The organism is Erythrobacter sp., assembly GCF_024305245.1.
Lineage (GTDB): Bacteria > Pseudomonadota > Alphaproteobacteria > Sphingomonadales > Sphingomonadaceae > Erythrobacter.
On record NZ_JAMWYX010000001.1, the window covers coordinates 505,741 to 562,278 of the forward strand.

The window sequence follows — 56,538 nt, forward strand, 5'->3', positions numbered from 1 at the left end:
GAGGAACTGGCTGCGCACAACCGGGCGAACCCGGATCGCCCCGCTGCGCCGTTCGCGGTCAACCAGATCGTCCACAAGTCGAACGACCGGGTAATGCAGGATCTGGCCACCTGCGAGAAATGGCAGGTGCCGTTGGTCATCACCTCGCTAGGCGCGCGGACCGAGATCTTCGATGCGGTGCGCAACTGGGGCGGGATCACCATGCACGATGTTATCAACAACCGCTTCGCCCACAAGGCGATTGAAAAAGGCGCGGACGGGCTGATCCCGGTGGCCGCAGGGGCCGGCGGCCATGCGGGAACGCAGTCGCCGTTCGCGCTGATGCAGGAAATCCGCGAATGGTTCGGCGGGCTTGTCGCGCTCTCGGGCTCGATTGCCCATGGCGGCTCGATCCTGGCGGCGCAGGCAATGGGGGCGGACTTCGGCTATGCCGGAAGCGCCTTCATCGCGACCGAGGAAGCCAACGCGGATCAGGCTTACAAGCAGGGCATCGTCGACGGGTCGGCGGAAGGGATCGTCTATTCCAACCTGTTCACCGGCGTGCACGGCAATTACCTGCGCTCATCAATCGAGAATGCCGGGCTGGATCCCGACGCCTTGCCTGAGAGCGACCCCAGCAAGATGAACTTCGGCAGCGGCGGCAACACCAAGGCCAAGGCGTGGAAGGACATCTGGGGATCGGGTCAGGGAATCGGCGCGGTCAAATCGGTCGGCACGGTCGAGGATATGGTGGCGCGGATGGAGCGCGAATACCACGCGGCCAAGGCGCGGCTGATCGCTAATTCGGCCTATTCGTCATGGGGCACGCTGGCGGAGGCGGCCGAATAGCAGCGGCCTACTGCGCCGACCACAGCGCCTCTGCCATCGCATCGAGATCGCTGAAGTCGAACCCGGTGCCAAGCGGATCCCTGCGGTTGAGCAGCACCCGCCGACGCTCGGCCAGAAGCTGGCGGCGCAGGGCGCTCTGGAGCAATTGGAGCCGCATCAGCGCGTCCGACAGGGCCGCTTCGGGATTGCTGCTGCGCGCAAGCGACCAGCTTTCCTCGATCCGGCCGACCCGCGCGATCACGACCTCGTTGTAGCGTTGGTGCGGCCCGCGATGCAGCGGCATTCCGGTCCGCACCGTCGCTTCCTCGTTCGCGGGAAGCAGCAAGCCATTGGTGCGGAAATCGTCGAACCCCACCTGATCGCGGCCAACCACATCGAACATCGCGCCAAAACACCGGCGCGACAGCAATTGCCGGGGGAGCAGGTGGTGACGCTGCAAGGACGGATCATGACCGGGATCGCCGCGGCGGTTGACCGAGCGGAAGGAGATGACTGTGCGGAAGGTGGTGCGACCCGGTTGCTTCATCTATTCGCGTCTGACCCGGATGTACTCGCTGTTGCGCGAAGTCTGCATCACGAGCCGGGTGCCGTCCGGGGCAATGATCCGCTCGCTTTCGGTGATACCGCCGACGATCACCAACTGGTTGATCAGCCGCACACCAAGCCGGGTGGCGGCGACCTTGTCATTGGAGAGCGGAGGTTCGATCCGGAGTTCCTGCCCGATCCAGAACGCCAGCCCGATGCTCTGCAGCGCGCCGTCCGCAGTCTCGTCGAATCCGATCAGACCAAGCGCCGGGAACGCACCACCTTCCAGCCAGGCGGTGACGACCGATTCGAAGAACCGCCGCCCGATCGCGCTGCCCGACGGGGGCCAGAAAACGGCCTGCAAATCCTCGAAATGCAAGGCAAGGTCGCGGGCCAGCGCCAGCATGCCCCTGAGAACCGGCATGGTTCGCGCGCCTGCGGACAGATGTGGTCCGGGCGCGATGCCGAGAACCTCGAGATGAGCGTTCGCGGGATGCGCCGCGAAATCGAAGCGGCGGGCAATCACGGGAGGCGTGAGCGATTGCCCCGGCGCGAGTCCGGCCAGATCGAAGGTCAGCCCATCACGCAACAATTCGATCCAGAGCTGGTCATGCGGCGCGGCGTCAGCCTCTGCCCGGCGCAGCGCTTCACCATCAGCAGCCACCGGATGCGGTCCGGCCTCGTCCACCGGATCATGGCTCAGCGAGACGGAGTGCTGCTGCGATACGAAGTCCAAAAGCGCGCCGCGCGTCGGCCGCGTGCCCGGCGCGAACAGCAATTGCAGCCCTGCGGCCTCAGCATGCTGCGACTGTGAAATTGTCCAGATCCCCCATCGTATCGCGCCTGACCCGGGCCGCAATCCGGCTGACATCTTTGGCTGTTTTGAAATCTATCGTCGAGTCCCGAATGTCGCCAAACCGTCCCAATACGGTTCACCACCTAGAAGACGCCGAGACGCAGCCCCTCTGCCATCGCGGCACCCAATTCCCGGCATTGTTTCAGAACCTTGTCGGGCACAACCTTGGGTGCAGCAATCGCTTCGGGGGTCCGTGCGGAGAAGTTCACGATCATCGGTTCAGCCACCCGTCTGAGCCGCCAGCCAGTCGCGATCCGGTCGATCTGGCGCTGCGCGCCCTCTCCGTCGGACCCGGCGGCGATGATGGTGGCATAGGGGCGGCCTTCGATCCTGCCGAGCACATCATAATAGGTGCGGTCGAACATCTCTTTCATCAGGCCGCTCATGCTCGCCAAATTCTCGGGACACACGAACAGGTAGCCTCCGGCCTCGATCAGCGCCGCGTCCGATACGGCATCGGCTCGCAGCAGTCGCACGTCGGCGGCACCTTCGGCAGCGGCCTGCGCCATCGCCTCGCTTGCTCCGGTTCGGCTATGCCAGACGACGAGCAGCTGTGCGGGCGGGGTTGTATCGGACATCGGGTGACTGGGTGCCGTTCGTTCCTGTCTATTGTCAATCGCCTGCGCCTGTCCGCCGTGCCCGGATTGCGATAGGAAGCGAAATATGGCCTCTGCTCCGCTTTCCACTGCCCCGCTCGCCCACGTGTTTGGCGTCACTGCCTCTCTGTCGGGCAAGGCGTGGCGTTGGCGGGGCGGCAATATGGAACTGGGCGATGCCGGATCGCTGGGGCTGGAGCATTCGATCCTCGATCAGTTGCTGTTGACCCGCGGGGTCGCACCGGACGACCTTGCGCGCCATGCCCGCCCGACCTTGCGCGAATTCCTGCCCGATCCTTCCGCCTTTCGCGACATGGATGCCGCTGCCGATCGCATTGCCTATGCGGTGATGACCGGCGAGCAGGTAACGATCTACGGGGATTACGACGTCGATGGCGCGACCAGCGCGGCATTGCTGGTGGAGCTGCTGCGCCAGCTTGGCCATGACGCGGGCTATTACATCCCGGACCGGCTGCTTGAAGGTTACGGGCCGAGCGGCGAAGCGCTGGTCAAGCTGGCCGAGGGCGGCTCCAGCCTGATCGTCACTGTCGATTGCGGCGCAATGGCGCACGAAGCGCTCGGCATGGCGAAGCGTGCCGGGGTCGATGTGATTGTCGTCGACCATCACAAATGTTCGCCCGAACTTCCCGAGACCGCGGCCCTGGTCAATCCCAATCGGCTGGACGAAAGCGACCTTGGGGCGGCGCACGGACATCTGGCGGCGGTGGGCGTTGCCTTCCTGCTCGGCATCGCATTGGTGCGCACCTTGCGGACCAAGGGCTGGTTCGCGCAGCGCCGCGAGCCGGATCTCATCGGTCTGCTCGATCTGGTCGCGCTCGGCACGGTCGCCGATGTCGCCGCACTACACGGCCTCAATCGCGCCTTCGTTGCGCAGGGCCTGAAGGTGCTCGCCCGGCGGGAGCGGATCGGAATGGCGGCGCTGATCGACGCAAGCCGCCTCACCCGCGCACCTGTGTGCAGCGATCTCGGCTTTGCGCTCGGCCCGCGGATCAATGCAGGCGGCAGGGTCGGCGAATCGACGCTTGGCGTGCGATTGCTCACCACCACCGATCCCGAAGAAGCGCGCGCCATCGCGGCCCAGCTATCGCAATTGAACGAGGAACGCCGCGCGATCGAGGCCGAGGTGCAGGAAGCCGCCGAAGCGCAGCTCGCAGGCCAGCACAACATGTCGGTGCAGGTATTGTCCGGCCACGGCTGGCATCCCGGCGTGATCGGAATCGTTGCCGGGCGGATCAAGGAAAAGACCGGCAAGCCGGCAATCGTGATTGCGCTGGACGGATTGCAGGGCAAAGGCTCGGGCCGCTCGATCAGCGGGGTCGATCTCGGCGCGGCAATCATCGCTGCGCGAGAGGCCGGGTTGCTGGTGGCAGGTGGCGGCCATGCGATGGCGGCCGGGTTGACCATAGACAGCGGCAGGCTCGCCGATTTTGCCGGATTCCTCGACGAACGGTTGGCCCGCGATATTGATCGGGCGATGGCGGGCGCCGCGATGCTGCTCGATCTCGCGCTCGCACCGGGCGGGCTTACGCCGGAACTGGTCGAGACACTGGAAGCCGCTGGCCCCTACGGCGTCGGCTGGCCCGCTCCGCGCGTGGTGGTCGGTCCGGCACGGATCGTGAAGGCGGACATCGTCGGCAAGGATCATCTGCGGCTGGTCGCCAGCGGGATGGACGGACGTTCGTTCAAGGCCATCGCCTTCCGTGCGGCAGAAACCGAGATGGCGCAGACGCTGCTCCATCGCAGCACCGGGCGGCGCTTTCATCTGGCAGGCCGGGTCAAGCTTGACGATTGGGGCAACCGTCCTGCCGCCGAACTGCACCTGGAAGACGCCGCCTTCGCCGATTGAGCGCGGTCCGCGAAAATTTCCCGTGAGCCAAGCAAACGGGGCTTGACCGATCCCATTCACCCCCCTAGTTGCGCGCTCTCGCAATCGCGACGGCCCCTTCGTCTAGCGGTTAGGACGCGGCCCTTTCACGGCTGAAACACGGGTTCGATTCCCGTAGGGGTCACCACTTCCGGTTACGGAAGAACATGGGCGGCAGGCTTCGGCCTTGCCGCCCTTTTCGTGTGCTGAACCCGCCTTGCCCGCTTTCCTCACCCGGCGCTTGTCTGTAAGGCCGTGCGCCATGGGCATGGGCCAGAACTTTCCGGTTGCAGGCATCCTGCTGGCAGGCATGGCCGTGGTGGCGATGATACTGCTGGGAGTCGATGCGGTTATCGCGCTCGCGGTGCTGCTGGTGTGGTTCGGCTCGCTCCTCGTCGCTGCCGGCCGGCCGCCCGAACCGCCCAAAGCGGTCGTACGGCAGAAACTCGATCTCGATTCGATCCGCGACCTGATCGAAAATTTCTCGACCCCCGTGCTGATTACCGAACGCAATACCATCGCGCTGGCCAATCGCGCCGCGCGCACCATGCTCGGCCTGCACATGATCGGACAGGATGCGCGGGTCGCTTTGCGCCAGCCCGAGGCGATCTCGCTGCTCAACGACAGCCGTGACGGTGAGGCGATCGTGCGCGGCCTGGTGCGGCGGCAGGACATCTGGCAGATAAGCCGCCGGGCAATCGATGACCGTCTTGCGATGCTGGAACTGACCAACCAGACCGCCGAGGCCGATATCAGCCGCGCCCATACCGATTTCGTCGCCAACGCCAGCCACGAACTGCGCACACCGCTCGCGGCGATTCTCGGCTATGTCGAGACCCTGCGTGAAGACGATGGCAGGGTCGACACACCCACCGCACAGAAATTCCTCGGCATTATTGAACGTGAGGCGCAGCGTCTGCACGCACTGGTCAGCGATCTGATGAGCCTGTCGCGGGTGGAAGCTGAGAAACATGAACTGCCGACCGAACGCGTCGACCTTGCGCCTCTGGTGGAGCGCGCCGCGCGCGATGCCGCCGGAACAGCGCGGATCGACCGGATCGAGCTTGAACTGTCGGCCCAGCCTTGCGTGCTGGGCGACCTTCATCAGTTGGAACAGGTGGTGCGCAATCTGGTCGACAACGCCCTGAAATACGGAGCGCATGACCGGACAGTGACCGTCACGCTCGATCTTGCGCCCGGCGATCAGGCGCGGATTGTGGTTGCCGACGAAGGCGAAGGCGTCTCTCCGGAGCAAATTCCCCATCTGACCCGCCGTTTTTACCGCACCGATCCCGGCCGCAGCCGTGCATCCGGCGGAACGGGCCTTGGCCTTGCGATCGTAAAACATATTGTCGAACGTCATCGCGGACGGCTCGACATCACCAGCGAACGCGGCAAGGGAACCCGCGTTGTGGTGCGTATCCCCTTGGCCGGGCAGCCAAATCAGGCCGAAACAGCGGAACAGGCCGGACTTGTCGAGGACGCGATCGGCGCGGAAACCCAAAAACTGTCATAGCTGTGTCTTATTTCTTCAACATGCGCCCGCCATGGCAGGCATTCCGAGTCAGCGGGGCCACAACACCGGCAGTCCGATTCACGCGCGCCTCATCTGAGGATAACAGGTTCATTAAATGTCGCCGATCACGCTCATCCTGATAGCCATCGGGCTTGCCCTTGCCGGATGGCTGGCGGGCCGGGCCAAGGCGTGGAGTTTCCAGAGCAGCGATCCGAAGTTGCGCCCGGTTTCGCGGCCGATCTACCACGCGTGGTATGTGGCGCTGTGGGTGGTGCTGCCGGTTTTGGCTTTCGTGACCTTGTGGTCGATCATATCGCCGCAGTTGGTTGCGCAAAGCGTGCTCGCCTCACCAGCGGCGCAGCAGCTTCCCGCTTTCGGGTTCGAGCGCGATGCATTTTTGGGTGAAGCGCGCGCGGTCGCCCAAGGCAATGCTCTCGGCGTATTCAACGATGAGGCGGAGGCGCTGATCGAGCCGTATCGCGAAGCGCTGACCCGCTACAATATCATCGGCGTGATCGTAACCGTGCTGATCGCGATCGGCGGCGGCGGGCTGGCTTTCCTGCGCGTGCGTCCCGATTTCCGGGCCCGTACGCGGGTAGAACGCACCGTGATGGTGATCCTGCTGCTTGCATCGCTGGTGGCGATTCTGACCACTTTCGGCATCTTCGCCAGTCTCGTGTTCGAAACCGTGCGGTTCTTCGGCATGGTTTCGCCGGTGGAATTCCTGTTCGGCACGAAGTGGGGGCCAGATACGATGGTCAGCCCCGATGCCGTCGATCCCTCGCGCTATGGCGCATTGCCGCTGTTCTGGGGAACGATCTTCATCGGTGCGATCATCGCCATGATCGTCGCGATCCCGCTGGGCTTGATGAGCGCGGTTTACCTCACACAATATGCCGATCCGCGCGTGCGCCGCTACGTCAAGCCGCTGCTGGAGATCCTCGCCGGGGTGCCCACCGTGGTTTACGGCTATTTCGCCGCATTGACGATTGCGCCGGCCATCCGCGATGCGGCAGTCTCGATCGGGATAACCACCGCTTCGACGGAAAGCGCTTTGGCCGCAGGCGTGGTTATGGGGGTGATGATCATCCCGTTCGTCTCCTCGATGGCAGACGATTCGATGGCGGCCGTTCCCGGTGCGATGCGTGACGGCAGCCTCGCCATGGGCGCGACCAAGTCGGAAACGATCCGCCGCGTACTGTTTCCCGCCGCGCTGCCCGGCATCGTTGCAGGCATCATGCTGGCTGTCAGCCGCGCCATCGGCGAGACCATGATCGTGGTGATGGCCGCTTCGCCCGCCGCCAACCTGACCGCCAACCCGCTCGAGCCGATGTCGACCGTGACAGTGCAGATCGTGAAGCTGTTGACCGGCGAGCAGAGTACCGACCACCCGGCGACGCTCAGTGCCTTTGCGCTCGGCTTTGTGCTGTTCATGGTGACACTGGCACTCAACTTCATCGCTCTGCGCGTCGTCAAACGCTTCCGCGAGGCCTACGAATGAGCAGTTCAGCCCTCCCCCCTGCCGAGTCGATATCGCAGGCTCTGGCATCAGGCCGGTCCGACGCGCTTGGCCCGACCCGCACTGCGACTTTCGAGAAGCGGCTTGCGAAGCGGTATCGCTCCGAGCGCAACTTCCGCCTGCTTGGGCTGTCGGCGGTAATGTTCTCGGTAGCGGTGCTGATCTTCTTGCTGGGCAACATGCTGATCAACGGCATCGGTGGTTTTCAGCGCGCGGAAGTGACCGTAACCATCGACTTTCCCGCCAGCGGCGTGACCGGCGATGCTGTCTCGCTCACCGCGCCGAGCGCGATGCAGACGCTGGAAATGCAGGGTTTGCCCGACGTGGTGTCCTTCTATGTCGAAGAGCAGCTCGGCGCCGAGTCGGTAACGAAATTGTCGGCCGATGCCTGGCGCGATGTGGCCGCCGCGCTGGCCGAGGACCCGACGCTTATCAACCGCACCGAAACCTTCGAGCTGCCCGCCTCATCCGGGCTTGCTGCCGGATTGGAAGGCGAAGGCTCGCCGGAAGATCAGGCGCTGGCGGCACGGCTGGCCGAGGCTGGCAAACTATCCAAGAATTGGGACTGGGGCTTTCTTGCCCGGTCCGATGCCACCAGCCCGCAGGCAGTCGGCATCTGGGGCGCGCTCAAGGGGTCTATGCTCACCATGCTGGTGACATTGGCGTTGGCCTTCCCGATCGGAATCCTGTCCGCGCTGTATCTGGAAGAATACGCGCCAAAGAACCGCTGGACCGACGTGATCGAGGTTTCGATCAACAATCTTGCCGCCGTGCCTTCGATCATTTTCGGTCTGCTCGGCCTCGCGATTTTCCTGACGCTGTTCCCCAACCTGCGCTCTGCTCCGATGATCGGGGGCATGACGCTGGCGCTGATGACGATGCCGGTTATCGTCATTTCGAGCCGCAACGCGATCAAGGCGGTCCCTCCTTCGATCCGTGATGGCGCGCTGGCAATCGGCGCATCTCCCGTTCAGGTGGTGTTTCACCACGTGCTGCCCCTGGCTCTGCCGGGAATGCTGACCGGCACGATCATCGGCATGGCGCGAGCACTGGGAGAGACCGCGCCGCTGCTGCTGATCGGCATGCGCGCCTTTGTCGCCACGCCGCCCGAAGGCTTCACCTCGCCCGCCACGGTTCTTCCGATGCAGATTTTCCTGTGGTCGGACGAAATCGATCGCGGCTTTGTCGAGCGCACCAGTGCGGCTATCATCGTGCTACTGGTGTTCCTGCTCGCCATGAACGGCCTTGCCATCTACCTCCGCAACAAATTCGAGAAACGCTGGTGACTGTGATCCATCCCAATATGACAGACGAAAGCGCGAAGATTCGCGCGCGCGATGTCTCGGTCTATTACGGCGACAAGAAAGCGATCGACGATGTCTCGATCGACATCTCGCCCGATTACGTCACTGCGTTCATCGGACCGTCGGGTTGCGGGAAATCCACATTTCTGCGCTGCTTCAACCGGATGAACGACACCATCAGTGCCGCGCGCGTCACCGGCCTGATCGAACTGGAGGGCGAAGATATTCACGGCGACCGGATGGATGTCGTCCAGCTGCGTGCGCGGGTCGGAATGGTGTTCCAGAAACCGAACCCCTTCCCCAAGTCGATCTACGAAAACATCGCCTATGGCCCCAAGATCCACGGGCTGGCCGAAAAGAAGGCCGATCTCGACGTGGTGGTCGAACGCTCATTGACCCGTGCCGGGCTGTGGGAAGAGGTCAAGGACCGGCTCGAGGATTCGGGCACTGCGTTGTCCGGCGGTCAGCAGCAGCGCCTCTGCATCGCCCGCGCGATCGCGGTCGATCCCGAGGTGATCCTGATGGATGAACCCGCCTCGGCGCTCGATCCGATTGCCACTGCCAAGATCGAGGAACTGATCGACGACCTTTCCGGACGTTATGCGATTGTCATCGTCACCCACTCCATGCAACAGGCTGCCCGCGTCAGCCAGCGCACGGCCTTCTTCCACCTCGGCAAGATGGTAGAATATGGTCCCACATCCGAGATCTTCACCAATCCGATAGAGGAACGGACGAAGGATTACATCACAGGAAGGTACGGCTGATGGCCGAACATACGGTCAAGGCATTCGACGAAGACATCACCCGCTTGCGCGGGCTGATCGCAGAGATGGGCGGCCTTGCCGAGGTCGCGATCCACGAGGCGCTCGATGCGCTGGTGCGCGGCGACGTGGAACTCGCCGAGAAGGTGGTCGCGCGTGACAAGCGGATCGATGCGCTGGAAACCGAGGTCGACAAGCTCTCCGTGCGCATCATCGCCCTGCGCGCGCCCATGGCCGACGATCTGCGCGAAGTCATCGCCGCACTCAAGATCGGCGGTGTGGTCGAGCGGATCGGCGATTATTCCAAGAACATCGCCAAACGGGTCGGCATGATCGAAGGCCGCGCCCGGTTCGAGCCGCTGACTTTGCTGCCCGCGATGGGCGAACTCGCCAGCGAAATGGTGCACGATGTGCTCACCGCCTATGCTGCGCGCGATCCAGATCTGGCGCGCGAAGTGATCGCCACCGATGCCAAGGTCGACGCCTTCTACAACAGCATTTTCCGCAATCTCGTCAGCCATATGGTCGAAAACCCTTCGACCATTTCGAGCGCTGCGCAGCTGCTGTTCGTGGCCCGCAATATCGAGCGGATCGGCGACCACGCGACCAACGTCGCCGAGATGGTCTATTTCGCCGCGACAGGCTCCTACCCGCCCGAAGGTGACCGGTAAGCCGCGTCATTCCCGTGTGGAAAACTTGTCGGCTGCGGTTTCATCAAATTGTAGCTGAAGTGAAACATAGGATCAGGGACCGCCCCTCGGGAGGGGCTTGAGGAGGCATCACCGCATGTCCGCTGCCAAACTGCTGCTGGTCGAAGACGATCCTGCCCTGTCCGAACTGCTGGAATACCGTTTCCAGAACGAAGGTTACAACGTGCGCTGCACCGGCGATGGTGACGAGGCACTGGTGCTGGCGAGCGAGGACGTGCCCGACCTCATCATTCTCGACTGGATGATCGAGGGCACCAGCGGGATCGAGGTCTGCCGCCGCTTGCGCCGCGACAAGGAAACCGCGCACGTGCCGATCATTATGCTGACCGCACGCGAGGCCGAGGATGACCGCGTGCGCGGGCTGGAAACAGGCGCGGACGATTATCTCACCAAGCCGTTCTCCCCGCGCGAACTGCTCGCCCGCGTGGCGGCGGTGATGCGCCGCATTCGTCCAGCCCTTGCCGGGGAGACGATAGAGGTGGGGGACATCCGGCTCGATCCGGTGGCGCACAAGGTGCAGCGCCGCGGCCGCGCATTGCAGCTTGGGCCGACCGAATACCGCCTGCTCAAGTTCTTCATGGAAAGCCCGGGCCGGGTGTTTAGCCGCGGCCAGCTGCTCGACGGGGTTTGGGGCACCGGTTCGGACATCGAACTGCGTACGGTCGACGTCCATATCCGCCGCTTGCGCAAGGCGATCGGGTTCGACGGCGCGAAAGACCCGATCCGCACGGTCCGCTCGGCCGGATACGCGCTCGAAGCCACCTGACCCTAGCGGCAGACGCCAGACCAGCGCGGGCTCTGGTCGAGATGGAAATGATCGGCGTGGGCAGCATTGTAATCGGGTGACAGGACGGTGGAGAACCACTGGCACGCCCCGTCGCGCGCGCGGCGCAGGAAGCGTGCTTCTTCGCCTTCGCCGTCCCAGTCCGCGATCAGGCTGATGCGGCGTCCGTCGTCCAGCACGAAGGCGGCGATGTCGATAGCATTGGCGGTCGCGTGTTCACTCCACGGCCCTTCAGCGCTGCCATAGGTGCGGCGGCAGGAATACGCGCCGAGATGCTCGATCCGGGCAATGCCGGTGCCGAGAATCTCCTGCGCTGCCGGGGTCAATGTCTTGCTGCGCCACAATTCGAGCGCTGCAGCGGCGGGGCAGGTGACTGGCGGGGTATCGGGCGCGAGCGGGTAATCCGTCAGCCGGGTGCGATCAGGCCGGGCGCAGGCCCCCTCGCCCGCTGGATCGAGCACGGCATGGGTGACGCCGCTACGCTCCAGCACGGCGCGGCAATTGGCCACATCGTCTTTCAGCGTCTCCAGCTTGCCTGCGGTTGCCCACCCGACCGGGTGATTGAGATCGAGCGGAGCGGTGGGATCGTGTTCGGGATGATCCTTGATCCAGCGCAACCCCGCGACGAGCAGCGCAGCGAGGATCATCAGCACAATGATCGCGCGATCAGTGCGAAATCTGCCTATTCGGCGACTGATCCGGGTTTGGGATCGCTTGCTTGCCATGATCAATGAAAGTCGCGGGATCGCGGAAGTATCCGGTGATTGCGCGGATGGGTGCTGACATTGGGACGGGGTGCGAGTTCATCGATCATGTCGCGCGCGGTCAGCGCCTCGCGCCCCTGCGGTGGCTTGCGCCCGGTCAGCGGCGCGTTCACGTGATCGGCGCGGGCGAGCGGGGCGTCCAGCAGATCGTCCGAAAGCGCGTGCAGTGCAGTGGTCGCATCGGTCATGGACTGGGCGATCACGTGGATCACCTCGTCATCATATTCCACCCGCCCGCGCACCTCCATCAACCGCGCGCCCATCACCACCTTGCGATGCTTTTCCTTGAGATCGGGCCACACCACGAGGTTGATCACGCCGGTCTCATCCTCCAGCGTGATGAAGGTGACGCCCTTGGCGCTGCCGGGTCGCTGACGGATCAGCACCACACCTGCGACCTGCACCATGCTGCGGAACTTGCGCGCACGCAGATCGGAAGCGCGTACAAAGCCGCGCGCGGCAAGGTCTGCGCGCAGGAACGCCATCGGGTGCGCTTTCAGACTGAGCCGGGTGGTCTGGTAATCGGCCACCACTTCTTCCGACAGCGGCATGACAGGGAGCAGGATCCGCGTCCGCTCGGCCCCCTCCTCGCGCACTCCGGCAGCACGGAACAACGGCAGATCGGGCGCGGCAATCAGGCTGCGGGCGTCCCATAGTGCCTGCCTGCGGGACAGCCCCAGCGAGATGAAGGCATCGGCGCTGGCAAGCCGCTCGATATGCGCAGGCGAAAGCCCGGCGCGCGTCCGCAGATCGGCGATATTGCGGAAAGCCCCACCCTCCTCACGCGCGGCTACCAACGTGGCAGCGACATGCTCGGGCAGCCCGTCGATCTGCCGCAGGCCGAGACGCAGGGCGTGCTTCTCGTCTCCCTTCGCTTCCAAAGTGCAATCCCAGCCTGAATGGTTCACATCGATCGGCAGCACCCGCACCCCGTGTTCGGCCGCATCGCGCACGATTTGCGCCGGAGCGTAGAAACCCATCGGCTGCGAATTGAGCAACCCACAGGCGAACGCCGCCGGATAATGGCACTTCAGCCAGCTCGACACATACACCAGCTGCGCAAAGCTCGCCGCGTGGCTTTCGGGAAAGCCGTATTCGCCAAAGCCCCGGATCTGGTTGAAACAACGCTGGGCGAATTCGCGGTCATATCCGCGGGCGACCATTCGTTCGACCATCATGTCCTGCAATTCATCGACCATGCCCCGGCTACGGAAGGTCGCCATCGCCTTGCGCAAGCGGTTGGCTTCAAGGCTGGAGAACTTGGCCGCATCCAGCGCGATCTTCATCGCCTGTTCCTGAAAGATTGGCACGCCGAGCGTACGTCCCAAGATACTGGTCAGCTCGTCCGGCGGGCCGTGTTCGGGCGCAGGTGCGGGGATCTGAACCGGCTCGGCACCCCTGCGGCGCTTCAGGTAGGGGTGCACCATGTCCCCCTGAATCGGCCCCGGTCGGACAATCGCGACCTGAATGACGAGATCATAGAATTCGCGCGGGCGCAGGCGCGGCAGCATGTTCATCTGCGCCCGGCTTTCGACCTGAAACACGCCGAGCGAATCGCCCCTGCGCAGCATCGCGTAGGTTTCCGGATCTTCGCGCGGCACGTTAGCTAACGTCAGTGCGCGGCCATGATGATCTCCCAACAGATCGAGGCATTTGCGGATGCAGGTCAGCATCCCCAGCGCCAGCACGTCGACCTTGAGGATGCCCAGCGCCTCGATATCGTCCTTGTCCCACTCGATGAAACTGCGCTCGGGCATCGCGCCGTTGCCGATCGGCACGGTTTCGCTGAGTGCGCTTTCGGTGAGGATGAACCCGCCGACGTGCTGGCCAAGATGGCGCGGCATTCCAATCATCTGCTCGGTCAGCTTGAGGACGCGCCTGAGGTGCGGATCGGTCACGTCCAGCCCGGTTTCCGCCGCGTGTTTCTCGCTGATCTCGCGTCCCCATCCGCCCCATACCGTGCGGGCGAGCGCGCTGGTGACGTCCTCCGACAGTCCCATCGCCTTTCCCACCTCGCGGATCGCCATGCGCGGGCGGTAGTGGATCACGGTGGCGCATAACCCTGCGCGGTGGCGGCCATATTTGCGGTAGATGTACTGGATCACCTCCTCGCGCCGCTCATGCTCGAAATCGACGTCGATATCCGGCGGCTCCTTGCGTTCTTCGGAGATGAAGCGGTCGAACAGCAGCTGGTGCTTGGCCGGATCGACGCTGGTGATGCCAAGGACATAGCAGACGGCGGAGTTCGCGGCGCTTCCCCGCCCCTGGCATAAAATCGGCGGATCGCACCCGCGCGCGAAGTCGACGATATCCTTGATAGTAAGGAAATAGCGCGCCAGATCGAGCTTGGCGATCAGCGTAAGTTCGCGATCCAGCGTGGCACGCACGGTTTCGGGCAGGCCATCCGGATAGCGCCGCCCTGCCCCTGCCCACACCTCGGTTTCGAGGAAGGCTTGCGGGGTCTGGCCATCGGGATAGATTTCTTCCGGGTATTCATATCGCAATTCGTCGAGGCTGAACTGGCAGCGGTCTGCCACTTCGCGCGCTGCGGCGATGGCATGGGGCCAACGCGCGAACAGACGCTGCATTTCGCCCGGAGACTTGAAGTGCCGCTCGGCATTGGGGTGGAGCAGGTGCCCGGCCGCCGCCACCGTGGTCTTGTGCCGGATCGCGGTCATCACGTCCTGCAACGCGCGGCGTTCGGGCGCATGGTAATGCACATCGTTGGTGGCGAGCAGGCAAAGGCCATGGGCGCGCGCGAGTGCGTCGAGCCGCTCGATCCGGGCAATGTCGTCACCCCGGTAGAGGTAGCTGGCGGCGATGTGGCGCAGGCTTGGCAGCTGGCGGGCGAGGTGGGGGAGGATGTCGGGGAACGGGGCGGTCATTTCGGTAGGGCCGAAACGGGAGGGATCGGAGCCGGGCCCGCCCGGAAGCTCGCTATGCCCGCTCCCACCCCTAACCCCTCCCGCAAGCGGGAGGGGGACCACATTGCTCGGCACCGCAATGGTGAAGCGGGCGTCGAGATCATCGGGCGGGAGCAGGATCAGCTGCACGCCTTCGGCATGGGCGGCGAGCAGGGCAAGGTCGATCTCACACACACCCTTGTCCTGCCATTCCCCGGCAAGCGTCTGCATCCGGCCTGCACTGATCAACCGGCACAGGCGGCCATAGGCGGCGCGGGTTTCGGGGTAGGCGAGGAACGCCAGCCCTTCGACCGTTTCGATCCGGCAGCCGATCACCGGGCGCAGTTTGAGCGTCTTGGCCTCGGTATGCAGCCGCACCACCCCCGCCATCGAATTGACATCGGCAATCCCCACCGCATCATAGCCGTGGCCGTGCGCGGTCAGCACCAGATCGACCGCATCCGATGCCCCGCGCAGGAAGCTGAAGCAGCTCGCCAGACCCAGTTCGACGAAGGGCGCACGCGGCGGGGCGGCGACCGCATCGGGATCAATCGCAAGCGTGCGCTTGTCGGGGGTCAACGGAGCATCGGGCATCTCAGCCTGCCAGCTCTTCCAACCGCTCCTTCACCGCCGCAAGATCGCTTGCGAACAGTGCGGCCTGTGTTTCGTGCGCCTCGCCATCCAGACGCAGCAGGTAGGAAGGGTGCGCCGTCACCCACAGCTCGCCCCCATCTTCCAGCGCGAGCGGTGCCCCACGCGCCTTGGAAATGCTCACCGTCCGGCCCAGCAGCCCGCGCGCCGCGCTGGCACCGAGCGCCAGCACGAGGCGAGGTTTCACAATCTCGCGTTCGGCCTCCAGCCACCAGCGGCAGGTATCGATCTCCTTTGCGCCCGGCGACTGATGCAGCCGGCGCTTGCCCTTCCACACGAACTTGAAGTGCTTGACCGTGTTGGTGACATAGGCGGCGCTCCGATCGATTCCGGCGCGAACGAGATATTCGTCGAGCAGCTGCCCGGCAGGCCCGACAAAGGGCCGTCCGGCGACATCCTCCTGATCGCCCGGCTGTTCGCCGACGATCATCAGCGCAGCGCCAATCGGCCCTTCTCCCATCACCGCGTGATTATCGAGCTCGCCGATCGGGCAGTTGCGACAGGTATGGATCGCCTTGTCCACACCTGCCAGCGTCGCGGGCTTCTCGCCCATATCAAGGCTGCCCGATGACACCATCTGTGCCTCCTTCGCCTGTGCCCCGGCGATCAGCTGCGGGATCAGCTCCGCCTCGGGCAGGTTCTTCCAGTATTTCTTCGGCATCTCCGAAAGCATCGCGCCGACCTTGAGCCGCGCGGGATTGAAGATCGAAGCGTAATACGAACGCCACAGATCTTCGACCGGATCACCTGATGGCGCGTCGGAGCGCCGGGCGGGCGGGCCTTCGTGCATGGTCTCGCCGTCCCAATGCACGCTGCCGCGCGGGGTCAGAATCGACCAGCGCATATTGGCGAAACGGCGCATGAAGAATGCCGCCTCGGCGCGGACGATGTGATGATCGGGTTCGAACCAGGCGACGAAGTGCGGCGTGCCATCCTCCTCGGCAACCTCGCGGAAGCGGACAAAGGCGTGCATCTTGTGCGCATCGCGCCGCACCGCCTTGGCCAATTCCTCGATCCGGCGCACCTCGGGATCGGCCTTGTCTTCCATCAGCCGCGGATTGCGCTGAAGCCGCCACAGCACGCGATACAGCAGCCCGAAGCGCGCCGGATCGGTGTGCAACGCGGTGCTGCGAGCCACCGCCAGAAAGCGCTGGCTGGCGCGCACCGGCGGCGCATCGGCAGGCGGAGCGGGCAAGCGCTTCTCGCCGCGAGAGGGGCCTTCGGCGGCGAACAGATCACCCGTCCCGCCCGGCTCGATCCAGCTCACCCGGTCCGGCGGGACATCGCATTGGATCAACCCGCGCGCCCGTTCACGCCAGAACGCGAAATCGTCGGGCGCGGGCAGGTGCACGGCGTAATGCGCGCCGAGGCTGACGTTCCGCCCCAAGCGTTTTTGGGCGGTCATCAGAACAGCTCCAGCTGTTCCTGCTTCGGCGTGAGCAGACCGCGCAGGTCGGCGCGGTCGGTCAACAACGTAGGCCGCCAGTCGAGCGCGCAGATGAACGGACGCACCTTGGCGATCGAGGCGGTCAGCCGCGCGACATCGTCCAGACGCAGCGTCCGGTGCCGCCGCGCCGCGAGTATCCGTCCCACCGCCGTGGTCCCCAGCCCCGGCACCCGCAGCAATTGTTCTTTCGCGGCGCGGTTCACATCGACCGGAAAATTGGCACGGAACTTCAGCGCCCACGCCAGTTTCGGGTCGATGTCGAGCGGCAGATTGCCGTCCGCCTCGGCCGCATCGGCGACCTCTCCCGGCGCAAAGCCATAAAACCGCATCAGCCAGTCCGACTGGTACAAGCGGTGTTCGCGCAGCAGTGGCGGGCGCTTCAGCGGCAGCACCGCAGAAGCATCGGGGATCGGCGAGAAGGCGCTGTAATAGACGCGCCTGAGGCCGAAACTGCCATATAACCGGCTCGCCTTGCCGATGATTGCCGTGTCATTGGCATCGTCCGCGCCGACGATCATCTGAGTCGATTGGCCCGCAGGCGCGAACCGGGGCGCGTGGCGAAAACGTTTGCGTTCGTCCTTCGCCTGAATGATCCGCGCCTTGGTGCGCCCCATCGCGCCTTCGATCTGGCTTTCGTTCTTGTCGGGTGCAAGCCGGGTGAGGCCTGCGCGGGTCGGCAGTTCGACATTGATCGAAACCCGGTCGGCATACAGCCCGGCCTCGTGGATGATCTCGGCATCGGCTTCGGGGATGGTCTTGAGGTGGATATAGCCGCGAAAATCGTGCTCTTCCCGCAGAATGCGAGCGACTTCGACCATCTGCTCCATCGTGTGATTGGCGCTCTTGACGATGCCGGAGGACAGGAACAGCCCCTCGATATAATTGCGGCGATAGAAATTGAGCGTGAGGTCGACCACCTCCTGCGGGGTGAACCGTGCCCGCGCCACATTCGAACTTTTGCGGTTGATGCAGTAGTGGCAATCAAAGATGCAGTGGTTGGTCAGCAGCAGTTTGAGCAGCGAGATGCAGCGGCCATCGGGCGCATAGGCATGGCAGATGCCCATCCCTTCGGTCGAACCCACGCCTTTCCCGCCCAGCGAATTCTTCTTCGCCGTGCCGGATGATGCGCACGAAGCGTCATACTTCGCCGCGTCAGCGAGAATTTCGAGTTTCTGGCGGAGTGTTTGCTGGACCATGAGAACCTTGGGGAACACCTTTCGTGTTCCTTATATGTTCCAACACCACCATTGCCAAATGCAAAGCTTGCAAGCGGCTGACGACTGTTCAGTCAGACTGATCCTCAGGGGCTTCGCCCGACACGAATCCGATCTTTTCAAGCAGGTGATCGAGCACCGCCGGGTGAATCGCGCCTTCGAAGGCAATCCCTGCTGTCGAACCCTCCACCCAGGCAACCATGCCGAGCGGCGCATTGATACCGCCGACTTTCATGGTCACCCGGTCACCGATGGCGGCAAAGCCGGGTTTGCCGCGAAGCTTGCAACCGCCTTCCGAAATGTCGATCAGATCCACGAACACCACGCGCGAACGCACCCGGCTCTTGATCATCAAGCTGAGCGGACGGCGCTCCGAGGCGCGGCGGATCGTTTGCAGATTCATGTCAGCTTCAATCGCACAAATCGGTAAAGGAAATCTGAGCGCAGAGCCGCAAATTTCACGCGAACAGGCCTTGCAGGAACCATTCCGGCACGCCCCCGCGCCCATCGCCCGCCAGCCCCGAACGATAGATCCAGTAACGCCGCCCCGCCTCGTCCTCGATTCGGTAGTAATCGCGCAGCCGCGTGGTCGAACGTTCGCGCCACCATTCGGGCGCGATGCGTTCCGGCCCCTCCACTCGCACCACTTCCCGCACCCCTCCGCGCCAGCGGAAACGCTGCGGGAAACCATCGGGCGAGGCGTAAAGCACTGCAATCGGCTCTGCCCGGTCTAGCAGCTTCAAGGGGCGGGCATGGAAGGCAAGCAGCCCTTGCGTCGGGACGAGCTGATCGAGCGGGGCCTGCCAACCCTGCGCACGTTCGGGAATGTGGCTCGCACGAGGCACGGGGCGCGAGACCGCTTTCGGCCCCAGTCGCACGCTCAGCCGGTCGATGCAGGCGGCGATCGATGTGCCATGCTGCTCGGCCGCCGCATCGAGATCCGCCTGCGACAGCGCCAGCGACTCGCTCCAGCTGGCGCGCAGCTGCACTGTCTCGATCCCGAATCCGGCCTCGATATCGTCGAGTCGCGCGGCGAACAGCCGGATCATATGACTTGCCTCGCGGGTGGCGGCGGCGAGTTCGATACGGCGCCACAGCACCTCGCCATCGACCCGCCACAGCGCCAGTTCGAGCCGCCGCGCACCCTCGCCCCGCGCCTCGAGCGCGCGCATCATGTCGGCGGCAAGATCGCCCACCACCTGATCGAGCAAGGTGCGGTGACGGATCGGCTCCATCAACCGGCGCTGCACCATCGGCTGCGGCCGGGCGAGCACCGGCAGCAGCGGTTCGGGCACCTTGCCGAGCAGCTGATCGAGCCGCAGCAGCGGATTGGCGGCGGGCGAACGGCGATTGCGGAACCGGCGGCGAAGCGCGTCGCGCGCGGCGGCCTCGCGCGAAGGATCATCCTCCGCGCCACTGACCCCGGCGAGTTCGCCCAGACGCTTGATCCCCAACCGTCGCAGCACAGTCAGCACATCGTCATCCAGCCGCAGCGCAGCGACCGGCAGCGCGCCGAGCAGCCGCAGCGGATCGTCAGCGGGCGTGAGGATAGTTCCCGGTGGCGCGAAATGGGCAAGCGCCCATGCCGCCCCGGCAGTGGGGCCGAGCGCCGCCCGCACCGTCAGCCCGCGCTGCGCAAAGGCGGCGGCGACATCGGTCAGCAGCGCTTCCTCGCCCCCGAACAGATGCGCTGCGCCGGTGACATCCACCAGCACGCCATCGGGCGGATCGAGCGCGCTCCACGGCCCCCAGCGCTGCGCCCACAGGGCAAGTTTCTCCAGCGCGGCCAGATCGCCCGCCGGATCGGCAGGAACCGCCGCGAGGTGCGGACACAGCGCACGCGCATCGGCCAGCAGCATCCCGGCCCGCGCACCGGCGGCAAGACCTGCGTCATTGGCGGCGACGATCCGGGGGCCGTGCGCGGTTTCGGTGATCAGCGCGGTCGGCAGCGCATCGGCGGCAGCGCGATTGTCAGGCGCGTGCGCGAGCCGCCAGCGATCGACCGACAGTCGGGCGAACCAGATCGCCAGAATCCGGCGCGGCGACGGCGGGGTCGAGCCGCAGTGTTCCATTTGCATCGCTCAATATCCATTCGCCCGGCGCATGGCGGCGCGCGCGAAACAGTTCTGCCCGCCAAGTGGCATAGCCCGGTGCAGCCGGGTTCCAGCGCGAGTGCGGCGACGGGGCGGCACTTACCCGCCAACGCATACGGGCCGAGGAGAGATCGGGTTCGGCATCGAGCCGAACCAGCCATAAGGAAACCCCGTGACGTTCGGCGGTGAGGCTCAATCGGCGTGACGCGGTGAAGGACAGTGCGCGCGGATTGCCCGCGATCTCGCCGATAACGCAGACCAGATCGCGGCACCTGAGCCCTTCTTCGAGCGCGAACAGCGCATCCTCCGGCGTAGCGGCAGCGACGTGAATGAGCCGGTGACGCAGATCGGGTGGCAGGCCTTGCACACAGGGCCGCCCGCCCAGCCGGATCGCCCTGCGATCCTGCACCCACAGCACCTGGCGGCGATCATCATCCTCACCGGCCGCGGCAAGCGCATCGCGCGCCAATGCCAGCGCCAGCCCTGCCCCGCCCGCCTCGCCACCGGATGCAAAAATCTCGGAGTGACGCGGCTGTTCGTCCAGACCCGGACGCCAGCGCGCCTCAGGCCGCCGGGCGGCAAGCGCACGTGGGATCCGGGAGCGGAGAAAGGGCGCAGGCACCCGCGATGTGGCAGTGGATTCAGGCATGGAACGACTCGCTGACCGGACTCGGGCGAGTCCGTTTCGTTCCCATTATGTTCCACACCCGGCGTGCGATTGCAACGCCCGGATCGCAGCCTTTCGGCTGAAATCAGCCCGCCAAGCCGAATACCATGATCGCACCCAGCGCGAGGGGGCACACAAAGCGGATGAGGAAGCGCCAGAAAAGCAGCAAACCGCCCGACAATCCGTTCTCGCTATCAACCAGACGCCGGTCTGCGATCCAGCCGATGAAGATCGACGTGAGCAGCGCCGCGATCGGCATCGTCAACTTGCTGGTCAGACCGTCAAGCGCATCGAGAGTGCCCATTCCTTCGAAAATCGGAATGAAGCCGAGAGGATGAAATCCCGAGAGCACGCCGGTCGACAGCGCCGACAATACACCCAACACCGCCGCACCGAACGTGACCAGCCCGGCCGCCGCGCCGCGGCGCAGGCCGAAACGGTCGATCACCCACGCGGTCGGCACCTCCATCAACGCCACAGAACTGGTCAACGCGGCAAAAGCGACCATGACGAAGAAAGCGAGGCCGATCAGCGAACCGAACGGAATTTCCTGAAACGCGTGCGGCAAGGTCTGGAACATCAGCCCCAGCCCGCCATTGGGCGCGAGGCCCGCCGCGAACACGATCGGGAAGATGCACAGCCCGGCGATCAACGCCACCGCAGTATCGGCCCCGGCAATGATCGCCGATGTCCCCGCCAGGTTCACATCGCGCCCGACATAGGCGCCATAGGTCACCATGCCCGCCACCCCGAGCGATAGCGAAAAGAACGCCTGCCCGACCGCCGCCAGCATGATATCCGGCGTCAACTTCTGGGGTTCGAAGGTGAACAAATAGGCAAACGTCTGCTCCATCGCCCCGCCGAAAAACCCGTAGATGGTGATCCCGAGCAGAAGCACGAAAAAGGTCGGCATGAGATACACCGCCACCTTCTCGATCCCTCCCGAAACGCCGCGCGAAACGAACAACAAAGTGACGGCGAGAAACACAAGGTCGAGAACGCTGGTGACCGTGCCATTGCCGATCATCGCCGGGAACAGCGCATCGACTTCTTCATAAGAAAGGCCGTCGAACGCCGGACCGGCTACACCGGTCGCTACCAGATCGGCAGCAAAAGTGCCGATGTAGTAGAGTACCCAGCCGCCCAGCACGCAGTAGAAACTCAGCACCAGAAAAGCCGAGAACACGCCGAGCGAGGCGACCGCCTCCCACGCCTTTGATGCCCCTGATTCCATCGCCAGCTTGCGGTAACTTTCCGGAGCCGCCGCCTGCCCGTGGCGGCCGATCAGCGTTTCGCACAGCAAGACCGGCAGACCGATCAGGACGATGCACAATATATAGAACAGCACGAAGGCACCGCCGCCATTCGCCCCGGCCTCGGCCGGGAAGCGCACGAGATTGCCCAATCCCACCGCCGAACCGATCGCCGCCAGAATGAATGCCGTGCGCGATGACCAGCCGTCACGTGCTGTACCCGAACTCGCTACCATGATCGAAAAGCCCTCTCGTCGCATGTCCCGGACACGTCGTCGACGCGTCTGCGCAGTTGTCACCACTGTGCAATGTTTCAGAGGCCGCGCCAAGGGGCAGGTTTTGCGTTCTGCTCACGCGGAGGCTAAGGGCGAGATCATGTCCACGACTTTCCAGCTCGACACCAGCACCAGCCGGGCCAACCCCACTCCGCAACCGATGCGGCGCCTTACCGTGCCGCGCATCAGGGCGCGCAAGGTGGACGGCGTCACGGCAGAACCGCTGGTGATGCTCACCGCCTATACCGCCCGTCAGGCGCAGTTGCTCGATGCGCATTGCGACCTGCTGCTGGTGGGGGATTCGCTCGGGCAAGTGATCTACGGCCTGCCTTCGACCATTCCGGTGACGCTCGACATGATGGCGAACCACGGTGCGGCAGTGGTGCGCGGGTCGTATCACTCCGTGGTGGTGGTCGACATGCCGTTCGGTAGCTACGAAAGCTCTCCCGAACAGGCGTTCGAAAGCGCTGCGTTTCTGCTGAAGCAGACCGGCGCGGCGGCCGTGAAGCTGGAAGGCGGCGCAGCGATGGCGCCGACGGTCGCGTTCCTCAACAGCCGCGGCATTCCGGTGATGGGCCATGTCGGGCTGACCCCGCAGGCGGTCAACGTGCTCGGCGGTTACGGCGCGCGCGGTCGCTCAGACGCCGAGGCGGAGAAGATCGTGTCTGACGCAGTTGCGCTGGACGAGGCCGGCGCTTTCGCGATCGTCATCGAAGGCGTGGTCGAACCCATCGCCATCGCCTCCACCAAGGCCGTTTCCTGCCCTACCATCGGCATCGGCGCCTCGGCCAAATGCGACGGGCAAGTGCTGGTTACCGAGGATATGCTCGGCATGTTCGAGCGCGTCCCCCGCTTTGTGAAGCGTTACGAGGATATTGCAGGGGTGATCGACCGTACCGTGGCGCGCTATGCCGAGGAAGTGCGCAACCGCGCCTTCCCCGGCGATGACCAGACCTACCAGCCCAAAGACTGAACTCCCCTCCCACAAGGCTTTCGACCGACATGCAGACCCTGCTGCGCTTCTACGCATTCTCCTTTGCTTTCACCGCCGTCTGCCTTGCGCTGGCAGGCTATTATGGCTGGGTCAGCACCGGCAATCTGTCCGGCATGCTATCGATCCTGTGGATCGTGTTCGTGCTCTCGATCCTCGAAATTTCGCTGAGCTTCGACAACGCCGTGGTCAACGCCACGGTGCTACGCGAGATGGACCCGGTGTGGCAGCAGCGCTTCCTCACCATCGGCATTCTGATCGCGGTATTCGGGATGCGGATCGTGTTCCCGATCGCGATTGTCTCGATCGCGGCCAGCATCGGCCCGTGGGAAGCGGTGCAGCTTTCGCTCGGCGATCCGGAGGAATATGAGCGCATCGTCTCCAGCGCGCATATCGGCATTGCCGGTTTCGGCGGCGCTTTTCTGGCGATGGTCGGGCTCAGCTTCTTCTTCGACGCCGACAAGGAGGTGCACTGGATCCGCGCGCTCGAACAGGGGATCAACCGTTTCTCGACCGTTCCGGCAGTCGAGATCGGGCTGGTACTGGGGCTTGTCTACGGCGTTTCCACCCTGCTGGGGCCGGATGAATCGCTCACCTTCCTCACCGCTGCCGTCTTGGGCCTCGTCACCTATATCGGGGTCAATGCACTGGGCGCGATCATCGAACAGCGCGAGGCGGCCAAAAAGGCGAGCGGGGCTATCGTGCGTTCCGGCCTTGGCGGGTTCCTGTATCTCGAGGTGCTCGATGCCAGCTTCAGTTTCGACGGCGTGATCGGGGCGTTCGCGCTGTCCAACAACATGATCGTGATCGCCATCGGCCTCTCGGTCGGTGCGATGTTCGTGCGTTCGATGACGATCCACCTGGTCAAGGCCGGAACGCTGGCGGAGTATCGCTATCTCGAACACGGCGCGTTCTGGGCGATCATCGTGCTGGGTGTCATCATGCTGGTTTCAGCGCGCTATCACATCCCGGAAACCTTCACCGGACTGATCGGAGCGATCCTGATCGGCCTGTCGCTGTGGTGGTCGATCCGCCACAACCGCGCCGAACGGGCGGCTAATGGCGCGGCTGTGCCAGACGCGTAGCGAGCGGCGCGGCGAGCACCAACTGCGCAAGGTGATACAGCAGCAGCGGCGCGATCACGAACCCGGCGCTGGCTGGCGGAAACAGGATTGCGGCGAGCGGCGCTCCGATGGCCACGCTTTTCTGCGAGCCGGCAAACAGAAAGGTGATCCGGTCGCCGCGCGCGAGGCCGAGCGCGCTGCCGGTGCCCCATGCAGCACCCAGCGCCAGCGCCAGCAGCACCAGCACCAGTCCCACCAGTACCGCCCAGTCGGCAGGCGTGAACAGTCGCGCCAGCCCCTGCTCGACCGCGCCCGAAAAAGCGACATAGACCGCCAGCCCGATCACCGCCCGATCGAGCCACACGATTCGCGCCCGCTGCGCGGCAACACCCTCGATCACGCGGTCCTGCACTGCTTGGCCGATCAGGAACGGTAGCACCAGAATGAGCCCGATGCGGATAATCGCCTCGCTACCGATATCGCCCGCAGCGCCCCCGCCCAGAAGCGCGAACAGCGGCGCGCTGATGAAAACGCCCGCGATATTGATGAGCGCCGCCCCCACCACCGCCAGCGCGACATTGCCGCCCGCAAGGCTGGTATAGGACGTCGCCGACTGGATCGTCGACGGCAGGCATCCGAGATAGATGAAGCCGAGTGCCACCAGCGGCGGCAGCATCGTTCCTGCAAGCGCCGCGAAGCCCAGCCCCGCCAGCGCCATGCCGCCAAACACGAACAGCATCAGCGGGCCGAAAAACCGCCAGTTGGCGAGACCGCGCGCGATTTCGCTGCGGCGGATGCGCATTCCATTGACAAGAAACAGCAGAAAAATTCCGCCATTGGAGATGTTTCGCGCGACCTCGCTCCCTTCGCCGGTCGCAGGCAGCAGCAGCGCGAGCGACGTCGCCAGCAGCAGCACCGCGATCATCGGGTCGGACACGAAAGGCAGGCGGCGCAGTAACATGGGGTGAGCGCCCTGCCCCGCCTTGAACCGATTGTCGAGCGGCGCGGCGTCAGCGACGGGTCAGCGCGGGCGGCCTGAGGTCTGCGGCCAGCGCCGAAAAGCGCTCCGCTGCATCGCGCTGACCGAGCGCCCGCGCGGCATCGGCGCGCAACACCAGCAATGCCGGATCATGCCCGCCGCCAAGCGCGATGGCGTGATCGAGCAGCAGTGCCGAGCGCTCCCATTCCTTCCGCCGGGCGAGCGCCTGCGCCAGCGCGGCGAGTGCAGCAATATTGTCAGGCTCGCCCGCAACATGACGCGCAAGCAGCGTATCGGCGGCAAGATCGTCATCTTTACGGCGATAGGCTTCCACAGCCTTTCGGGTCAGCGACCAGGGGCGACGAATGCTTGCTGCCGGAGCGTAGGCCGCCAGCGCCGCATCCGCATCGCCGCCGCCAAACGCCGCGTCACCGGCCAGTTGGGCAAAATCGGCCGAAGCGGGAAAGCGCGTGCGAAAATCCGCCGCCATGCTGCGCGCGCCCGCCCAGTCTGCTGCCGCACCGCGTTTGCGCAGATCGGCGGTCGGCGCAGGCAGGCCGGGACGATCCGCCAACGCGACCAGCGCGACACTCGGCTCCGCGAACGCCCGTTCCAGCAGCGGGGCTGCGCTAGCCCGGTCGCCTAGCCGTTCATGAGCGCGTGCCACCAGCATCACCAAGTATGCCGAGGCTTCAGGCCGCGCAGCTTCTGTCGCAAACCGCTTTACAAGTTCCGTCTCTCGCCCGCTCAGCAGCAGCGCCCGCGCCAGCAGTTCGCGCAGTCGCGCATTGGCGGGCTGGCGTGCGCTCAGCGTTTCGAGCTGCTGCGCGGCACTGTCGTAATTGCCTTGGTCGAGGTTGATCAGCGCATCGAGCAGCAGCGCGGCCGGGACCCCGCGCGCCGCCATCCCGCTGCGTTCGAGCAAACTGCGCGCCAGTACCGGCCTGCTGCCGCGCTGGGCCAGCACCGCCTGAAGATAGAAAACGCGGCTGTCATCCGGCGCAAGCTTGGCCAGTTCGCGCAGGGCATTCAACATGTCGCGGTGCCGCCCGGAATCACCCAGCGTCGCAGCATATTCGGCCCACGCGTCCTTATTGGTCCGATCCGCTGTCAGGGCTGCCTCGAACCACGGCAGGGCATCGGCAAAGCCGTGGGCATCACGCACCATCAGCGCCCGCATAAGCAGCGCAGGCGCATGATCGGGGCCCAATTGCAGCGCCCGGTCGGCAGCTTCGATTGCGGTCAGGTGCTCGCCGCCCCGGAAACGCAGGCGGGCGATAGCCAGCCACAGATCGGCATTTTCCGGTCCAAGCCCCTGCGCCTCGTCCAGCAATCGCCCGGCCTCGGCAAGTTTGCCATCCGCCATCTGTTCGTTCGCTGCGCCAATCAGACGAAGACGGGCCGGGTTCTGCGGGGCTGTATCAGGCTGCCCCACCGCAGTGCCGGCCGATTGCGCGCAGCCTGCCAACAGCACGGCCATCACCAACAGTGCGACGGGTCGCCTAGGTCTGCAGGTCATACTGCTTGATGAGATCATAAAGCGTCGGCCGGCTGATCCCCAGCAGCTTGGCTGTGCTGGAGATATTGCCTTCGCTCCGGGCAAGCGCGTGACGGATTACCCGGCGGTCGGCGGCTTCGCGCGCGGCCTTGAGATTGAGCACGTTGGCGCTCTCCTCCTCCCCGTCGCCGAAATCGAGATCTTCGGCGCGCACCAATTTGCCGTCAGCCATGATGACTGCGCGCTTCACCCGGTTTTCCAGTTCGCGCACGTTCCCTGGCCAGTCATGCGCATCGATTGCGGCCAGCGCATCCGGAGCAAAGCCTGTAACCGCCGGGTTCATCTCAGCCGCAAAGCGTTTGAGGAACACCTTTGCGAGCAGCACCGGATCGCCGTGGCGTTCGGCCAGACCCGGAATCCGCACGACGATTTCGGCAAGGCGATAGAACAGATCCTCGCGGAAGCTGCCGCCGGAGATCATGCTTTCAAGATCCTGATGGGTCGCGCAAACGATCCGGGTGTTGACCGCAATTGCCTTGCGACCGCCGACACGCTCGATGGTGCGTTCCTGCAGGAACCGCAGCAGCTTGACCTGCAACGGCAGCGGAATGTCGCCGACTTCATCCAGGAACAGCGTGCCGCCGTTGGCGCTCTCGATCTTCCCCTCGATGGTCTTCACCGCACCGGTGAAAGCGCCCTTTTCGTGGCCGAACAGCTCGCTTTCGAGCAGATTTTCCGGAATTGCGGCACAATTGATAGCGATAAACGGGCCGCCCGCCCGGTCGCTGGTGTCATGCAGACCGCGGGCGAGGAGTTCCTTGCCCGTACCGCTCGCACCAAGCAGCATCACCGAAACCCCGGTCTTGGCGACACGCTCGATCGTGCGCGCGACCTTGACCATTTCGGGGGCGCCGGTGATCAGGCGGCCGAGCACAGTGTTGTCAGCGCTGGCATTGGCGATGAGCCTGCGGTTATCCTGCTCGATCCGGTGCAGATTGAACGCGCGCCGGACAATCAGACCCAGCGAATCAATATCGAGCGGCTTCTGATAGAAATCATAAGCCCCGCGAGCGATCGCCTGCAATGCGCTCTCGCGCGCACCATGGCCGCTGGCAACAATGACTTTGGTATCCGGCTTCAGCGCCATGATCGCATCGAGCACGGCAAAGCCCTCGCTGGTGCCGTCGGGATCGGGCGGCAGGCCAAGATCGAGCGTGACCACGGCGGGCGCATCGGCCCGGAGCGCGGCCAGCGCACTGTCGCGATCGCCGGCGATAATCACCTCGAAATCGTCGTAGGACCATTTGAGCTGGGCCTGCAGACCGGGATCGTCCTCGATCACCAGCAACGGCGGTTTTTTCTCGGCCATCAGGCAACCTCTCTGGAAGAAGGATTTTCGTTTCCGCCCAAGAGGCGGACAGCGTCGGCCAGCGGCAGAACGACGCTGAAGCGCGTGCCGACCCCTTCACGCGATTCGACCGCAACCCTGCCCCCCATGGCCTTGACCAGTTCGCGCGCTTCGAAAGCGCCGATGCCGAACCCGCCGGGTTTTGACGAAACGAACGGCTTGAACAGTCCGGTGCGCACGAATTCGGGGCTCATGCCGCAACCAGTGTCGATCACTTCGATGGTGCCGTGAAGGCAATCGGCGGTGACATCCAGATAGACCGGCATCGTACCATCGCTGGCGTCGATGGCGTTCTGCACCAGATGCATCACGGTTTGCTCCAGTGCCTCGGCATTGCCCATCACGCGCACATTTTCGTCGCGGGTCAGCGCGACCGGATGCACGCCGCGGAAACGCTCTGCAATCGCCCGCGCCAGCTGGCCGAGATCGATCATGTGCAGATCGTGATTGGGGCTCGCACCGTAGCGCCCCAGACGTGCCAGCAAGCCGGAAAGCTTGTCCGCCGAGTTTCTCAAGGTCACCAGCATGTCGGCGCGGAAGGCGGGGTTATCGGCGTGCTTCTGGGCATTGGCGGCCAGCAAAGACAACTGGCTGGTCAGGTTCTTGATGTCATGCATCACGAACGCCATGCGACGGTTGAAATCGTCGAACCGCGAAGCGTCCATCAACGCCTGCTGTCCGGCCTGTTCCGAAAGGTAGCTCGCCAATTGCTGGCCCACCACCTTGAGCAGATCGAAATCTTCCCAGTCGAGCCGCCGCTCGATCCGCGGACGGGCCAACACCACCACTCCCACAAGGCGATCGAAATGGATCAGCGGAACCAGCGCCCAGACGTCCTCGGCTTCGATCAGCCAGCCGGGAACGTGATTGCGCTCACCATGATGATCGATACCGCCGCGCACTTCATCGAGCGCGATGATATGCTGATGCTGCTCGAACAGTCCTGACAGATGGTGCTCGGCGGCAGTGGCCGGCACGGCAATCGTCGGCCAGTTCCAGCGCGCCATGAGTTCGAGCTGCGCTTCTTCATTCGGCATCAGCAACAGCCCGGCCGGGCTTTCGGTGATATCGGCTAGCGCCTTGATCGCGCGTTCTTCCAGACTGGCGCTGGCCTTGCCGCCCAACCCGATAGTGCGCGTAAAGCGCAGCCATTCATCGCGGTAGTCATAACGATGCTGAAACAGGTGCTTCGTGGCCGTCACCTTTAACCAGCCACGCAGGCGCGGAGACGGAAGCGCCATGATCGCACCGCCGACGGCAAGCACAACGAACACCACCTGGCTCGTGCGCGCGAAATCCCCGCCGATCAGCGGCAAAGCCTTCGCCACAACCAGCATCACCGCCAGATAGGTCCCGATCAGCAACAGCGAAAGCGTGCGAAAGGCGACGGTGCGCGAAGGGCTGAACTGCACGCGCGGGCCTGCCGGGTTCGCACCGAGCGCAAACAGCACAGCCATCACAGCGGCAAAAAGACCGCGGAAATCCCGCAGCAATGCCGGATAATCCCCGCTCAGGTAAGCAATCGTGGCAAGGTTGAGATCATAGGCAAAGATGCCCGACAAGGCGATCACCGACCAGCGCAGCAGGTAACGCGATGCCACCGCTGCACCGGCATAGAGATTGTGCAGCAGCATCAGCGCACCGATCGCGACCAGCAGGTCGATCAGCATCCGCACCTCGAAGGCGACCTGCGCAATCGCAGGCACAGCAGACGCCCGCATTTCCAGCCCGAGAACCAGCGGCTCGCACAGTTGCACCAGCACCAGCGAGATGATCACCGGACGGATCGGCTTCAGGCTCGCGGCCCGGCCGTCGGCACTGAACATTGCGAAGATCGCGCCGATAAATGCCAGATTGCGGGCGATGGTGGCCATCGCACTGGCGGCACTGTCGGGTCCGAGCGCCGCACTCATAACGCAGCCCGCACCCACCAATGCGCTGGCAATGGCGAGCGGCCGACGATCGGGTCGCGCCGGATCGCCGCGACGCCAGAGCCATACCATCGCGCCGAAGCACAGCACCGCGCCCGCGATCGACGCGATGAAAGCGGCAAACGCCAGATGTTCCGGCATACCGATCACCGCGCACCTTCCGGCCAGAGCACGACCCGCACAGTCTGCAACAGGATCACCAGATCAAGGAAGGGTGTGTAATTCTTGGCGTAATAGAGATCATATTCGAGCTTGCGACGGCTATCCTCGACCGATGCGCCATAGGGGAAATTGATCTGTGCCCAACCGGTAATGCCCGGCTTCACCATGTGGCGCTCGCCATAGAACGGGATTTCTTCCTCAAGGCTTTCGACAAAGGACGGCACTTCGGGACGCGGCCCCACAAAGCTCATATGGCCTTTGAGCACGCTCCACGTCTGCGGCAGTTCGTCGATGCGAACCTTACGGATAAACCGGCCCATGCGGGTGACGCGCGGGTCATTCTCCTCGGCCCATTTGGCCCCGTCCTTTTCGGCATCGGTGCGCATCGAACGTAGTTTTACCAGCGTGAACGGTTCGCCATACAGCCCGACGCGTTGCTGCCGGAAGAATGCCGGCCCCTTGCTATCCAGCCTCACCAGAATTGCGAACAGGCCGATAATCGGCAGTGTCAGCGCCAGCAGAACCGAACTGGCGACAATATCGAAGATGCGTTTGACCGCGCTGGAAAACATCCGCCCGCTTGAAAACCCGTCGGAAAAGATCAGCCAGCTTGGGTTGATCGTATCGAGATCGACGCGTCCGGTCTCACGCTCGATGAAGCTCGAAAAATCGTTGACGTGGACGCCCTTGGTCTTGATCCGCAACAGGTCTTTCAGCGGCAAGGCGTTGCGGCGTTCCTGCAAGGCCAGCACGACTTCGGAAACGCCCAGATTTTCGACGAAGCGACCGAGGTCGTGAATCGCCGCCCGCGGTATCGCTTCTTCGACAATCCGCTGATCGTCGCTCATCGCGATGTAGGAAACGATGGCAAAACCGGTTTCGGGTTGATCGCCCAGCGCGCGCAGTCGCTGCGCCCGGTCGCCTGCCCCGAGTACCATCACCCTTCGCCGGAACGATGAGGAACCGAGAAAACTGGTCAGCAGCAGCCGATCCGCGACCAGAACCAAGATCGCCAGGCCCATCGTATAGAGAAGTGTCGAACGCCAGAAAAAGTCGTTCGGAAAAACGAAGTCGATCACCGCCAGCGCAATGATGCCGAGGCTGATCGCCACCAGCAGGCGCGCACCGGCAAATCGCAGGCTTCGCAGCGCATTGGGACCATAGACCCCGACCGCAATCATCGCCAACCAGATGACCAGCGCCGTGCCCATCAGCGGCAACCAGCGATAGGAGAAGTGGTCGATCTCCATCCCGATCTGGCCAGCGCGCAGTTGCCAGGCAAGCTCGCTTGCCAGCACTAGCAAGCCCAGATCGAGCAACCCGAGCAGCAGCACAGCATGCGGGATATAGTGCTTGAACAGGCGGATCATTGCAGGGCGGGCCTCTGGTGAAGTCAGCCTGCCATCTAGTGCATAGACCTTAAGTGTCGGTAAACTTTACACCGCGTCCCGCACCAGCTTTTCTGCGGCTCACGAAGGTTAATGCTGCGTCAGGAACGGCGCCGCCCCGGCGACAGGTCGCTCGCCATCCGGGCCGGTGCCGGGGTAAGGCACTCCGCCCGCCCGCAGCGCAGACAGGGGGTGCCAAGCGGCACCGCATCGGCTGGATCGAGCGAAATCCCGCGTGCATAGGCCAGTTCCCCGGCAAAGCGCGCCTCGATCCCCAGCACCACCGCCGCGCGGGCCGCGCACATCACCCCGTCGCCATCGACTGTCCGGGTAAGGGTAAACCAGTGGCGCGGACTTGCCTCGCCTTCGCTGAAAGTGACCGCCTGCGTCAGCACGCTGCCGGGACGTTCGAACGCGGCGAAAGGTATCCATGCCGGCCAGCGCGCGCCGTCGAGCGGATAGAGCGCGCCGCTTCCCCCGGCGGTGAAGTGGGTCATCCGACCAGCGCGATCGATCGTGGCCATGAAGAACGGCAGCCCACGCTCCCCCACCCGCCCGAGCGTCGTCAGCCGCTGCGCCGCCTGATCGAAACTGACCGCGAACCGGCGTTGCAGCACCGCCAGATCGTAACCGGTCTGTTCGCAGGCGCGCAGAAAGCGGCGATAGGGCAGCAGCAGCGCACCCGCGAGGTAATCGGTGATGTGTTCGCGGCACAGGTTCTTCGCTTCGGAAGAACCCAGGCCAGCCCCGGCCACCAGAGTTTCGATCATCTCGCGCATTTCCAGCGCGCCGACCTGCCGCGCGATCTGGAACCGCCGCGCTGCGCCCGGCAGCATCTCGGACAGTTGCAACTGCCGGGCATGCAGGTCGAGCCGATGCACCTGCCCGGGCATGACTTCGGCCGGAAGGATGCGCACAGTCATGCGGTGTTTCTCGCGCAGCCGTTCGCCCAGTGCGGCGCTGATCTCCCCGCGCGACAAGCGCAACTCATCCGCAAGGTCCTCGGCAGCGTGGTCGAGATCGGCGAAGTGGTTCTGCCAGCGTTCGATTGCGCGGCGCACGGCTGCGGCCGCCTCTTCGCTCTCGGCGCGCTCCGCACCGCCGGTGTCGTACATCCGGGCAAAGGCGGCCGCGATTTGCGGCGCAGCGGCCAGGAATTCCTGCACTTCCTCGCGGTCGATGGCGAGATCGGCGAAGCGCTTGTCAGCCATGCGGCGCACCAGCCCGTCGAGCCCGCCGATCGCCTCATCCTCGCGCAGCGAACGCGGATCGAAGTCGAACCGCTCGATCACCTGCACCAGCACGCGGGCCGAAAGCGGGCGCTGGTTGCGCTCGATCAGGTTGAGATAGGACGGTGAAATGCCGAGCGCGGCGGCCATTGCGGCCTGAGTCAGCCCTTCGCGCTTGCGCAAGCGGCGCAGCGCGGGTCCGGCGAGGAGGTTGGTGTCTGCCATGGCTTCTTGTAAATTAATTCACCAATTGACACAAGATTGCAGGCAAATGTCGGGATGCCGACAACATTATTTGTAAGTTTTCCTGTCATGCTGCGCCGCAACACGCCACAGCTTGCCCATCCGAAGGCGCCCGCCACTGTGCAGCGCGCCGCTCCCCAGGACGGACAGGAGAAGAATATGACTTACCAGAACACCATCACCCGGATGCGCGAAATCGTTGGCGCGAACGGCCCGAGCTGGGCTGCCATCGACCCCGAGAGCGCCGCGCGCATGGTCACCCAGAACCGTTTCGCCACCGGCCTCGACATCGCCAAGTACACTGCCAAGATCATGCGCGCCGACATGGATGCCTATGATGCCGATCCCGCACAGTACACCCAGTCGCTCGGTTGCTGGCACGGCTTCATCGCGCAGCAGAAGATGATCGCGATCAAGAAGCATTTCGGCACCACCAGGCAGCGTTACCTCTACCTTTCGGGCTGGATGGTCGCCGCGCTGCGCAGCGAATTCGGCCCCCTTCCCGACCAGTCGATGCACGAGAAGACCTCGGTGCCCGCACTGATCGAGGAACTGTACACCTTCCTCAAGCAGGCCGATGCCCGCGAACTCGGCGGCATGTTCCGCGCGCTCGACAAGGCCCGCGAAGCCGGTGACGCGGTCGAAGCCAAGCGGCTCGAGAATGCTATCGACAGCTACGAAACCCACGTGGTGCCGATCATCGCCGACATCGACGCAGGGTTCGGCAACGCCGAGGCCACTTACCTGCTCGCCAAGAAGATGATCGAAGCGGGTGCCTGCGCGCTGCAGATCGAAAATCAGGTCTCGGACGAAAAGCAGTGCGGTCACCAGGACGGCAAGGTCACTGTGCCGCATGAGGATTTCCTCCAGAAGATCCGCGCCTGCCGCATGGCGTTCCTCGAAATGGGTGTCGAAGACGGCGTCATCGTCGCCCGCACCGACTCGCTTGGCGCGGGCCTGACCAAGCAGATCGCTTTCTCCAAGGAGCCGGGCGATCTGGGCGACCAGTACAACGCCTTCCTCGATGCCGATGAAGTCGATCCGGCCAACGTCACCAACGGACAGGTCTTCATCAGCCGCGACGGCAAGCTGCTCGCCCCCAAGCGTCTGCCTTCAAACCTCTACCAGTTCCGCCCCGGTACCGGCGTGGACCGTGTGGTGCTCGACTGCATCACTTCGCTCCAGAACGGCGCCGACCTGTTGTGGATCGAGACCGAGAAGCCCCACGTCGAACAGATCGCCAGCATGGTTGATCGCATCCGCGAAGTCGTGCCCAATGCGAAGCTCGTCTACAACAACTCGCCCAGCTTCAACTGGACGCTGAGCTTCCGCCAGCAGATCTTCGACGCGTGGGCCGAAGCGGGCAAGGACGTGTCCGCCTATGACCGCGACCGCCTGATGAGCGTCGACTACGACGGCACCGATCTGGCCGCCGAAGCCGACGAGAAGATCCGCACCTTCCAGCGCGATGGCGCTGCGCGGGCCGGCATCTTCCACCACCTCATCACGCTGCCGACCTACCACACCGCCGCGCTCAGCACCGACAACCTCGCCCGCGAGTACTTCGGCGAGCAGGCGATGCTCGGCTACGTCAAGAACGTGCAGCGCGAGGAGATCCGTCAGGGGATCGCCTGCGTGAAGCACCAGAACATGGCCGGCAGCGACATCGGCGACGATCACAAGGAGTACTTCGCCGGCGAAGCTGCCCTGAAGGCCGGCGGCGCGCACAACACGATGAATCAGTTCGAAGCGGCATAACAGCTTGGGAGAGCGCCGGAGGGCTGCATTTTGTAGCCTTCCGGTTGCCCGCAAAGCCGCCTAAGGACTGCGGGTATTCACCCGAGGAGAGTGACAATGAGCGATACCGACACCCCCAAAACCGAACCCGCCCGCGCCCGCGCGCTGCTTTCGACCGCTGATATGAAGCTGCTGCGCCGCGCGCTGGAAAGCCATGCCCGCAACACCGAAGACCGCGAGGAACTGGCCAAAATCAACGCCCTGCATCACCGGCTCGGCACCTACGTTCCCGCTTCGGAATAACCCGTTTCACAATTCTCCTGGGGAGGAGAACCGGCCGTCGGAATGCGCCTCAACAGGCGCGCTCCGGCGGCCGCATTTTTGCGGGATCACCCGCCCTTCTTCGGCATCAGATCCAGCGTCGCTGCGGTCAGCGCTTCGGTTGCGGTGGCGATCACCACCGGAGCATCAGGCGCCCAGAACGGGGAATGCAGCGAGGGCAGATCGATCTCGCCCGCCTGCGCCTTTTCCCATTCGCTATGCCGCACGCCGCCGACCCAGAAGATCAGCGATTCGACCGTCTCCGGGTCGGCACGGTAGAACTGGCTGAAATCCTCACCCCCCATCACGCTCGGCGTTTCGAACACGCGGCCATCGAATCGCTGCTTTAGCCCGGACATCACGGTTTCGGTGAATTCGGGCGTGTTGTAGGTCGCAGGCGTATAAGGATCGGAAACGGTTACCTTGGGCAGCTTGTCCTCGGGCATACCGGCAGCCAGAGCCTCGCCCTTGGCAATCCGGGCAATCCCGTCGAGCAGGTGCTGGCGGGTCTTGTCGGCGTAGCTGCGCACAGTGATCTGCAGCCGCGCTTCATCGGGGATGATGTTGTGTTTCGATCCGGCCTGGAAGCTGCCGACGGTGACCACCGCAGGCTCCTGCGGGTCGAGTTCGCGGCTCACCAGCGTCTGCAACCGGCTGACAATGCTGGCGGCGATCACGATTGGGTCTTTCGTGGTGTGCGGATAGGCGCCGTGCCCGCCAATCCCCGGCACCACCACATCGACCGAATCGACATTGGCGAGCGCGAAGCCACTGGAATAGCCGATGAACCCGGCAGGCGCCTGCGCTGCATCGTGGAACGCCAGCACGTAATCCGGCTTGGGGAAGCGGGTATACAACCCGTCATCCAGCATCGCTTTCGCGCCCTCGCCGATTTCCTCGGCGGGTTGCAGGATCATTACCAGCGTGCCGGACCACTGGTCCTTGCGCTCTACCAGTAGCTGCGCGGTGCCGATCCACGCGGTCATGTGGGTATCGTGGCCGCAGGCGTGCATGATCCCGGTTTCGATCCCGCTCGCCGGGACGCCCGTGCGCTTGGAGGCATAGGGCAGCCCGGTCTGTTCGATCACTGGCAACCCGTCCATGTCGGCGCGCAGCATCACTGTGGGGCCATCACCGTTTTTCATCACGGCCACGACGCCGGTCTTGCCGACGCCTTCGGTCACTTCGAAACCCAGCGCGCGCGCGCGGGCGGCGAGCTTCGTAGCGGTTTCGACTTCCTGAAAGCTCAATTCGGGATTGGCGTGCAGATCCTGATACAGATCGATCAGCGCGGGCATATCCGCCGCCACTGCATCGCGCAGTTCGTCCGCCTGCGCCGGCACCGCCATCAGCGCCAACGCGCTCGCCCCTGCCAAGATCGCCGTGATTCGCATCGCTTTCCCCTTCGTTATCCGCTGACCCATGCGCCGTGTAGGAGACACATGAGACACTGTTCAGGACTCAAAAACCCAGCCTCTCAAACTGTCCTAAAAGGCACGCAGTCTTGCAAGGTCGGGCTATGATCATGCCTCGAACATGGCACATCTCGCGCCGGTTAGGAAACCACCCAGTGTCGCCTCCCCTCTTCGGGTGAGAGGAGGCGACAGCTGAGGCTATTGCGCAACCTTGTCGATTGCCTGTTCGGCTGCATCGCCGACCTGGCCTGCAGCATTGCCAACTTGCGTGGCAGCGTCGGCAACGGCAGCATCCTTCGCCACTTCGGCATCGCTCATTTGCGAAAACACTAGCACTGCGGCGCCGCCCACAAGGATCAGAGCCAGCAGTCCAAACCATTTGGATCCGCCGCCAGAACCCGGCTGGTCGGTGACGATTGTGGTAGTGGTGTGGGTATTGCCTTCAGGCGTGCGGGTTTCGGTAATGCGTTCTTCGGTCATGTTCATTTCCTTGCTGACGCATCCACCCACCACGGTGCGAACCTGCGGCTGCACCAGCATTATTTTCTGCTGTCGAGAAGAATCGCGGATGTCGCTGTAATCACGGGTGAAGTGAGGGACCGGACGTCGAATGCCTACAACCCGTACCACAGCACCAATATGACCGAGAGCACCGTCACCATCAGCGCGACCAGCGGCACGCCTGCACGCATGTAATCGCCGAATTCATACCCGCCTTCGGACATGATCAGCATGTTGGTCTGGTAAGCGATGGGCGTGGCGTAAGCCAGATTGCAGCCGAACAGTACCGCCAGCACCAGCGGCTCTGCCGGCATGCCAAGCTCGGTTGCGATGCTGAACGCGATCGGAGTGCCGATGGTGGCGGCTGTGGCGTTGGACGCGAAATTGGTGAGGATCGTGACGAATAGCATGATCGCCGACAGCACCAGCGCAGGCGGCAGATAGGCAAGCCCGAGCGAGAGCGCCTGCCCCAGAAATTCCGCCGCGCCGCTGGCGTCGATCACCCGGCCAATGGCAATGCTGGCGGCGATCAGCACGATTACCTTGGCCGAAAGCGCGCGGCCCACGCGGTCGAACTTCACGCAGCCGGTCACAAACATCAGGATCGCGCCCGCCAGCGCGGCAATCGCAATCGGTAGCTTGATCGGTGCAAAGCCATTGGCATCGAACCACGGCAAGCCGACCGAGGCAGTGGCAATCGCGCCGAGCATGATCGCACCGGCGAGCACAGCCTTCGACCGGCGCGGCAATTCACGCGCCCCTTCGAGCCGCAGCAACCCGTCATTATTGGCGAATTTCTGGAGGTCTTCCTCGATCCCCATCACCAGCAGCACATCGCCTTCGAGGATGCGAAGGTCGCCCGCTTCGGAATAGGTATCGCGTTCGCCCAGCACCCGGTCAGGCCGGTGAATTCCCAGCACCGCAACGCCGTAGAGATCGGCAATGCCCGAACTGGCGAGCGTGCGGGTGATCAGGCGCGAATCGCCCGTCACCGTCATCTCGACCGCGACGATATCCTCGCCCTGATCCTTGGAGACGCGGCGGATCCGGTCAAGCACCCAAGCGGGAGCAAGCTCCCCCTTTAGCGCGCGGGCCGCTTCCTCGATTGCCTCGTGCGTGCCGGAGATGTGCAGGCGCTGCTGCGGCTGGAGCACTCCGGTCGGATTATCGTGGAAAGTGATCCCTTCGGGCAGCTTGTCCTGCACCGCGGAAAGCTCTGCCCCGGCAAGCAGGCTGCTGCTTCCCACCCGCAACCGGGTGTGAAAGGTGCGGCGGATGTTCTCAGGGATGACGCTGTTGTCGCGCAGCAGGCGCGGCATCACCAGCCATAGATAAGGCAGCGCCACCACCGCCGCCATCAGCACGATCGGGGTGAACTGGAACACGCCGATGGTTTCCATCCCGATATCCTCGGCAATGCTGACCACGAGAATATTGGTGGAGGTGCCGATGGTGGTGCCCATGCCGCCGATCAACACCGCGGCATTGACCGGCATCAGCGTCTTGGATGACGCGGCGACCCCCTTGCCCGCCAAGGCGACAAGGATCGGCAGCATCAACACCATGACAGGCGTGTCATTGACGAACATCGACAGGAAGAACGCCACGAACAGGGCGAACAGCAGCCCGATCTGGCTGTTGGTGCGGAACACGCCTTCCAGCAGGCGCGCAAACGGGTCGAGCGCACCGGTAACCACCAGCCCTCGCCCCATGATCATCAGCGCGCAGATAGTGATCAGCGCCTGATGCCCGAACCCGCCGAACGCGATCGCCAACCCGTCGGTCGGCTTGGTTCCTTCAAGCGGGGCGAAATACAGGCCCACACCAATGACTGCGATGGTGATGAGCGAGATGATCTCGACCGAATAACGACCCCGCGCAAAGGCGATGAACATCGCAACGGTCACCGCCATGGCCGCTATCGCGTGATAGGATGGGGGATCCAGCATGGTTGTGCCCTCGTGGCTACCCAATAGCGCAGGGCAAAGACAAGCGGTTTATACGAAGGCGTCGTGAGTGGTGCCCCTGGCCAGACTCGAACTGGCACTTCTTTCGAAACTCGATTTTGAGTCGAGCGCGTCTACCAATTCCACCACAGGGGCACACCGGGCAGCGTCGGGACGGCTGTTAAACGTGCCTTCGCTGCAAATCAACTCGCCTTAACGCAGGCTCCCCGCCAGCAATTTGTGCAGCCGGGAATGCAGCGCATCATTGGCGGCCAGCACCTGCTCTGAATGGATCGGTGCGGAGCGACCGCGGAAATCGGATACGAACCCGCCCGCTTCGCGCACAAGCAGGCATCCGGCGGCGGTATCCCAGTCGGACAGGCCGCTTTCCCAGAAGCCGTCAAACCGGCCCTGCGCCACGTAAGCGAGATCGAGCGAGGCCGCGCCGAACCGGCGAATGCCTGCCACTTCCGGGCCGATCGCACCGAAAATCCGGCTCCATTCCGAAAAGTCGCCGTGGCCGAAGAACGGAATGCCGGTTGCCACCAGCGCATCGCCAAGGCGCGAACGGGCCGAAACCCGCAACCGCGCATCCTGCAGCCACGCACCGCGCGATTTTTCCGCCCAGAAGGTCTGGTCGGTGATCGGCTGATACACCACACCCGCGACCACATCGCCCCACCCGCTGCCGTCGGGCTTGGGCTCCTGCGCGGCGATGGAAATGGCGAAATGCGGGATGCCGTGGAGGAAATTGGTCGTCCCATCCAGCGGATCGACGATCCAGCGCGGCATGCCCGGATCGCCTTCGATCACGCCCGCTTCCTCCATCACGAAGCCCCAACCGGGCCGCGCGGCGAGCAGTTCATCATACAGCGTGCGTTCGGAACGAATGTCCGCCTTGCTCACGAAATCGGCCGGGCCTTTGCGGCTGGCCTGCAAATGTTCGACTTCGCCGAAATCACGCCGCAAACGCCCGCCCGCCTTGCGCGCTGCGCGTTCCATCACGCGGATCAGGCCGGAAATAGCTGCCATGTGTCTGCTCAGCTCGCCTTGCCGACGTAGGCCTGTTCGTACACATCGACGATGATGCGCGTGCCGCTGCCGATATGCGGCGGCACCATGATGCGCACGCCGTTGTCGAGGATCGCAGGCTTGTAGCTGGACGAGGCGGTCTGCCCCTTCACCACGGCGTCGGCCTCCACAATCACGGCTTCGATCTGCGAGGGCAGCTCGACCGAGATCGGCTTTTCGTCCCACAGCTCAAGGTTCACCTGCATCCCGTCCTGCAGGAACGGGCGCGCATCGCCCAGCAGATCGCCGGGCAGCGTGATCTGTTCGAAGGTGTCATTGTCCATGAAGACGAGATCATCGCCCTCGGCATACAGGAACTGGAATTCCTTGGTGTCGAGCCGCACGCGCTCGATCGTATCGGCGCTGCGGAACCGCACGTTGGTCTTGCGGCCATCCTGCAGGTTCTTCATTTCGACCTGCATGTACGCCCCGCCCTTGCCCGGCTGGGTGTGCTGGATCTTGGCAACTTTCCAGATGCCTTTTTCATATTCCAGAATATTGCCGGGGCGGATATCGACGCCGCTGATCTTCATGGGGCTATTGGCCTTTTGCTGAAGGAAATCGTGGGAGGGTGCGCCGCCGACCGGCAGGCATCCCGCAAATAATGCGCGCCGATAGCCGATCACTGGCGGCACGGCAAGCGCAAGGCGGACCGCAGGAAAGCCGTGGCCTTGGCAGCACCGGGCTGGTAGAGGCGCCGCATGCGAACCCGCTACATCATCATCCTCACGCTGAGCGCTGCGGCCATCGCCACCTTCGGTTCGGGCCTCGCCGGCGCGCAGGATCGCAAGGACGCACGCCCGCCGGGCAACCCCGATCTGGCGCCGGGCGGCACGATGCTGCGCACATTGCAGCGCGGCGAGTGGCAGTGCGCCTTGCCGGGCGACGCGGGCGGCGAAGCCTACCGGGTGGTCGAGGCCGAGGGTTTCCGCATCGGCAACGCCTCCAGCTATCGCAACCCGCAAGGGCGCGGCATATACCTGATGCGCGGCGACGAAGTGGTCTTCACCCGCGGCCCCAAGACCGACGAGAAGTTCCGGCAGCTGGGCGACAACATGCTGCAAAAGCTGAACGCCGACGGCACCCCGTCACGGCTGATCTGCACCCGGGTTGGCGGCAGCGGCTAGGTTTTCGGCCGTGCCGCGCGATTGCGGTGGCGAGTGTCGGCTTGTGGTGTTGTCCGGACAAAAGCTGCCGTTCGGGAAACGACCCCATAGCTGACCTTCAGTGGCTGCCTTACAATGCAAGCAATCGCCAACAGAATCGGTGCCCCATGACCGTTATCTCGAATGACAATCCATCAGCCTTCCAAACCTTCATGGAAGGATATTGGAATCAGATGGCGACCGAGATTTACAGCAGCTTTAGCGACGCACTGTCTGATTTCCGCGCTACAGAAGGCGATGGACTGCACAAGCGCCTGATCGCCGAAATAGGAGTTTTCCGCGCCGCTGGCCGCTTCCCGCAAATGGCAGATATTCAATCTGCGTATTCCGATCCATTTTGGAAGAGCTACGATCGGATAATCGTGCAAGAAGATTTAGAGTCCATCGGCGCTACATCGCCCGACATCGGGGTCGTCCGCTAACCACCCATCAGCAGCCATTCACCGTTCGTGACGCAGCGCCCGAAAGCGGACGGGCGATCACTCTCCCGCCCCTCTCACGTGCGCTTGATCACCTTGGCGAAGGCCTCGATCGCGGCGACCTCGTTACCGCCCCACACCGCGCCCGATACGGCGAGGAAATCCGCCCCTGCTGCAATCAGCGGAGCGCAGTTGTCGGGCGTGATGCCACCGATGGCTACACAGGGAATTTCGAAGATCTGGCTCCACCATTGCAGCGTCTCAAGCTCGGGCACCTCGGCGTCCGGCCCCTTGTCCTTGGTGGTGGAGGGATAGAACGCGCCGAAGGCTACGTAATCCGCCCCCGCCTCGCCCGCTTCCATCGCCATGTGGCGGCTGGCGTGGCAGGTGACGCCGATCTGCGCTTCGCGACCCAATTCCTCGCGCGCATCGCGCGGCGATCCGTCGTCCTGCCCCAGATGCACCCCGTCGGCCTTCAGCCGCTTGGCCAGCGCCACCGAATCGTTAACGATGAACGCGACATCATGCGCAGCGCAGATCGCCTGCAGCGGCGCGGCCAGTTCGGCGGCCTCGTGGCTGTCGACACCCTTCACGCGGAACTGGAAGGCGGTGACGAGCTGGCTTTTGGGCCCCTTCCCCGCCGCCAGCGCGCGTTCAAGCCGTTGCGGAAAATCGCCGCCGACGTCGAGCGGGGAGATGAGATAAAGCTGCGTTTCGATCATGCCGCGCTCGCTACTGCCTTGTTGCGCGGCTGTCACCTGTTCAGGGGCAGGCGCCGTATCAGACGCTGGCGCTGGCAATCTGGTCGATCGCCTTGCCGAGCACGGTATCGAACTCGTCATCCGACTGGGTTTTGCGCAAATCCTGCAACAGCCCGCGGCTGAAGCTGGCGATCATGCCGGGGTTCTGCGCAAGCCGCGTGCAGGCGTCGTCGGTCGAGAACCCGCCCGACAGAGCGACCACGCGCAGCACCTTGGGATGCTGCGTCAGCGGCGTGTAGAGGCCCGCCGTTGCCGGAATCGATAGCTTGAGCATGACCTGCTGGCCTTCGGGCAGCGCGCCGAGATGCTTGGTGATCTCCGCAAGCAGAATCTCCTCGCCGTCAACACGGTCTGCGGCAGTAATGTCGTATTCAGGCTCGATAATCGGCATCAGCCCGGCGGCGATGATCTGCGCCGCCACTTCAAACTGCTGGGCGACCACCGCAGCGATCCCGGCCGGGTTCGCCGACTTGATGACCGAGCGCATCTTGGTGCCGAACATGCCGTGCGCTGCCGACTTTTCCAGCAGCGCCGCCAGCTTCGTCATCGGCTTCATCAACTGCACGCCGTCCGCTTCGTCTGCGAGGCCTTCATCGACCTTGATGAACGGCACGATCCCGCGGGCTTTCAGCGCCTCGGCGGTGGGCTTGCCTTCCACTTCGCCGTCCATGGTCTTTTCGAACAGAATCGCGCCGATCACCTTGCCGCTGCCAAAACACGGCGCCGTGATGACGCGGGCGCGCATCGCGTGGATTGCCCCGAACATCTCGTCATCGCCCGACCATTCGCTGTCATCGACCCCGTATCCGCGCAGCGCCTTCGGCGTGGAGCCGCCAGACTGGTCGAGCGCCGCGATAAAGCCCTGTCCGGTGGCGATGCGGGTCGTCATTTCCTGGGTGTTCATTGCGGCGTTCTCCAGTGGCGCGGGGCGTGCGCGATGTGGCTGTTGTGGCTGCCCTCACAGGTCTATGCATACCTATGCAGGCGAAGGTTCGACCGGGCACTTAGCGAGCGTTTGCGCGGGCTGCAACAGCCATGCTGCAGCTGCACAAATGCTACAGTAACCTAGGTCACCGCGGCGTCAGGCGCCGGATGATTCCGGTAAAACTGAGCGCGGGCGTGCCGTCGCCCGTCACCAACCCGCGCACGAAAATGGTCTTGCCCCCGCCGCGCGTTACCTCGCCGCGCGCCTCGACCAGAGCGCCGGGCGCGACGGCTCCGAGAAAATCGCCTGCTAGGTTCAGCGTCACCGCGTGGCCGCCGCTCAATTCCTCGGTCGCAATGGCGAACAGGGCGAAATCCGCGAAGGTCAGCAGGCAGCCGCCATGCATGAAGCCGCCGCCGTTCATGTGGCGCGGTTCGGCGCGGAAGGCGCTGACATAGCTGCCATCATCCTCGCGCCGCATATAGAACGGGCCGGAACGGGTTTCGAACGGGTCCTGCGTCCAGTGGCGCCACCCGGCGAATTCTCCCTCGGTGCACAGGCTAGCCGTGGCGTAGCCCCAATCGTCGGTTTCGCTCATCGTGCTCGCACCCCGCGCCTATTTCCACAATTGCAGCTTGCCGACTGCTGCGGCGAGGTTGTCGCCCTCGTCGAGCCGCGCCAGGCTGCGTTCGGCGAGCTTCCACCCGCCGATCGTACCCTTGCGCCACAGGCCGGTGACCAGAAACGGTCCCGACCAGAGCTTTGCGCCCATCGCGAGTTCAAGTTCGGACCCGGCCACGAACCATGCGCTTTTGCCGTGCCGCCGCACGAACACCTCGTGAAAAGCGAACTTGGTGCAGGCAAAGCCGCGTTCCAGACCGGCAAGGAAGCTCGGCCGGTCGAGCAGCTGCGGCGGCAAGGTGCCGACCATGCACATGAAATCGCGCGCGGTGAGCTTTTTGGCTTCCTTGGCGTCGCCCGCCACCCACGCCCGCATCAGGCGCAGTTCGAGCGCTTCTATCTCGGACTCGACATTCGCCATATCAGGCCTGAAGCGCGGCTACGCCCGGCAGGACGCGCCCTTCCATCCATTCGAGGAACGCGCCGCCTGCGGTTGAAACATAGGAAAAATCTTCGGATGCACCCGCCTGCACCAGCGCCGCGACCGTATCGCCGCCGCCCGCTACGCTGATCAGCGATCCTTCCAGCGTCAGCGCCGCCGCCGTGCGTGCCAACGCAACCGTGGCCGCATCGAATGGCTCGGTCTCGAACGCGCCCAGCGGCCCGTTCCACACCAGTGTGCGGCAGGTCTTCAGCACATCCGCCAGCGCCTCGACCGCCTGCGGGCCAAGGTCAAGGATCATCTCGTCTTCGGCAACCTCGTGGACGTTGCAGGTGCGCAAAGACGCGGGGTTCGCCGCGAATTCCTTCGCCACCACCACGTCATAGGGCAGGTGGACGGTGCAGCCTGCGTGATCGGCCTCGTCCATGATGCGGGCAACGTTATCGGCCAGATCATGCTCGCACAGCGACTTGCCGACATTCACCCCGCGCGCGGCGAGGAAGGTGTTGGCCATGCCGCCGCCGATGATAAGGTGCTGCACCTTGCCCACCAGATGTTCGAGCACGGCAAGCTTGGTCGAAACCTTGGCCCCGCCGACCACCGCCGCAACCGGCGTTTCGGGACTGCCGAGCGCGGCATCGAGCGCCTTCAACTCTGCTTCCATCGAGCGACCGGCATAGGCGGGCAGGAAATGCGCCAGCCCTTCGGTCGTCGCATGGGCGCGGTGCGCGGCGCTGAAGGCGTCGTTGACATACAGCGTGCCGTTGGCCGCGATCGCCTGCGCAAGGTTGGGATCATTGGCCTCCTCACCCGGCCAGAAGCGGGTATTGTCGAGCAGGCCGATATCGCCGCCGCGCAGTATCCCGATCGACTGCGCCACCACCGGGCCGGTGATTTCGGGGATGAACATCACTTCCATGCCGAGCACCTGCTCGACATCGCCCACCACCATGCTGGTCGACAGGACCGACGACCGCTGACCGCCCGGCCGCCCGAAATGCGCCAGCAGCAGCACCTTGGCACCCCTGCCCGCCAGTTCTAGGATGGTCGGCTTGACCGCCTCGACGCGGGTCAGGTCGGTCGCCGAACCGTCCTTCATCGGCAGGTTGAGATCGACCCGCACCAGCGCAACCTCTCCGGTGAGATCGGCAGGCAGATCATCGAGGGTCTTGAACTTGGGCATCGGCATCTCCTGGCCCCCTCCCGCCTGCGGGAGGGGTAGCGAGACTTGCCAGCTTGCTGGCTAGTCGCAGCGGGGTGGGAGCGGTCGCTCGCGCCCACCCCCGACCCCTCCCGAAAGCGGGAGGGGAGAAGGCATTACAGAAACTTCGCCATAACCCCGGCGGTGTCGATCATCCGGTTGGAGAAGCCCCATTCGTTGTCGTACCAGCTGACCACGCGGGCAAGCTTGCCTTCCATGACGCTGGTTTCCAGCGAATCGACGGTAGAAGACGCCGGGTAGTGGTTGAAATCGCTCGAAACCAGCGGCTGATCGGTGAAGTCGAGCACACCCTTCATCGGGCCATCCGCCGCCGCCTTCAAGGCAGCGTTGATTTCTTCTGCGGTCGTATCGCGCCCCGGCACGAACACCAGATCGACAAGGCTGACATTGGGCGTCGGCACGCGCACGCTCGATCCGTCCAGCTTGCCCTTGAGTTCGGGCAGCACCAGCCCGACCGCGCGCGCGGCGCCGGTGGTGGTCGGGATCATGTTCTGCGCACCGGCGCGGGCACGGCGCAGATCGCTGTGGATCTGATCGAGCATGCGCTGGTCATTGGTGTAGGAATGGATCGTGGTCATGAACCCGCGCTCGATCCCGAAGGTATCGTTCAGCACCTTGGCCACCGGCGCGAGGCAATTGGTCGTGCAGCTGGCGTTGGAAATGATCACATCGTCGCCGGTCAGCGTTTGGTGGTTCACACCGTAGACGATCGTCTTGGACACGCCGGTTGCAGGCGCGGAGATCAGCACGCGCTTGGCTCCGGCGGTAAGATGCGGGCGGCTGGCTTCGTCCGACTGGAAGAACCCGGTGCATTCCAGCACGATGTCCACGCCCATGTCGCCATGCGGCAGCTTGCCGGGATCGCGTTCCTTGGTCACCGCGATGCGCTTGCCATTGACGATGATCGCATCGCCATCGGCAGTCACTTCGCCATCGAAGCGGCCATGGACGGAATCAAAAGCGAACAGCAGCGCGTTCGCCTTGGCATCTGCCAGATCGTTGATCGCGACCAGTTCCAGATCGTGGTCGCTGCGTTCGAGGATCGCGCGCGCGACAAGCCGGCCGATGCGACCGAAGCCATTGATGGCAACCTTGGTGGCCATGATAGATACTCCTGCTTAAGCGTTCAATTTGCTTTGGATTTGCGGGACTATTGCCTCCGCGGTGAAGCCGAAATGGGCGAACAGATCGCCCGCCGGCGCCGAAGCCCCGAAACGGTCCAGCCCGATATTGATCCCGCCGGTGCCGGTGTAACGCTGCCATCCGAAGGTGCTGGCAGCCTCGATCGAGACGATCAGCGCGTCGGCGGGCAGCACATCGGCGCGGTAGGCATCGGGCTGTTCGTCGAACAACTCGCTGCACACCATCGACACGACATCGACGCCCACGCCAGCCGCTTCGAGCTGCGCGGCGCAATCATAGGCGAGCGCGACTTCCGATCCGGTGGCGAGGATCACGACCTTGCGCGCGCCTTCCGCAGATTTGATCCGGTATCCACCCTTGGCCGACAGGTTCTCGCCCGCTTCCAACCGCAATTGCGGCAGGTTCTGGCGGGTCAGCGCCAACACCGTTGGGCGATCCTGCTGCTGCAACGCGATTTCCCAGCATTCGGCAGTCTCGACCGCGTCTGCGGGGCGCATCACCAGCAGGTTCGGCATCGCCCGCAGCGAAGCGATGTGCTCGATCGGCTGGTGCGTCGGACCATCCTCGCCCAGCCCGATGCTGTCATGCGTCATCACATAGATGACCCGCGCACGCTGGAGCGCCGAAAGCCGGATCGCACCGCGCGCATAGTCGGTGAACACCAGGAAGGTGCCGCCATAGGGGATCACCCCGCCGTGCAGCGCCATCCCGTTCATGGCCGCCGCCATGCCGAATTCGCGGATGCCATAATAGACATATCGGCCCGCGTAATTGTCCCGCTTGAAAGTGCCGATACCGCCTGCCAGCGTGTTGTTCGATCCGGTCAGGTCGGCGCTGCCGCCGATGGTGTCGGGCAGCGCCGGATTGATGGCGGCGAGCGCGATTTCCGATGCCTTGCGGGTGGCGATTTTCTGCGGTGCGCCGATCAGGCCGGCGATGTGGCTTTCAAGGCTGAAGCCTTCCGGCAGATCGCCTGCCATGCGGCGTTCGAAATCAGCCTTGTGGTCCGAAGCTGCGAGCCGCCCTGCCCACGCGCCGTGCGCCGCGCGGCCCGGTTCGCCGGCCATGTGCCAATCGGCGAGAATCTCGGAAGGGATCTCGAACGGCGCGGCCTCCCAGCCCAGCGTTTCGCGGGCGGCGGCAACTTCGCCTGCGCCAAGCGGCGATCCGTGAGTGGCGCTGGTGCCCTGCTTGTTGGGCGCGCCTTTGCCGATCACGGTGCGGCAGGCGACCAGAGAAGGCCGCGGATCGGCCTTGGCTTCCTGCAGCGCACGCTCGATATCATCGAAATCATGCCCGTCGCATTCCGTGACGTGCCAACCGGTCGCGGTGTAGCGCGCCTTGACGTCTTCGCTGGTGGAAAGGTCGGTCGCGCCGTCGATGGTGATGCGGTTATCGTCCCACAGCACGTTCAGGTGGCCGAGGCCGAGGTGGCCTGCCAACCCGATCGCTTCGTGGTTGATGCCCTCCATCAGGCAGCCGTCGCCTGCGATCACCCAGGTGCGGTGATCGACCAGATCATCACCGAACACCGCGTTGAGGTGCCGTTCAGCCATCGCCATGCCGACCGCCATCGCAACGCCCTGACCCAGCGGGCCAGTGGTGCATTCCACCCCGTCGAGCAGGAAGTTTTCCGGGTGGCCCGCGCACGGGCTGCTGATCTGGCGGAAGTTGCGGATATCCTCGATCGTCGGGCGCTCGTAACCGGTCAGGTGAAGCAGCGCGTAGATCAGCATCGATCCGTGACCGGCGGACAGCACGAAGCGATCGCGATCGGCCCAGAACGGCGCATTCGGATCGAACTTCAGGTGGCGCGTCCACAGCACTGTCGCCACGTCGGCCATGCCCATCGGCATTCCCGGATGGCCCGAATTGGCCGCTTCGACCGCGTCCATCGACAGGGCGCGGATCGCGTTTGCCATCAGCGGCAGGCGGGCGGGTTCGATCGTCATGGGCGCGCGTGTCTCCTGTGGTGCCTCGGGGCTGCCTGTCAGCCCCGAAAGCGTGCCGACCACGCCGCGCGGCGGGCAGGCGATTCGATCCCTCGGTTGCGGGCTGTGCCATTGCCGAGCCATCCGATGAGGTCAACCTTGCGTGCGATACGGTGCGATGCGGCAATCCCGACGACTTATCAACAGGTCTCGCCAAGGCTTTGCGTGAACATGCCTATCTTGGTATTTTACGCCGATGGTAGCCAACCGCATCGAGAACGCCGTGCAGCGCATAGAAGCCGCGATGCAGTGCATTGCCGCGGCGCGCGAGGCGGCGCTGGACGACGGCGGTCAGCAGGCAGCAGGCTCCAAGCGGGTCATCGAACTGGTCAACCGCCATGAAAAGTTGCGAGAACAAGTCGCTGAAAGCCTGAGCGAACTTGATGATCTGCTTGGCAAGCTGGAAGAATAGCCCATCATGAGCACGGTGACGATCTCCATCGGCCCCAAAAACTATCCGGTGGCCTGCGCCGATGGGGAGGAAGCGCATATCGCGGCGCTCGGTGCGATGATTGCGGAGAAATACGCGCTGATCGGATCGGCGCGTGCGCCGCTGGAAGCGCAGAACCTGCTGTTTGCCGCGCTCTTCCTGGCCGACGAATTGGCCGAGGCGAGAAAACGCGCGCCCGGCGCCACAAAATCAGGCGATGAAGCGCCCGCTTTGCAAGCCGAAATCGCGAGGCTCGAAGGCGAAATCGCCGAATTGCGCAAGGTGCCGGCCCAGCCTGCTGCGCCGCAACCCGCGCCCTTCGGCAATGCCGAGGCGAGCACCGCGTTGGCTGAAAGGCTGGAAGCGCTTGCAGAACGAGCAGAGGCCAACGCCGCGGCGCTTGAAGCGATCGCTCAGAGCGCCTAGATAAGGCCTTGACGGGACTGCCCGGCACGAGCCGATTGAATATCCCTGAGGCTATAAGTAATCCAAATGGGAGCTGTCCCTGTCCTTGCTTGCTGGTTCGTCCGGAAAGCTTGGGCATATGGCGCCCACCTGACGTAAAACGCGTCAGAGGATTTCTAGCGCAAACGACCCATGGTGGTCCCGTCACGTTTTTTCTTTAAGTTCCTCGCTCACGCGGCCTGAAGGCCGCATCGCTGCGGGCGCCCGGTCGGGCTTGCGGCCCTTCGGGTCGTTCCTCCGCTTTGAACTAAGGTTGTAAAAGCGCTTGGCCACCAAATCCGAACTTCGCCGTACCCTTCGCGCCGCGCGGCGGGCGCATGTTGCCGCGCAGCCTGATGCGATCCGCGCGCTGCTGTTCCATCGTCCGCCCGCGCCGCTTGCCGCCCGGATCGCTCCGGGCGCTACCATTGGGCTGTATCATGCCGCCCCTGACGAAGCCCCCGCCCGCGGCTATGCGCGGTTCTTCCATGAAGCCGGGCACACCATCGCCCTTCCCCGCTTCGCTTCGCGCGATGCGCCGATGATTCTGGCCCATCACACCGATCCTTACGGCGAAACCGATTGCGAACCCGGCCCGTTCGGCATCCAGCAACCCGGCGCCGCGGCAGATGTGATCGTGCCCGATATCCTGTTCGTGCCGCTGCTCGGCTTTACCGACGATTGCGAGCGGCTGGGACAAGGCGGGGGGCATTATGATCGCTGGCTGGCGGAACATCCCGGGCGCATGACCATTGGGCTCGCGTGGGACGTGCAGCTTTGTGCCGGCTTGCCTACCGAACCCCATGACGTGCCGCTCGACGCGGTCGTCACTCCCACGCGGATTTATGGATTCAACTGATGCGCGAAACCCCGACCTGGCGAATCCCTCTCGGCATCTTTGGTCTGTTCGTCGGACTGATGATCTATGGCGCGGTCATCGCCCGCTATGCACCCGGCCTGATCGGCAACTGGCCCGGCTGGGCGCAGACGGTTGTTTACGTGGTGCTGGGCCTCGTCTGGCTGCTGCCCTTGCGGCGCTTCCTGATCTGGATGGAGACCGGCAGCTGGAGCCCGCCTGTAACGGCCGCACCAACGAAAAAGGCGGACTGACGCCCGCCCCGTTTTCCTGATTGGATCTGTCGATGGCCATTCCCGCTGAGGGGAAGTGGCGCGAGTGACGGGACTTGAACCCGCGACCTCCGGCGTGACAGGCCGGCGCTCTAACCAACTGAGCTACACCCGCGTATTTCCTCGTCCGAAGAGCGTTCCGGCGATGCCGTTCCGTTCGTTGGAGCAGCGCCATTAGGGCTGGCTTCGAAGGCTGTCAACGCCCTCGTCACCTGCCCCGACGCGAATTTTTCATCAATCCACCAGCAACAATGCCGGCGTTTCGATCAGGCGCTTGATCCCCTGCACAAAGCTGGCTGCATTATGCCCGTCGACGACGCGGTGATCGCATGAAATCGAGATGTTCATCAGCTTGCGCTTGGCGATTCGCTCGCCTCCCATGCCGTCGGAAACGAACATCGGACGTTCGACAATGCGATTGGGGCCGATGATCGCAACTTCGGGCCGGTTGATGACCGGCGTGGTCGCCACCCCGCCAAGCGGCCCGAGCGAGGTGATGGTGAGGGTCGAGCCCGAAAGCTCCTCCGACGTCGCCTTGCCGCTGCGCGCGGCTTCCGCCAGACGCACGATCTCGCGCGCCAATTGCCACAGGTTGCGGCTTTGCGCATCACGAATCACCGGCACCATCAAGCCCGCGTCGGTCTGTGCGGCCATGCCGAGATGCACGCTGCCATAGCGCGTCACCACGCCCGCCTCGTCATCATAGCGCGCGTTGATCATCGGATAGTCGGGCACCGCCTTGCAGATCGCGCGGATCAGCAGCGGCAGCATGGTCAGCTTGGGCTTGTCGCCTCGTCCAGAGTTGAGATCGGCGCGCAGTTCTTCAAGCGCGGTGACATCGCATTCCTCGACATAGGTGAAGTGCGGGATGTGACGCTTGGCTGCAGCCATGTTCTGGGCGATGCGTTTGCGCAGGCCGATGACCTTGATTGTCTCGTCGCTGCGCGCCTTGCCCGCAGCGCCAAACCCGCTGCCGGCGTTGTAGGCGAGGAAAGCGTCCAGATCGCCATGGCGCACGCGGCCATCCTCGGCTGGCTTCACCTCGGCCAGATCAATCCCGAGATCGCGCGCGCGCTGACGCACGGCGGGGCTGGCGAGGACCTTGTGATCCGTTCGTGCCGAGCTTGTCGAAGCCCTGCCTTTCTCTTGCTCGGCCTCAGCCGGAGTGGAGGAAGACCCTTCGGCAGGCTCAGGAAGAACGGTGGCAGGCTCGGGCTCCTTATCGTCCGCCCCTTCGGCATCCGACATATCGTCTTCGATCTGCTCGGCAGCAGCCTCGGCCTGCTCCTCCGAAGCTTCGCCCCCCTCTTCCTGGGCAACTTCGATCACCAGCAGCATCGAACCGATCGCGATTACATCGCCGACCTCGCCCGCGACTTCGACCACGGTGCCCGCCACCGGGCTTTCGATGTCGATCGTCGCCTTGTCGGTCATCACGTCGACAAGGTGCTGGTCTTCCTCGACCCGGTCACCGACCTTCACGTGCCATTCGACGACTTCCGCCTCGGCCACGCCTTCGCCCACGTCGGGCATCTTGAAAATGAACTTCGCCATGGTGCGTTCAGTCCTTGAGAAGCTTGTCGATGGCATCGCCGATGCGGACCGGGCCCGGGAAATAGGCCCATTCGAGGCTGTGGGGATAGGGCGTATCGAAGCCGGTGACGCGTTCGACCGGGGCTTCGAGGTGATAGAAACAGCGTTCCGTGACGAGCGCGGAAAGCTCTGCGCCGAAGCCCGAAGTGCGGGTCGCCTCGTGCACGATCATGCAACGCCCGGTCTTTTCCACCGACGCTTCGATCGCTTCGATGTCGAGCGGAACCAGTGTGCGCAGGTCGATGATTTCGGCGTCGACGCCCTTTTCGCGGGCCACTGCTTCGGCGACGTGGACCATCGTGCCATAGGTCAGGATCGTCATCGCCTCGCCCGTGCGCACGATACGTGCCTTGCCCAGCGGGATGCGGTAATATCCTTCGGGCACCACGCTGTCGGCGTGCTTCTTCCACGGCTCGACCGGCTTGTCGTAGAAGCCCGAGAACGGGCCATTATAGATGCGCTTGGGCTCGAAGAAGATGACCGGGTCATTATCCTCGATCGCCGCGATCAGCAGGCCCTTGGCATCATAGGGGGTCGCGGGGATGACGGTCTTCAGGCCCGAAACATGGGTGAAGATTGCCTCGGGGCTCTGGCTGTGGGTCTGCCCGCCGAAGATACCCCCGCCGAAGGGCGAACGCACGGTCATCGGCGCGATGAAATCTCCGGCCGAACGGTAACGCAGCCGCGCAGCCTCGCTGATGAGCTGGTCGAGACCGGGGTAGATGTAATCGGCGAACTGGATTTCCGGTACGGGGCGCAAGCCGTAAGCGCCCATTCCCACCGCCACGCCGATGATCCCGCATTCTGAAATCGGGGTGTCGAACACGCGGGTTTTGCCGTGTTTCGCCTGCAGGCCAGCAGTGGCGCGGAACACCCCGCCGAAATAGCCCACGTCCTCGCCCATGATGATCACGTCGGGATCGCGCGCCAGCATGATGTCGAGCGCTTCGTTGATCGCCTCGATCATGTTGAGGCGGCGTTCGGGAGCGGTTTCCGCGTTCGCCACGGTTTGGGTATCTTCGCTCATCCGAAGGGCCTTTCGGTACCGAACTTGGCGATGCGTTCGCGGATTGCCTGATCGGCCTGTTCTTCAAGGTGCCAGGGCAGCTCCTCGTACACATCCTCGAACATGGTGTGGAACGGGTGGTGCAACCCGTGGCCGAGGATGCCGTTCTTTTCGGCTTCCTTGGTGGTGGCCTTGACCAGTTCGGCACATTCCAGATCCATCGCGGCGTGGCGTTCCTCGTCCCATTCGCCGATGTCGATGAGGTGCGCCTTGAGCCGCGTCACCGGATCGCCCAGCGGCCATTCCTCGCGCTCCTGCGCGCTGCGGTAGCCGCTCGGGTCGTCCGAGGTTGAGTGTCCTTCCGCCCGGTACGTAAAATATTCGATCAGCGTCGGCCCCTGATTGGCGCGCGCGCGGTTGGCGGCCCACTGCGCGGCGGCAAAGCAGGCGAGCGCATCATTGCCGTCGACCCGCAGCGCGGCGATGCCATAGCCCAGCCCGCGCGCGGCGAAGGTGGTGCGTTCGGCACCGGCAAAACCGCTGAAGCTGCTGATCGCCCACTGGTTGTTGATAATATTGAGGATAACCGGTGCATTATACACCGCCGCAAAGGTGCAGGCGCTGTGGAAATCGCCCTCTGCCGTGCTCCCTTCGCCAACCCATGTCGCAGCAATCCGGCTGTCGCCCTTGATCGCGCTCGCCATCGCCCAGCCCACTGCCTGCGGGGTCTGCGTGGCGAGGTTGCCGGAGATGCTGAAAAACCCGTGCTCGCGGCTGGAATACATGATCGGCAGCTGGCGGCCCTTCAGCTTGTCGGCCTTGTTCGAATATATCTGGTTGATCATCTCGATCAGCGGGTACCCGCGCGCAATGAGGATGCCCTGTTGACGGTAGGACGGGAACACCATGTCGTCGCTCGCCAGCGCCATCGCGGGCGCGATCGAGGTCGCCTCCTCGCCGGTGCATTTCATGTAGAAGCTGGTTTTGCCCTGCCGCTGCCCGCGAAACATGCGTTCGTCGAATGCCCGCACCATCGCCATGTGGCCGAGCATCTGGCGCAGGGTTTCGGGGTCCAGCCGCGGGTTCCAGGGCCCGTGCGCCTGATTGTCATCGCCCAGCACCCGGATCAGACTATAGGCCAGCTCGCCCATCTGCGAAGGATGCGCGCTTTCATCGGGACGTGGCTGACCGCCGGGTGTGCCGATGTCGATATCGGAGAAATCGACGGTGTCGCCGGGCCGGTATTTCGGTTCGGGAACATGCAGTGACAACGACGGACGATTGCCGTCCGGCGCAGGGGCAGGCTGTTTTTCAGGATCGACCGGTCCGGCCATTGCAGCGCTCTCCCAACTGCTTCGCACCCGTCAACGGTAGTGCAATCATTGCTTGATCGCGTATTTTTATTTCAACGCAGGCGCGCGGTCAAGCATCGCGCTCTGCGGCGATCACACCGCAACAGGCGCCTTGATCGGAGGCAGCGGCGCGTAATCATGCACCACGAAATCATCGATGCGGTAATCGAATATTGTTTCGGGGGTGCGGGTGATCTCCAGTCTCGGATGACCCTGCGGCGCGCGGCCGAGCTGCTCCGCGATCAGATGGGCGTGGTTGAGGTAGAGGTGCACGTCCCCGCCCATCCACACCAGTTCGCCCGGCTGCATGCCCGTCTGCTGCGCGATCATGCGGGAAAGCAGCGCCGCCGACCACAGGTTGAACGGCAAGCCGAGCGCGATATCGCAGCTGCGCTGATATAGCAGGCAGTTGAGCCGTGCGCTCTCTCCCTCCCCCGCGACATGGAACTGGTAGGTCTTGTGGCACGGCGGAAGCGCCATCCGGTCAAGCTCGGCGACATTCCAGCCTTCAATGATATGGCGGCGGCTGCCCGGGCTGGCGCGCAGGCTTTCGATCACGGCTGCGATCTGATTGATGCCCTCGCCCTTCTCGTAAAGTCCATCGGCGCGATACCGGTAAGTCGGCCAATCGACCCATTGCTTGCCGTAAACTGGCCCAAGCTCACCCCAAGCGGCAGCGAAAGCCTCGCTTTCGGCGATGCGGCCAACGAACTCGTCGAGGCTGATGTCGTCCCCGGTTTCGCGGACGTAATGCACGTGCGGCCATTCGTTCCAGATCTTGACGCCCTGCAGCACCAGCGGGCGGATATTGGTGGAACCGGTCAGGAACCACAGCAATTCGCGTGTGGCGGTCTTCCAGTAGACCCGCTTGGTGGTGAGTAGCGGCATTGCGCCATCCGCCAGATCGAATCGCAGCATCGCCCCGCACACAGAGCGCGTGCCCACACCGGTGCGATCAATCCGCTCGCTCCCGGTCTCCCACACCGCGCGCATCAGATCGAGATATTGCTGCTCCGGATGGGGAACGGCGGGGTCGGAAACGGGAATCGCTGCGCTGGCCATGAAAGCGACTATACGAGTGCAATTGCCCGCTTGCCACTATGCTCATCCACACCTATAGGGCGCGCCTTGCCTCGACCCGCGTGGCGTTTTTTCACGCGGGACCGACACGGTCGGGGAGTAGCTCAGCCTGGTAGAGCACTGTCTTCGGGAGGCAGGGGCCGGAGGTTCGAATCCTCTCTCCCCGACCAATTTCGGCATTTTCAAGCCTTAAGTCACTGAAGTCCTGCACTTTCCTCCATATGAGGAAATCGGTCGGGAATCGGTTTACGCGCTAACGGCCGCTCGCACGGGTCAGCGATCTAAATCGCATGCCGCTGCAGCCTTCGCTTACAAAATCAAGGCAGATGGCCTAACTTGTTGCCGATCAACCTGAGGCCGCCCGTGCCCGGGATCAA

52 protein-coding genes, 4 tRNA genes and 1 other RNA gene (2 of these 57 cut by a window edge) are annotated in these 56,538 nt (G+C 64.0%); 22 read left to right on the plus strand and 35 right to left on the minus strand.

What is annotated here, in order from left to right; genetic code table 11:
• Positions 1-828: the 3' portion of a nitronate monooxygenase family protein gene (locus Q0L48_RS02525; protein WP_296716831.1), read on the plus strand. The gene continues 177 nt to the left of window position 1, outside the view; 828 of the gene's 1,005 nt are visible here — the last part of the coding sequence; its start codon lies beyond the left edge, outside the window; its stop codon occupies positions 826-828.
• A 7-nt stretch (positions 829-835) separates the two neighbouring features.
• On the opposite strand, the gene Q0L48_RS02530 is transcribed toward Q0L48_RS02525, so the two are convergent.
• The 3 genes from Q0L48_RS02530 to Q0L48_RS02540 all read right to left on the minus strand — a co-directional run bounded on the left by Q0L48_RS02530 (position 836) and on the right by Q0L48_RS02540 (position 2,787).
• Positions 836-1,354 carry an AHH domain-containing protein gene (locus Q0L48_RS02530; protein ID WP_296716834.1) on the minus strand — a complete coding sequence of 173 codons (519 nt, stop codon included), beginning with the start codon at positions 1,352-1,354 and terminating at the stop codon, positions 836-838.
• Entirely contained in the window at positions 1,355-2,131 is a 777-nt protein-coding gene (locus Q0L48_RS02535) for a hypothetical protein (protein WP_296716836.1), read from the minus strand.
• Between the two features lie 161 nt (positions 2,132-2,292).
• On the minus strand, positions 2,293-2,787 hold the full coding sequence (locus Q0L48_RS02540) for a flavodoxin family protein (RefSeq protein ID WP_296716840.1): 495 nt from the start codon (positions 2,785-2,787) through the stop codon (positions 2,293-2,295).
• Between the two features lie 85 nt (positions 2,788-2,872).
• Here Q0L48_RS02540 and recJ point away from each other — a divergent pair, with 85 nt between their 5' ends.
• The 8 genes from recJ (at position 2,873) to phoB (ending at position 11,269) form a co-directional block, all read left to right on the plus strand.
• Complete coding sequence (gene recJ, locus Q0L48_RS02545; protein WP_296716841.1) at positions 2,873-4,672, plus strand: single-stranded-DNA-specific exonuclease RecJ; 1,800 nt, start codon at positions 2,873-2,875, stop codon at positions 4,670-4,672.
• A gap of 91 nt (positions 4,673-4,763) precedes the next feature.
• Positions 4,764-4,838, plus strand: a tRNA-Glu gene (locus Q0L48_RS02550).
• 114 nt (positions 4,839-4,952) lie between these two features.
• Positions 4,953-6,206 carry an ATP-binding protein gene (locus Q0L48_RS02555; protein ID WP_296716843.1) on the plus strand — a complete coding sequence of 418 codons (1,254 nt, stop codon included), beginning with the start codon at positions 4,953-4,955 and terminating at the stop codon, positions 6,204-6,206.
• Between the two features lie 115 nt (positions 6,207-6,321).
• Positions 6,322-7,707 carry a phosphate ABC transporter permease subunit PstC gene (gene pstC / locus Q0L48_RS02560; RefSeq protein ID WP_296716844.1) on the plus strand — a complete coding sequence of 462 codons (1,386 nt, stop codon included), beginning with the start codon at positions 6,322-6,324 and terminating at the stop codon, positions 7,705-7,707.
• A complete protein-coding gene (gene pstA / locus Q0L48_RS02565; RefSeq protein ID WP_296716847.1) occupies positions 7,704-9,011 on the plus strand; it encodes a phosphate ABC transporter permease PstA in 1,308 nt (435 codons plus the stop codon). The genes pstC and pstA overlap by 4 nt, the downstream gene beginning before the upstream one ends.
• 17 nt (positions 9,012-9,028) lie before the next feature.
• A complete protein-coding gene (gene pstB, locus Q0L48_RS02570) occupies positions 9,029-9,796 on the plus strand; it encodes a phosphate ABC transporter ATP-binding protein PstB (protein ID WP_296717114.1) in 768 nt (255 codons plus the stop codon).
• Positions 9,796-10,464 (plus strand): phosphate signaling complex protein PhoU, encoded by a 669-nt coding sequence (gene phoU, locus Q0L48_RS02575; protein ID WP_296716849.1) that lies wholly within the window; start codon positions 9,796-9,798, stop codon positions 10,462-10,464. Before pstB ends, phoU begins: the two co-directional genes overlap by 1 nt.
• A 115-nt stretch (positions 10,465-10,579) precedes the next feature.
• A complete protein-coding gene (gene phoB, locus Q0L48_RS02580) occupies positions 10,580-11,269 on the plus strand; it encodes a phosphate regulon transcriptional regulator PhoB (RefSeq protein WP_296716852.1) in 690 nt (229 codons plus the stop codon).
• A 2-nt stretch (positions 11,270-11,271) separates the two neighbouring features.
• On the opposite strand, the gene Q0L48_RS02585 is transcribed toward phoB, so the two are convergent.
• The 8 genes from Q0L48_RS02585 to Q0L48_RS02620 form a co-directional block, all read right to left on the minus strand.
• A complete protein-coding gene (locus Q0L48_RS02585; protein ID WP_296716854.1) occupies positions 11,272-11,934 on the minus strand; it encodes an extensin family protein in 663 nt (220 codons plus the stop codon).
• Positions 11,935-12,014: 80 nt separating this feature from the next.
• Complete coding sequence (locus Q0L48_RS02590) at positions 12,015-15,548, minus strand: error-prone DNA polymerase (RefSeq protein WP_296716856.1); 3,534 nt, start codon at positions 15,546-15,548, stop codon at positions 12,015-12,017.
• 1 nt (position 15,549) lies between these two features.
• On the minus strand, positions 15,550-17,010 hold the full coding sequence (locus Q0L48_RS02595; RefSeq protein WP_296716858.1) for a UdgX family uracil-DNA binding protein: 1,461 nt from the start codon (positions 17,008-17,010) through the stop codon (positions 15,550-15,552).
• Positions 17,010-18,248, minus strand: a complete 1,239-nt coding sequence (locus Q0L48_RS02600; RefSeq protein WP_296717116.1) for a putative DNA modification/repair radical SAM protein — start codon at positions 18,246-18,248, stop codon at positions 17,010-17,012. Before Q0L48_RS02600 ends, Q0L48_RS02595 begins: the two co-directional genes overlap by 1 nt.
• 88 nt (positions 18,249-18,336) lie before the next feature.
• Positions 18,337-18,669 (minus strand): PilZ domain-containing protein, encoded by a 333-nt coding sequence (locus Q0L48_RS02605; protein ID WP_296716859.1) that lies wholly within the window; start codon positions 18,667-18,669, stop codon positions 18,337-18,339.
• Positions 18,670-18,724: 55 nt separating this feature from the next.
• On the minus strand, positions 18,725-20,344 hold the full coding sequence (locus Q0L48_RS02610; protein ID WP_296716862.1) for a DUF6504 family protein: 1,620 nt from the start codon (positions 20,342-20,344) through the stop codon (positions 18,725-18,727).
• The gene (locus Q0L48_RS02615) at positions 20,238-21,008 is read right to left on the minus strand and encodes a recA-like protein (protein WP_296716863.1); all 771 of its coding nucleotides are present in this window, start codon (positions 21,006-21,008) and stop codon (positions 20,238-20,240) included. The genes Q0L48_RS02610 and Q0L48_RS02615 overlap by 107 nt, the downstream gene beginning before the upstream one ends.
• A 103-nt stretch (positions 21,009-21,111) precedes the next feature.
• Entirely contained in the window at positions 21,112-22,515 is a 1,404-nt protein-coding gene (locus Q0L48_RS02620) for a sodium-dependent transporter (protein ID WP_296716866.1), read from the minus strand.
• Positions 22,516-22,654: 139 nt separating this feature from the next.
• Between Q0L48_RS02620 and panB the strand changes: the two genes are divergently transcribed.
• Both panB and Q0L48_RS02630 read left to right on the plus strand, forming a co-directional pair.
• Positions 22,655-23,527, plus strand: coding sequence for a 3-methyl-2-oxobutanoate hydroxymethyltransferase (panB, locus tag Q0L48_RS02625; RefSeq protein ID WP_296716868.1), 873 nt, complete (start codon positions 22,655-22,657; stop codon positions 23,525-23,527).
• Between the two features lie 29 nt (positions 23,528-23,556).
• Positions 23,557-24,630: a DUF475 domain-containing protein gene (locus tag Q0L48_RS02630; protein ID WP_296716871.1), complete on the plus strand. Its 1,074-nt coding sequence runs from the start codon at positions 23,557-23,559 to the stop codon at positions 24,628-24,630.
• Here the strand turns inward: Q0L48_RS02630 and Q0L48_RS02635 are convergent.
• The 6 genes from Q0L48_RS02635 to Q0L48_RS02660 all read right to left on the minus strand — a co-directional run bounded on the left by Q0L48_RS02635 (position 24,602) and on the right by Q0L48_RS02660 (position 33,429).
• Positions 24,602-25,570 (minus strand): bile acid:sodium symporter family protein, encoded by a 969-nt coding sequence (locus Q0L48_RS02635; RefSeq protein WP_296716874.1) that lies wholly within the window; start codon positions 25,568-25,570, stop codon positions 24,602-24,604. The two genes, Q0L48_RS02630 and Q0L48_RS02635, sit on opposite strands and share 29 nt — an antisense overlap.
• A 49-nt stretch (positions 25,571-25,619) precedes the next feature.
• Positions 25,620-27,125, minus strand: coding sequence for a tetratricopeptide repeat protein (locus Q0L48_RS02640; protein ID WP_367273993.1), 1,506 nt, complete (start codon positions 27,123-27,125; stop codon positions 25,620-25,622).
• Entirely contained in the window at positions 27,091-28,455 is a 1,365-nt protein-coding gene (gene prsR, locus Q0L48_RS02645; RefSeq protein ID WP_296716878.1) for a PEP-CTERM-box response regulator transcription factor, read from the minus strand. Before prsR ends, Q0L48_RS02640 begins: the two co-directional genes overlap by 35 nt.
• On the minus strand, positions 28,455-30,566 hold the full coding sequence (gene prsK, locus Q0L48_RS02650; protein WP_296717119.1) for an XrtA/PEP-CTERM system histidine kinase PrsK: 2,112 nt from the start codon (positions 30,564-30,566) through the stop codon (positions 28,455-28,457). The genes prsR and prsK overlap by 1 nt, the downstream gene beginning before the upstream one ends.
• Before the next feature lie 5 nt (positions 30,567-30,571).
• The gene (locus tag Q0L48_RS02655) at positions 30,572-31,957 is read right to left on the minus strand and encodes a TIGR03013 family XrtA/PEP-CTERM system glycosyltransferase (RefSeq protein WP_296716880.1); all 1,386 of its coding nucleotides are present in this window, start codon (positions 31,955-31,957) and stop codon (positions 30,572-30,574) included.
• A 119-nt stretch (positions 31,958-32,076) separates the two neighbouring features.
• Positions 32,077-33,429 (minus strand): short-chain fatty acyl-CoA regulator family protein, encoded by a 1,353-nt coding sequence (locus Q0L48_RS02660; RefSeq protein ID WP_296716883.1) that lies wholly within the window; start codon positions 33,427-33,429, stop codon positions 32,077-32,079.
• A 177-nt stretch (positions 33,430-33,606) separates the two neighbouring features.
• Here Q0L48_RS02660 and Q0L48_RS02665 point away from each other — a divergent pair, with 177 nt between their 5' ends.
• Both Q0L48_RS02665 and Q0L48_RS02670 read left to right on the plus strand, forming a co-directional pair.
• The gene (locus Q0L48_RS02665; protein WP_296716886.1) at positions 33,607-35,205 is read left to right on the plus strand and encodes an isocitrate lyase; all 1,599 of its coding nucleotides are present in this window, start codon (positions 33,607-33,609) and stop codon (positions 35,203-35,205) included.
• A 96-nt stretch (positions 35,206-35,301) separates the two neighbouring features.
• Complete coding sequence (locus Q0L48_RS02670) at positions 35,302-35,487, plus strand: hypothetical protein (RefSeq protein ID WP_273675364.1); 186 nt, start codon at positions 35,302-35,304, stop codon at positions 35,485-35,487.
• A gap of 86 nt (positions 35,488-35,573) precedes the next feature.
• Here the strand turns inward: Q0L48_RS02670 and Q0L48_RS02675 are convergent, their stop codons facing one another.
• From Q0L48_RS02675 to efp, 6 genes are all read right to left on the minus strand, one after another.
• Positions 35,574-36,899, minus strand: a complete 1,326-nt coding sequence (locus tag Q0L48_RS02675; RefSeq protein WP_296716891.1) for an amidohydrolase — start codon at positions 36,897-36,899, stop codon at positions 35,574-35,576.
• 219 nt (positions 36,900-37,118) lie between these two features.
• Entirely contained in the window at positions 37,119-37,400 is a 282-nt protein-coding gene (locus Q0L48_RS02680) for a hypothetical protein (RefSeq protein WP_296716893.1), read from the minus strand.
• 134 nt (positions 37,401-37,534) lie between these two features.
• A complete protein-coding gene (locus tag Q0L48_RS02685; protein ID WP_296716895.1) occupies positions 37,535-39,370 on the minus strand; it encodes an SLC13 family permease in 1,836 nt (611 codons plus the stop codon).
• Between the two features lie 68 nt (positions 39,371-39,438).
• A tRNA-Leu gene (locus Q0L48_RS02690) sits at positions 39,439-39,523 on the minus strand.
• 57 nt (positions 39,524-39,580) lie between these two features.
• Positions 39,581-40,399 (minus strand): inositol monophosphatase family protein, encoded by an 819-nt coding sequence (locus Q0L48_RS02695; RefSeq protein ID WP_296716896.1) that lies wholly within the window; start codon positions 40,397-40,399, stop codon positions 39,581-39,583.
• A gap of 8 nt (positions 40,400-40,407) precedes the next feature.
• Entirely contained in the window at positions 40,408-40,971 is a 564-nt protein-coding gene (gene efp / locus Q0L48_RS02700) for an elongation factor P (RefSeq protein WP_296716898.1), read from the minus strand.
• 168 nt (positions 40,972-41,139) lie between these two features.
• On the opposite strand from efp, the gene Q0L48_RS02705 reads away from it, so the two are divergent.
• Together Q0L48_RS02705 and Q0L48_RS02710 are read left to right on the plus strand one after the other, a co-directional pair.
• Positions 41,140-41,565 (plus strand): elongation factor P, encoded by a 426-nt coding sequence (locus Q0L48_RS02705; RefSeq protein WP_296716899.1) that lies wholly within the window; start codon positions 41,140-41,142, stop codon positions 41,563-41,565.
• A 146-nt stretch (positions 41,566-41,711) separates the two neighbouring features.
• Complete coding sequence (locus Q0L48_RS02710) at positions 41,712-42,026, plus strand: hypothetical protein (protein ID WP_296716900.1); 315 nt, start codon at positions 41,712-41,714, stop codon at positions 42,024-42,026.
• A 74-nt stretch (positions 42,027-42,100) separates the two neighbouring features.
• On the opposite strand, the gene thiE is transcribed toward Q0L48_RS02710, so the two are convergent.
• The 7 genes from thiE to tkt all read right to left on the minus strand — a co-directional run bounded on the left by thiE (position 42,101) and on the right by tkt (position 49,089).
• Entirely contained in the window at positions 42,101-42,745 is a 645-nt protein-coding gene (gene thiE / locus Q0L48_RS02715) for a thiamine phosphate synthase (RefSeq protein ID WP_296716902.1), read from the minus strand.
• A 58-nt stretch (positions 42,746-42,803) separates the two neighbouring features.
• Positions 42,804-43,688, minus strand: coding sequence for a fructose bisphosphate aldolase (locus tag Q0L48_RS02720; protein ID WP_296716904.1), 885 nt, complete (start codon positions 43,686-43,688; stop codon positions 42,804-42,806).
• 166 nt (positions 43,689-43,854) lie between these two features.
• Positions 43,855-44,307 (minus strand): PaaI family thioesterase, encoded by a 453-nt coding sequence (locus Q0L48_RS02725; RefSeq protein ID WP_296716906.1) that lies wholly within the window; start codon positions 44,305-44,307, stop codon positions 43,855-43,857.
• Positions 44,308-44,325: 18 nt separating this feature from the next.
• On the minus strand, positions 44,326-44,751 hold the full coding sequence (locus tag Q0L48_RS02730) for a nuclear transport factor 2 family protein (RefSeq protein WP_296716908.1): 426 nt from the start codon (positions 44,749-44,751) through the stop codon (positions 44,326-44,328).
• Position 44,752: 1 nt separating this feature from the next.
• The gene (gene pgk / locus Q0L48_RS02735) at positions 44,753-45,955 is read right to left on the minus strand and encodes a phosphoglycerate kinase (RefSeq protein ID WP_296716909.1); all 1,203 of its coding nucleotides are present in this window, start codon (positions 45,953-45,955) and stop codon (positions 44,753-44,755) included.
• Positions 45,956-46,089: 134 nt separating this feature from the next.
• Complete coding sequence (gene gap, locus Q0L48_RS02740) at positions 46,090-47,097, minus strand: type I glyceraldehyde-3-phosphate dehydrogenase (RefSeq protein ID WP_296716911.1); 1,008 nt, start codon at positions 47,095-47,097, stop codon at positions 46,090-46,092.
• Between the two features lie 15 nt (positions 47,098-47,112).
• Complete coding sequence (gene tkt, locus Q0L48_RS02745) at positions 47,113-49,089, minus strand: transketolase (protein WP_296716913.1); 1,977 nt, start codon at positions 49,087-49,089, stop codon at positions 47,113-47,115.
• Positions 49,090-49,324: 235 nt separating this feature from the next.
• On the opposite strand from tkt, the gene Q0L48_RS02750 reads away from it, so the two are divergent.
• From Q0L48_RS02750 to Q0L48_RS02770, 5 genes are all read left to right on the plus strand, one after another.
• On the plus strand, positions 49,325-49,540 hold the full coding sequence (locus tag Q0L48_RS02750; protein ID WP_296716915.1) for a hypothetical protein: 216 nt from the start codon (positions 49,325-49,327) through the stop codon (positions 49,538-49,540).
• A 6-nt stretch (positions 49,541-49,546) separates the two neighbouring features.
• A complete protein-coding gene (locus tag Q0L48_RS02755; RefSeq protein WP_296716917.1) occupies positions 49,547-49,984 on the plus strand; it encodes a cell division protein ZapA in 438 nt (145 codons plus the stop codon).
• A gap of 11 nt (positions 49,985-49,995) precedes the next feature.
• Positions 49,996-50,169, plus strand: a non-coding RNA gene (gene ssrS, locus Q0L48_RS02760) — 6S RNA.
• Positions 50,170-50,288: 119 nt separating this feature from the next.
• Entirely contained in the window at positions 50,289-50,861 is a 573-nt protein-coding gene (locus tag Q0L48_RS02765) for a 5-formyltetrahydrofolate cyclo-ligase (protein WP_296716920.1), read from the plus strand.
• A complete protein-coding gene (locus Q0L48_RS02770) occupies positions 50,861-51,112 on the plus strand; it encodes a DUF2842 domain-containing protein (RefSeq protein ID WP_296716922.1) in 252 nt (83 codons plus the stop codon). Before Q0L48_RS02765 ends, Q0L48_RS02770 begins: the two co-directional genes overlap by 1 nt.
• Positions 51,113-51,168: 56 nt before the next feature.
• Here Q0L48_RS02770 and Q0L48_RS02775 read toward each other — a convergent pair.
• The 5 genes from Q0L48_RS02775 to thyA form a co-directional block, all read right to left on the minus strand.
• Positions 51,169-51,245: transfer RNA gene (locus Q0L48_RS02775), tRNA-Asp, on the minus strand.
• Between the two features lie 119 nt (positions 51,246-51,364).
• A complete protein-coding gene (locus Q0L48_RS02780) occupies positions 51,365-52,684 on the minus strand; it encodes a dihydrolipoamide acetyltransferase family protein (RefSeq protein WP_296716924.1) in 1,320 nt (439 codons plus the stop codon).
• A 7-nt stretch (positions 52,685-52,691) separates the two neighbouring features.
• On the minus strand, positions 52,692-53,750 hold the full coding sequence (locus Q0L48_RS02785) for an alpha-ketoacid dehydrogenase subunit beta (protein WP_296716927.1): 1,059 nt from the start codon (positions 53,748-53,750) through the stop codon (positions 52,692-52,694).
• Positions 53,747-55,063 (minus strand): 3-methyl-2-oxobutanoate dehydrogenase (2-methylpropanoyl-transferring) subunit alpha, encoded by a 1,317-nt coding sequence (locus tag Q0L48_RS02790; protein WP_296716929.1) that lies wholly within the window; start codon positions 55,061-55,063, stop codon positions 53,747-53,749. The genes Q0L48_RS02785 and Q0L48_RS02790 overlap by 4 nt, the downstream gene beginning before the upstream one ends.
• Before the next feature lie 111 nt (positions 55,064-55,174).
• A complete protein-coding gene (gene thyA, locus Q0L48_RS02795) occupies positions 55,175-56,143 on the minus strand; it encodes a thymidylate synthase (protein WP_296716932.1) in 969 nt (322 codons plus the stop codon).
• A 111-nt stretch (positions 56,144-56,254) separates the two neighbouring features.
• Here thyA and Q0L48_RS02800 point away from each other — a divergent pair.
• A tRNA-Pro gene (locus tag Q0L48_RS02800) sits at positions 56,255-56,331 on the plus strand.
• A gap of 166 nt (positions 56,332-56,497) precedes the next feature.
• On the plus strand, positions 56,498-56,538 hold the beginning of the coding sequence (locus tag Q0L48_RS02805; RefSeq protein ID WP_296716935.1) for a BLUF domain-containing protein. 490 nt of this gene lie beyond the right edge of the window; only the first 41 of its 531 coding nucleotides appear in the window; its start codon is at positions 56,498-56,500; the stop codon falls past the right edge of the window.

Bases quoted from the DNA above. Each gene is read 5' to 3' on its own strand.
- Q0L48_RS02530 (WP_296716834.1), bottom strand. From the start codon at position 1,354: ATGAAGCAACCGGGTCGCACCACCTTCCGCACAGTCATCTCCTTCCGC.
- Q0L48_RS02540 (WP_296716840.1), bottom strand. From the start codon at position 2,787: ATGTCCGATACAACCCCGCCCGCACAGCTGCTCGTCGTCTGGCATAGC.
- recJ (WP_296716841.1), top strand. From the start codon at position 2,873: ATGGCCTCTGCTCCGCTTTCCACTGCCCCGCTCGCCCACGTGTTTGGC.
- Q0L48_RS02555 (WP_296716843.1), top strand. From the start codon at position 4,953: ATGGGCATGGGCCAGAACTTTCCGGTTGCAGGCATCCTGCTGGCAGGC.
- pstC (WP_296716844.1), top strand. From the start codon at position 6,322: ATGTCGCCGATCACGCTCATCCTGATAGCCATCGGGCTTGCCCTTGCC.
- pstA (WP_296716847.1), top strand. From the start codon at position 7,704: ATGAGCAGTTCAGCCCTCCCCCCTGCCGAGTCGATATCGCAGGCTCTG.
- pstB (WP_296717114.1), top strand. From the start codon at position 9,029: ATGACAGACGAAAGCGCGAAGATTCGCGCGCGCGATGTCTCGGTCTAT.
- phoU (WP_296716849.1), top strand. From the start codon at position 9,796: ATGGCCGAACATACGGTCAAGGCATTCGACGAAGACATCACCCGCTTG.
- phoB (WP_296716852.1), top strand. From the start codon at position 10,580: ATGTCCGCTGCCAAACTGCTGCTGGTCGAAGACGATCCTGCCCTGTCC.
- Q0L48_RS02585 (WP_296716854.1), bottom strand. From the start codon at position 11,934: ATGATCCTCGCTGCGCTGCTCGTCGCGGGGTTGCGCTGGATCAAGGAT.
- Q0L48_RS02590 (WP_296716856.1), bottom strand. From the start codon at position 15,548: ATGCCCGATGCTCCGTTGACCCCCGACAAGCGCACGCTTGCGATTGAT.
- Q0L48_RS02595 (WP_296716858.1), bottom strand. From the start codon at position 17,010: ATGACCGCCCAAAAACGCTTGGGGCGGAACGTCAGCCTCGGCGCGCAT.
- Q0L48_RS02600 (WP_296717116.1), bottom strand. From the start codon at position 18,248: ATGGTCCAGCAAACACTCCGCCAGAAACTCGAAATTCTCGCTGACGCG.
- Q0L48_RS02605 (WP_296716859.1), bottom strand. From the start codon at position 18,669: ATGAATCTGCAAACGATCCGCCGCGCCTCGGAGCGCCGTCCGCTCAGC.
- Q0L48_RS02610 (WP_296716862.1), bottom strand. From the start codon at position 20,344: ATGCAAATGGAACACTGCGGCTCGACCCCGCCGTCGCCGCGCCGGATT.
- Q0L48_RS02615 (WP_296716863.1), bottom strand. From the start codon at position 21,008: ATGCCTGAATCCACTGCCACATCGCGGGTGCCTGCGCCCTTTCTCCGC.
- Q0L48_RS02620 (WP_296716866.1), bottom strand. From the start codon at position 22,515: ATGGTAGCGAGTTCGGGTACAGCACGTGACGGCTGGTCATCGCGCACG.
- panB (WP_296716868.1), top strand. From the start codon at position 22,655: ATGTCCACGACTTTCCAGCTCGACACCAGCACCAGCCGGGCCAACCCC.
- Q0L48_RS02630 (WP_296716871.1), top strand. From the start codon at position 23,557: ATGCAGACCCTGCTGCGCTTCTACGCATTCTCCTTTGCTTTCACCGCC.
- Q0L48_RS02635 (WP_296716874.1), bottom strand. From the start codon at position 25,570: ATGTTACTGCGCCGCCTGCCTTTCGTGTCCGACCCGATGATCGCGGTG.
- Q0L48_RS02640 (WP_367273993.1), bottom strand. From the start codon at position 27,125: ATGATCTCATCAAGCAGTATGACCTGCAGACCTAGGCGACCCGTCGCA.
- prsR (WP_296716878.1), bottom strand. From the start codon at position 28,455: ATGGCCGAGAAAAAACCGCCGTTGCTGGTGATCGAGGACGATCCCGGT.
- prsK (WP_296717119.1), bottom strand. From the start codon at position 30,566: ATGCCGGAACATCTGGCGTTTGCCGCTTTCATCGCGTCGATCGCGGGC.
- Q0L48_RS02655 (WP_296716880.1), bottom strand. From the start codon at position 31,957: ATGATCCGCCTGTTCAAGCACTATATCCCGCATGCTGTGCTGCTGCTC.
- Q0L48_RS02660 (WP_296716883.1), bottom strand. From the start codon at position 33,429: ATGGCAGACACCAACCTCCTCGCCGGACCCGCGCTGCGCCGCTTGCGC.
- Q0L48_RS02665 (WP_296716886.1), top strand. From the start codon at position 33,607: ATGACTTACCAGAACACCATCACCCGGATGCGCGAAATCGTTGGCGCG.
- Q0L48_RS02670 (WP_273675364.1), top strand. From the start codon at position 35,302: ATGAGCGATACCGACACCCCCAAAACCGAACCCGCCCGCGCCCGCGCG.
- Q0L48_RS02675 (WP_296716891.1), bottom strand. From the start codon at position 36,899: ATGCGAATCACGGCGATCTTGGCAGGGGCGAGCGCGTTGGCGCTGATG.
- Q0L48_RS02680 (WP_296716893.1), bottom strand. From the start codon at position 37,400: ATGACCGAAGAACGCATTACCGAAACCCGCACGCCTGAAGGCAATACC.
- Q0L48_RS02685 (WP_296716895.1), bottom strand. From the start codon at position 39,370: ATGCTGGATCCCCCATCCTATCACGCGATAGCGGCCATGGCGGTGACC.
- Q0L48_RS02695 (WP_296716896.1), bottom strand. From the start codon at position 40,399: ATGGCAGCTATTTCCGGCCTGATCCGCGTGATGGAACGCGCAGCGCGC.
- efp (WP_296716898.1), bottom strand. From the start codon at position 40,971: ATGAAGATCAGCGGCGTCGATATCCGCCCCGGCAATATTCTGGAATAT.
- Q0L48_RS02705 (WP_296716899.1), top strand. From the start codon at position 41,140: ATGCGAACCCGCTACATCATCATCCTCACGCTGAGCGCTGCGGCCATC.
- Q0L48_RS02710 (WP_296716900.1), top strand. From the start codon at position 41,712: ATGACCGTTATCTCGAATGACAATCCATCAGCCTTCCAAACCTTCATG.
- thiE (WP_296716902.1), bottom strand. From the start codon at position 42,745: ATGATCGAAACGCAGCTTTATCTCATCTCCCCGCTCGACGTCGGCGGC.
- Q0L48_RS02720 (WP_296716904.1), bottom strand. From the start codon at position 43,688: ATGAACACCCAGGAAATGACGACCCGCATCGCCACCGGACAGGGCTTT.
- Q0L48_RS02725 (WP_296716906.1), bottom strand. From the start codon at position 44,307: ATGAGCGAAACCGACGATTGGGGCTACGCCACGGCTAGCCTGTGCACC.
- Q0L48_RS02730 (WP_296716908.1), bottom strand. From the start codon at position 44,751: ATGGCGAATGTCGAGTCCGAGATAGAAGCGCTCGAACTGCGCCTGATG.
- pgk (WP_296716909.1), bottom strand. From the start codon at position 45,955: ATGCCCAAGTTCAAGACCCTCGATGATCTGCCTGCCGATCTCACCGGA.
- gap (WP_296716911.1), bottom strand. From the start codon at position 47,097: ATGGCCACCAAGGTTGCCATCAATGGCTTCGGTCGCATCGGCCGGCTT.
- tkt (WP_296716913.1), bottom strand. From the start codon at position 49,089: ATGACGATCGAACCCGCCCGCCTGCCGCTGATGGCAAACGCGATCCGC.
- Q0L48_RS02750 (WP_296716915.1), top strand. From the start codon at position 49,325: ATGGTAGCCAACCGCATCGAGAACGCCGTGCAGCGCATAGAAGCCGCG.
- Q0L48_RS02755 (WP_296716917.1), top strand. From the start codon at position 49,547: ATGAGCACGGTGACGATCTCCATCGGCCCCAAAAACTATCCGGTGGCC.
- Q0L48_RS02770 (WP_296716922.1), top strand. From the start codon at position 50,861: ATGCGCGAAACCCCGACCTGGCGAATCCCTCTCGGCATCTTTGGTCTG.
- Q0L48_RS02780 (WP_296716924.1), bottom strand. From the start codon at position 52,684: ATGGCGAAGTTCATTTTCAAGATGCCCGACGTGGGCGAAGGCGTGGCC.
- Q0L48_RS02785 (WP_296716927.1), bottom strand. From the start codon at position 53,750: ATGAGCGAAGATACCCAAACCGTGGCGAACGCGGAAACCGCTCCCGAA.
- Q0L48_RS02790 (WP_296716929.1), bottom strand. From the start codon at position 55,063: ATGGCCGGACCGGTCGATCCTGAAAAACAGCCTGCCCCTGCGCCGGAC.
- thyA (WP_296716932.1), bottom strand. From the start codon at position 56,143: ATGGCCAGCGCAGCGATTCCCGTTTCCGACCCCGCCGTTCCCCATCCG.